The 41,443-nt window shown below is 38.2% G+C and carries 38 protein-coding genes, 2 pseudogenes and 1 riboswitch; of the genes and pseudogenes, 23 read left to right on the top strand and 17 right to left on the bottom strand.

The genetic code is table 11. From position 1 onward, the window contains the following. Window positions 1–327: 327 nt before the first annotated feature. A complete protein-coding gene (locus VER_RS07020) occupies window positions 328–1,035 on the bottom strand; it encodes a class I SAM-dependent methyltransferase (protein ID WP_162100152.1) in 708 nt (235 codons plus the stop codon). A 437-nt stretch (window positions 1,036–1,472) separates the two neighbouring features. Here VER_RS07020 and VER_RS07015 point away from each other — a divergent pair, with 437 nt between their 5' ends. The 5 genes from VER_RS07015 to VER_RS06995 all read left to right on the top strand — a co-directional run bounded on the left by VER_RS07015 (window position 1,473) and on the right by VER_RS06995 (window position 7,309). Next, window positions 1,473–2,585 (top strand): ABC transporter permease, encoded by a 1,113-nt coding sequence (locus VER_RS07015; protein ID WP_162100151.1) that lies wholly within the window; start codon window positions 1,473–1,475, stop codon window positions 2,583–2,585. After that, window positions 2,575–3,417, top strand: a complete 843-nt coding sequence (locus VER_RS07010) for an ABC transporter permease (RefSeq protein ID WP_238390173.1) — start codon at window positions 2,575–2,577, stop codon at window positions 3,415–3,417. The genes VER_RS07015 and VER_RS07010 overlap by 11 nt, the downstream gene beginning before the upstream one ends. A 24-nt stretch (window positions 3,418–3,441) precedes the next feature. Then, on the top strand, window positions 3,442–5,013 hold the full coding sequence (locus VER_RS07005; protein WP_162100150.1) for an ABC transporter substrate-binding protein: 1,572 nt from the start codon (window positions 3,442–3,444) through the stop codon (window positions 5,011–5,013). A gap of 18 nt (window positions 5,014–5,031) precedes the next feature. Next, a complete protein-coding gene (locus VER_RS07000) occupies window positions 5,032–6,732 on the top strand; it encodes an ABC transporter ATP-binding protein (protein ID WP_162100149.1) in 1,701 nt (566 codons plus the stop codon). A 154-nt stretch (window positions 6,733–6,886) separates the two neighbouring features. Further along, window positions 6,887–7,309 (top strand): metal-sensing transcriptional repressor, encoded by a 423-nt coding sequence (locus tag VER_RS06995; RefSeq protein WP_202922144.1) that lies wholly within the window; start codon window positions 6,887–6,889, stop codon window positions 7,307–7,309. Between the two features lie 79 nt (window positions 7,310–7,388). Here VER_RS06995 and pyrE read toward each other — a convergent pair whose 3' ends face one another. After that, a complete protein-coding gene (gene pyrE, locus VER_RS06990; RefSeq protein WP_162100148.1) occupies window positions 7,389–7,976 on the bottom strand; it encodes an orotate phosphoribosyltransferase in 588 nt (195 codons plus the stop codon). Beyond that, window positions 7,973–8,692, bottom strand: coding sequence for an orotidine-5'-phosphate decarboxylase (gene pyrF, locus VER_RS06985; RefSeq protein ID WP_162100147.1), 720 nt, complete (start codon window positions 8,690–8,692; stop codon window positions 7,973–7,975). Before pyrF ends, pyrE begins: the two co-directional genes overlap by 4 nt. Window positions 8,693–8,939: 247 nt before the next feature. Between pyrF and VER_RS06980 the strand changes: the two genes are divergently transcribed. Continuing rightward, the gene (locus VER_RS06980) at window positions 8,940–9,635 is read left to right on the top strand and encodes an RraA family protein (RefSeq protein ID WP_162100146.1); all 696 of its coding nucleotides are present in this window, start codon (window positions 8,940–8,942) and stop codon (window positions 9,633–9,635) included. Window positions 9,636–9,833: 198 nt separating this feature from the next. On the opposite strand, the gene VER_RS06975 is transcribed toward VER_RS06980, so the two are convergent. Further along, entirely contained in the window at window positions 9,834–10,784 is a 951-nt protein-coding gene (locus VER_RS06975; RefSeq protein WP_162100145.1) for a 2-hydroxyacid dehydrogenase, read from the bottom strand. Window positions 10,785–11,117: 333 nt separating this feature from the next. Here VER_RS06975 and VER_RS06970 point away from each other — a divergent pair, with 333 nt between their 5' ends. The 11 genes from VER_RS06970 to VER_RS06920 all read left to right on the top strand — a co-directional run bounded on the left by VER_RS06970 (window position 11,118) and on the right by VER_RS06920 (window position 22,376). After that, window positions 11,118–11,870: a hypothetical protein gene (locus VER_RS06970; protein WP_162100144.1), complete on the top strand. Its 753-nt coding sequence runs from the start codon at window positions 11,118–11,120 to the stop codon at window positions 11,868–11,870. Window positions 11,871–12,096: 226 nt separating this feature from the next. Beyond that, entirely contained in the window at window positions 12,097–13,539 is a 1,443-nt protein-coding gene (locus tag VER_RS06965; RefSeq protein WP_162100143.1) for a [FeFe] hydrogenase, group A, read from the top strand. A gap of 158 nt (window positions 13,540–13,697) precedes the next feature. After that, window positions 13,698–13,809, top strand: a riboswitch (SAM riboswitch). Window positions 13,810–13,876: 67 nt separating this feature from the next. Next, window positions 13,877–15,022, top strand: a complete 1,146-nt coding sequence (locus VER_RS06960) for a 5-methyltetrahydropteroyltriglutamate--homocysteine S-methyltransferase (protein ID WP_162100142.1) — start codon at window positions 13,877–13,879, stop codon at window positions 15,020–15,022. Next, the gene (locus VER_RS06955; RefSeq protein ID WP_162100141.1) at window positions 15,012–15,842 is read left to right on the top strand and encodes an AzlC family ABC transporter permease; all 831 of its coding nucleotides are present in this window, start codon (window positions 15,012–15,014) and stop codon (window positions 15,840–15,842) included. Before VER_RS06960 ends, VER_RS06955 begins: the two co-directional genes overlap by 11 nt. Then, entirely contained in the window at window positions 15,839–16,171 is a 333-nt protein-coding gene (locus VER_RS06950) for a branched-chain amino acid transporter permease (protein WP_162100140.1), read from the top strand. Before VER_RS06955 ends, VER_RS06950 begins: the two co-directional genes overlap by 4 nt. Before the next feature lie 408 nt (window positions 16,172–16,579). Further along, on the top strand, window positions 16,580–17,608 hold the full coding sequence (locus tag VER_RS06945) for a LacI family DNA-binding transcriptional regulator (protein WP_162100139.1): 1,029 nt from the start codon (window positions 16,580–16,582) through the stop codon (window positions 17,606–17,608). Window positions 17,609–17,737: 129 nt separating this feature from the next. Continuing rightward, complete coding sequence (gene kduI / locus VER_RS06940; protein ID WP_162100138.1) at window positions 17,738–18,580, top strand: 5-dehydro-4-deoxy-D-glucuronate isomerase; 843 nt, start codon at window positions 17,738–17,740, stop codon at window positions 18,578–18,580. Window positions 18,581–18,736: 156 nt separating this feature from the next. Continuing rightward, complete coding sequence (locus VER_RS06935; RefSeq protein WP_370456473.1) at window positions 18,737–19,534, top strand: gluconate 5-dehydrogenase; 798 nt, start codon at window positions 18,737–18,739, stop codon at window positions 19,532–19,534. A gap of 55 nt (window positions 19,535–19,589) precedes the next feature. Then, a complete protein-coding gene (kdgT, locus tag VER_RS06930; RefSeq protein ID WP_162100136.1) occupies window positions 19,590–20,576 on the top strand; it encodes a 2-keto-3-deoxygluconate transporter in 987 nt (328 codons plus the stop codon). 79 nt (window positions 20,577–20,655) lie between these two features. Next, a complete protein-coding gene (locus tag VER_RS06925; RefSeq protein WP_162100135.1) occupies window positions 20,656–21,606 on the top strand; it encodes a sugar kinase in 951 nt (316 codons plus the stop codon). A gap of 131 nt (window positions 21,607–21,737) precedes the next feature. Beyond that, window positions 21,738–22,376 (top strand): bifunctional 2-keto-4-hydroxyglutarate aldolase/2-keto-3-deoxy-6-phosphogluconate aldolase, encoded by a 639-nt coding sequence (locus VER_RS06920; RefSeq protein WP_162100134.1) that lies wholly within the window; start codon window positions 21,738–21,740, stop codon window positions 22,374–22,376. 85 nt (window positions 22,377–22,461) lie between these two features. On the opposite strand, the gene VER_RS06915 is transcribed toward VER_RS06920, so the two are convergent. The 4 genes from VER_RS06915 to VER_RS06900 all read right to left on the bottom strand — a co-directional run bounded on the left by VER_RS06915 (window position 22,462) and on the right by VER_RS06900 (window position 25,008). Continuing rightward, window positions 22,462–23,331 carry a HigA family addiction module antitoxin gene (locus VER_RS06915; protein WP_162100133.1) on the bottom strand — a complete coding sequence of 290 codons (870 nt, stop codon included), beginning with the start codon at window positions 23,329–23,331 and terminating at the stop codon, window positions 22,462–22,464. After that, window positions 23,324–23,695, bottom strand: coding sequence for a hypothetical protein (locus tag VER_RS06910; protein WP_162100132.1), 372 nt, complete (start codon window positions 23,693–23,695; stop codon window positions 23,324–23,326). Before VER_RS06910 ends, VER_RS06915 begins: the two co-directional genes overlap by 8 nt. Window positions 23,696–23,890: 195 nt before the next feature. Next, entirely contained in the window at window positions 23,891–24,373 is a 483-nt protein-coding gene (locus VER_RS06905) for a low molecular weight protein-tyrosine-phosphatase (RefSeq protein ID WP_162100131.1), read from the bottom strand. A gap of 11 nt (window positions 24,374–24,384) precedes the next feature. Next, a complete protein-coding gene (locus VER_RS06900; RefSeq protein WP_162100130.1) occupies window positions 24,385–25,008 on the bottom strand; it encodes a site-2 protease family protein in 624 nt (207 codons plus the stop codon). A gap of 478 nt (window positions 25,009–25,486) precedes the next feature. Here VER_RS06900 and VER_RS06895 point away from each other — a divergent pair, with 478 nt between their 5' ends. Next, window positions 25,487–26,248, top strand: a complete 762-nt coding sequence (locus tag VER_RS06895; RefSeq protein ID WP_162100129.1) for a helix-turn-helix domain-containing protein — start codon at window positions 25,487–25,489, stop codon at window positions 26,246–26,248. Between the two features lie 115 nt (window positions 26,249–26,363). After that, a complete protein-coding gene (locus VER_RS06890; protein ID WP_238390172.1) occupies window positions 26,364–27,284 on the top strand; it encodes a hypothetical protein in 921 nt (306 codons plus the stop codon). 155 nt (window positions 27,285–27,439) lie between these two features. On the opposite strand, the gene VER_RS06885 is transcribed toward VER_RS06890, so the two are convergent. The 7 genes and pseudogenes from VER_RS06885 to VER_RS06850 all read right to left on the bottom strand — a co-directional run bounded on the left by VER_RS06885 (window position 27,440) and on the right by VER_RS06850 (window position 33,678). Then, window positions 27,440–27,682, bottom strand: coding sequence for a hypothetical protein (locus tag VER_RS06885; RefSeq protein WP_162100127.1), 243 nt, complete (start codon window positions 27,680–27,682; stop codon window positions 27,440–27,442). 58 nt (window positions 27,683–27,740) lie between these two features. Then, the gene (locus VER_RS06880) at window positions 27,741–28,556 is read right to left on the bottom strand and encodes an amidohydrolase (RefSeq protein ID WP_162100126.1); all 816 of its coding nucleotides are present in this window, start codon (window positions 28,554–28,556) and stop codon (window positions 27,741–27,743) included. 23 nt (window positions 28,557–28,579) lie between these two features. Next, window positions 28,580–29,982, bottom strand: a pseudogene (locus tag VER_RS06870) (DASS family sodium-coupled anion symporter). A gap of 24 nt (window positions 29,983–30,006) precedes the next feature. Further along, a complete protein-coding gene (locus tag VER_RS06865; protein ID WP_162100124.1) occupies window positions 30,007–30,906 on the bottom strand; it encodes a LysR family transcriptional regulator in 900 nt (299 codons plus the stop codon). A 75-nt stretch (window positions 30,907–30,981) separates the two neighbouring features. Continuing rightward, window positions 30,982–32,520, bottom strand: a complete 1,539-nt coding sequence (gene citF / locus VER_RS06860; RefSeq protein WP_162100123.1) for a citrate lyase subunit alpha — start codon at window positions 32,518–32,520, stop codon at window positions 30,982–30,984. A 1-nt stretch (window position 32,521) separates the two neighbouring features. Next, on the bottom strand, window positions 32,522–33,397 hold the full coding sequence (locus tag VER_RS06855) for a CoA ester lyase (RefSeq protein WP_162100122.1): 876 nt from the start codon (window positions 33,395–33,397) through the stop codon (window positions 32,522–32,524). Next, window positions 33,394–33,678, bottom strand: coding sequence for a citrate lyase acyl carrier protein (locus tag VER_RS06850; protein ID WP_162100121.1), 285 nt, complete (start codon window positions 33,676–33,678; stop codon window positions 33,394–33,396). Before VER_RS06850 ends, VER_RS06855 begins: the two co-directional genes overlap by 4 nt. Before the next feature lie 459 nt (window positions 33,679–34,137). Between VER_RS06850 and VER_RS06845 the strand changes: the two genes are divergently transcribed. Beyond that, window positions 34,138–35,502, top strand: a complete 1,365-nt coding sequence (locus VER_RS06845; RefSeq protein WP_162100120.1) for a hypothetical protein — start codon at window positions 34,138–34,140, stop codon at window positions 35,500–35,502. A 10-nt stretch (window positions 35,503–35,512) separates the two neighbouring features. Continuing rightward, window positions 35,513–36,379, top strand: coding sequence for a hypothetical protein (locus VER_RS06840; protein WP_162100119.1), 867 nt, complete (start codon window positions 35,513–35,515; stop codon window positions 36,377–36,379). Between the two features lie 171 nt (window positions 36,380–36,550). Here the strand turns inward: VER_RS06840 and VER_RS06835 are convergent, their stop codons facing one another. Continuing rightward, the gene (locus tag VER_RS06835) at window positions 36,551–38,092 is read right to left on the bottom strand and encodes an IS1182 family transposase (protein ID WP_238390171.1); all 1,542 of its coding nucleotides are present in this window, start codon (window positions 38,090–38,092) and stop codon (window positions 36,551–36,553) included. A 488-nt stretch (window positions 38,093–38,580) separates the two neighbouring features. On the opposite strand from VER_RS06835, the gene VER_RS06830 reads away from it, so the two are divergent. Together VER_RS06830 and VER_RS06825 are read left to right on the top strand one after the other, a co-directional pair. Then, window positions 38,581–39,279 carry an RraA family protein gene (locus VER_RS06830; RefSeq protein WP_162100117.1) on the top strand — a complete coding sequence of 233 codons (699 nt, stop codon included), beginning with the start codon at window positions 38,581–38,583 and terminating at the stop codon, window positions 39,277–39,279. Between the two features lie 13 nt (window positions 39,280–39,292). Then, window positions 39,293–40,725, top strand: a pseudogene (locus VER_RS06825) (DASS family sodium-coupled anion symporter). 62 nt (window positions 40,726–40,787) lie between these two features. Here VER_RS06825 and VER_RS06815 read toward each other — a convergent pair. Next, window positions 40,788–41,443: LysR family transcriptional regulator substrate-binding protein (locus VER_RS06815; RefSeq protein WP_162100114.1), on the bottom strand; the 656-nt coding region annotated here is incomplete at its 5' end.

Raw genomic sequence — 41,443 nt, 5'->3', positions numbered from 1 at the left:
AAGGCCTCCCGCTTTTCCGTAAAATACAGTTAGCCTTTATGTTGTGGAGATAAAAATGGAGTATTGGCGGAGAAAACCATTGTTCGTAAGGCCTCCCGCTTTTCCGTAAAATACAGTCAGCCTTTATGTTGTGGAGATAAAAATGGAGTATTGGCGGAGAAAACCATTGTTCGTGAGAACTTTCTGCTTCTCCCGTAACATACAGGCAGTCTTTTAACGGTTAAGGAAAAATAAAAGCGTAGTATTGGCAGAAAAAACCATTGTTCGTAAGAACTCTGTGTTTTTGAGCCAATATTACGCTTTTATTACACCCTCAAAAAGACTGACTTATTTTACAACCCTAATCATGAATATCTCGATTTCTTCATACTGCAAATTATCATCTTTTTGTACGTCTTGACGTACATCGTTAAGTACGCTTACTTCTTGAGCGCCTAGTTCTTTAAAAATAGCCATATCCCAAGCAGGTCGTGTTTCTTGGCTAATGGCTAAGCTATTTTTAATGGCTGTACATTCATCGAGTAAGGTGGTGTCAATTTGGGCATGAACGCGACCTTCATTGCGTGTAAATTGTGTTTTGCCATAATCTGAGTCGAAATTAAGAATGACGCCTTTAGGTTTTAAGACACGAAGCCATTCTTTATAGGCCGCTTTAGGGTCTGGCAGGGTCCAGGTTAAATTACGACTTAAAATAGCATCAAAAGTTTCATCTTCATATTGAAGCTTGGTAGCATCCATCTTTTCAAACGTAGCGGTGCTATGAAAATTGGCTGCGTTACGACGGGCGTTATGTACCATTTGATGTGACATATCAATGCCGGTTACCGTATGACCGTGGCGACAAAGTAAAAAGGTAAAGAAGCCTGTACCGGTACCTACGTCTAAGATACGCAGAGGGCGCTCCAAAGGTACATGCTTGGCTAATAGGCCATGCCACGCTATGGCATTAGGACTTTTTAATTCACGGAGACGTAATTTGTTGAATGCGTCGCTACGTGTATCCCAATAAGATTCAATTCGTTCAGATATATTCATAACAGACTCCTGTTTCCCTGTGTTATATATTTACTAGTGCCTATCTAGATGTATTCGTCTATCCAGTAGTTACTATAGTAGTATAGAGAAATTTTTTATATTTCGTAAGCGGGGGTGGGGGTTATTTTTCAAATATCTATCCCCCAGGGTGGCTTTTCAAGAGCCTTTGAGATAGGTACACTAAAATAAGTACGTTAGTATTTTAGAATTATAAGATATTTTAAAGTAAAAGTTTGCTTAACGTAACGTAAAAAATATCTTAACGTGAAAAATAGATAAAAGTTAGAAATAGATAAAAGTGGAGAATAGATAATAATAGAAGCTAGCTGAAAGTAGAAGATCATGTAAAGTGGAAGAGAACTTAAAGTAAAAGAGAACTTAAAGTGAATGCTAGTTTGAATGTAACATCAAGTTATAAGCGGTTAGGAGGTGACGCCATGAAAATAGAAAAAAGAGATTGCTCAGGAACAGTGGAGACGCGTAACATAAAGGTAATGGCAGAACAACCTAAGAAGCGTAACATAAAGGCTATGGCGGAACAACCTAAAAGGAAAGCCCTATTGTTTAGTAAAGAAGGTAGTCCCCGTATAAAACAACGGCCTTGGTATAGACGAATCGGTGTCGGGCCTTTATGGCGAGCTCTATTTGTTTTATGGCTAGTAGCGACATTGACTTTTTTACTTATGCATATGACACAAGATGATGTAGTGGACATGGTATTTTCACAGCAGCAAAGTTTAAGTGTAGCTATGCAAGCTGAAAAACGAGCGGACTTAGGCTTAGATGTGTCCTTGGGCATGCAATATGTACATTGGTGGACACAACTATTACAAGGCAATTTGGGACAGTCCTTAGTGACTGGTGAAACGGTGGTACGCATTATTAGTAGTAAGTTACCAGCGACACTGGCTTTAATGGTGAGTGCTATTGCTAGTACGATTATCATTGCTTTGCCTCTTGGTCTGTGGTTGGCACATAAGGCGGGCCGTTGGCCTGATCGTTTAATTCGGGGGATTACGCTATTAGGCAATACTATGCCTAATTTTTTCACAGCCCTATTACTTTTATATGTGGTGGCGTTACAATGGGATTTATTACCTGTTGTTTCACGGCAAGGCGATTGGCGAAGTATTATATTGCCTACTCTGACCCTAACCTGGTCTATGAGCGCGAAATACATTCAACAAGTGCGCGCCTTAGCGTTAGAGGAACTACAGAAACCTTATATTATGGGGCTTCGCAGTCGGGGCCTTACGTGGTTTACCATTATGAGTCGCTATGTGAGTCTGGCAATTATGCCACCGGTGTTGACTTTATTGGCGTTGAGTTGTGGGTCACTCTTGGGGGGCGTTACCATTGTAGAATCTATTTTTATGTGGGACGGCATTGGTAAAATGGCATTTGATGCCATTACGGCACGTGATTATCCCGTTTTACAAGCCTATGTGCTGTGGGTATCTATATTTTATGTGGTGTTAAATTACAGTGTAGAGCGTTGGCAACAGCATTGGCAAACTAAGGTGTCTGGAGGTCGTGAGTATGAAGTATAATGACCGTATGACGGCTATAAATTTTGCTATAACAGGCCCAGGCAAGGATCGGTGGTATTATTGGGGGCAAGTTAGTTGGCCTTTAGTCCTATTAATCCTTTTTCTTGGCCTAGGACCCTGGCTGTGGCCGTTTAATCCGTATGAACAAGCGTTACAGCAAGCCTTACAAGCCCCAGATAGTGTACATTGGTTAGGTACTGATCAGTATGGCCGAGATGTATTGGCACGAATCTTAGCGGGCGGTCGCTTGACAGTAGGGCTTAGCTTGGCCATAACTATGAGCATTTGCTTAGGAGGCAGTTTATTGGGGTTATGGAGTGCCTTACGACAGAATTGGCTGAGCCAATTGATTATGAGTATAACCGATGTGGCGCTAGCTTTACCTGCTTTAGTGTTTGCCATTGCGATTACGGCGGTGCTAGGTGGCGGCTTAGACCATGCGGCACTCGCTTTAATTTGTGTTTTGTGGCCTAAATATGCACGTTTGGGACGCAGTTTGACGTTGCAAATTAGTAAGGCTTCATATATTCAACTCGCTCGTTTAGAAGGACAATCTGAAATGGGCATTTTACGGTACCATATAGTGCCCAATATTATAGGGCCTATTATTGTGAGGGCTGTTTTAGATTTAGGTGTTGTGCTTATGGAATTAGCAGGTTTATCCTTTCTAGGGCTAGGGGCAACGCCACCCTTGGCTGAATGGGGGAGCATGTTAAGTTTGAATCGCACCTTGTTGCAGACGGCACCATGGCTCTTATGGGGGCCAGGCTTGGCGATTATTATAACGGTCGGAGCGTTTCACTATGTGGGGGAACAGTTGCGGTCATGGTGAGTTTTGTGAAAGTGAGGATATAGTATGACAATAGCAAGAAGGACGTACAAACAATCGCTTAGGTGGTGGCGGGAGCTAGGAATACTGGCTACGCTAGGAATATGCTTGTTGGCCCTAGTTGGCTGTGGATCTGAAACAAAGCCTGCTGGGAAAATCTTGCATTATGGCACAACTGCCTATGGACCTGCCATGGAAAATGCAGGCCTTAATCCCCATGTGTCGTATCAAGGTTGGAGCGCTGTTCGCTATGGTGTGGGTGAAACGTTGGTACGTTTTACGGAGACCATGGAAGTAGCCCCCTGGTTAGCTGACTCTTGGGAGCTCGTTGATGACCATACGGTACGTTTACACATTCGTGAAGGGGTGACTTTTTCTAATGGGAAGCCGCTTACGGCAGCCATGGTAAAAACAAATTTAGAGGAATTAATACGCGACCATGATCGAGCTCCAAAGGATTTAAAAATTACCTCCATTACAGCCGAAGACCCGTATGTTACGATTCAATCAACCAATCCAGTGGCTGTACTATTGACATTTTTAGCAGATCCCTATAGCGCTATAGTAGACCTTAGCGAGGGGGCACCTAATGGGCTAGTTATTGGTACAGGGCCTTTTAAAGCGACAAAGGTGAGTGAAACGGGCGTAAGTTTAGTGCGCAATGATAACTATTGGGGTGGCCGGCCTAAATTAGATGGCGTCGAAGTGACGCGCATTACGGATGGTGATACGCTCACTATGGCCTTGCAAAAGGGGGATATTGAGGCGGCTCAAGGCTTACCTTACAGTAGTTTGAACTTATTTGTAGACCAACAAACATTTACTATTAGTTCGGCGGCCACTTCACGGGTCTATCAAGTGGCCTTTAATTTTAAAAGCCCTACTATGCAGGATAAGCGTGTTCGCGAGGCTATAGCTAGCGCGATTGATAAAGCACAGTTTGCATCTGTTTTGCTTAAAGGCAATGGCATACCAGCGGTAGGACCGTTTCCAAGTAATACTAAATTAGGGCAAATGTCGGTAGTCGCACCGTCCTATGATGTAGCGAAGGCCAAAGCTTTATTGGTGGAAGCTGGTTATCGGGATAGCGATGGTGATGGTTATGTAGATAAGAATGGAGAGCCTTTAACGCTTCGTTGGTTAACGTATACCTCGCGACAAGAGTTACCTTTATTAGCTGAGTCCGCGCAAGCAACCTTGAAACAGATTGGCATTAAAGTAGAGGTAAATGCTACGGATGCGTATAAAAGGGTGTTGAAGCAGGGCGATTTTGATGTCTTTGCTAAGGCTTTTGTAACAGCCCCAACGGGTGATGGCACATACTATTTTAAAACGAATATTATGCCTGACGCGGTAGATAATGTAGGGCAATATAATAGCCCTGAGATTGTAAGCTTAATGCAACAATTGGATGAAACGGTAGCGCCAGAGGCACGGCAAGATTTGCTACAACAAATGACAGCCCAAGTGCTTGCTGATGAGGCGGTTATTTATATAGCCCATTTGAAAATGAATTTAGTGATGAATCATAAAGTTGTGAACTTTAAAGCATATCCAACCGATTACTATGAGTTTACTAAGGATGTAGATATACAATAAGTAGAGGAGGTGAGGTAGGTGAATCAACGGAGACAGGCGAATCATAGCGGGCAGGCGAAGCATAACGAGCCGTGGCTATTAGATCTACAAGGGCTTACGGTAGCTTATGACGGGCAAGTTGTATTAAATAAATTAAAATTGCAATTACAAGCTGGTGAGAGTATCGCTATTGTAGGGCCTTCAGGAAGTGGTAAAACGACGTTATTACGCACTTTATTGGGTTTATTGCCTAGTTATAGCCAAATGGACTATGAGGTGGCTTCGTTTGATGGCACTCCTTGGCCTACCGCTGAAAAGGCTTGGCATACATTACGGGGGCGGGCTATTGTGTATGTGCCACAAGAGTCGCAGGCTTCGTTGAGTCCTGTAAAAACTATAGAAGCACAATGTCGTGATGTAGCTAAGGTTCTTCACTTATCCTGGGGCGAGGCGCAAGAACGGATACGCCACATATTGCCACAATTAGATTTACCAAGTACTGTATTACAGCAAAGGCCTAGCGAGTTATCTGGTGGCATGGCACAGCGAGTGGTGATGTTATTAGCGCTGTTACCGCAGCCAAAGTTAATTGTGGCGGATGAACCGACAGCGAATTTAGATGTAGTGCGACAACAACAAATGGTAGCCTTGCTCCGGCAAGTGCAGGATCAAAGTGGCGCGGCATTGGTATTTGTGACGCATCAATTGGAGTTAGCGGTTCATTTGAGCCATACCATTTATGAGATGAAAGAGGGGCAATTAGAAAAACGGGACGTAAAAGAGAATTTACTACAAACAAGTCGAAGTAATCCCTGTTCTGAAAATATAAATCTTGAAAATGCAAACTCTATAAAAAGGAGTGCTGCGAAAACCTTTGAGGTGCCATCAAAGATTACTTCTGTTTCAGAGACTCCTTTATTATCTGTAACCGATGTATCCGTGGCCTATGAAGAGACTGAGCCTGTATTACAAAATATATCCTTAAGGCTGGGAGCTGGCGACTGGATTGCCTTAATGGGCCTTAGCGGGGCAGGGAAAAGTACGTTTTTTAATACTTTAATAGGTCTACAACCGGTACAACAGGGGCTGATTACTTATGGGGGAACACCTTTGCAGGCCTTTACTCGAGCCGAACTTGGGCAGATTGTGCAACCCATTTTACAGAATCCTCAAAGCTCTTTTAATCCACGGCAGACTATCGGTTGGAGTATTGGCGAAGCTTTGCGGTCTCAGACTAGGCGTAGCGGTTCTAAAGGCTGGCATAGTTTTTGTAATGAGGGGCCTTTTTCAGCTGGTTCAGATACTAGTTCATGGACTGGTGATACCATCGTTTCAAAAGTAGCTAACTTATTAGCTCAGGTGCAATTACCGAAGTCGTATGCAAAGCGCTATCCTCATGAATTAAGTGGTGGTGAATGCCAGCGAGCAGCCTTGGCGAGAGCCTTAAGTTGTGAACCACAATTACTGCTTTGCGATGAAATTACATCAGCATTAGATCCCGCAGTACGCCTTGAAATTATGCAAGTATTGCAGAACCTTCGGCAACAACGACACTTAGCGGGATTAGTGATTACTCATGATTTACAGGTGGCTACAACACTTTGTGATTATATTTACGTGTTAGAAGCCGGTCAAATTGTGGAACGCGCCAATGCTAGCGAATTGGTAAAGAAACCACAATCTAAAACAGCACAACGGCTGGTACAAGCGTATGCAAATTGGCAGGACCTAGGCAAGTAGTTTAGTGTCTTTTCATTTGTATACGGCGTAAATAATTATGAAAAAGATAATGTAAATGATATGATCACCAGATAGGGCTTTCGAAGGAGGGCTTGCTAGATGTGATATAATAAATACATAAAGTAGCGAAATGTATGTATAAGGTGGTGAAAGAATGAGCCAAGAATCCCATGAACTGTTGCATGCTATGGGTATTGCCCATGATCATACGGCAGAGTCTGTGACTGAGCAGGCCCCTCTTCAGGAGCATATTCATAATCATGACCATAGTCACGATGAGGTGGTGGCCGCACTTCATAGCCATGGACATAGTCACTCTCATACGCAAACAAAGGCTGTTCTTAATCGCCTATCTCGAATTGTTGGTCATTTAGAATCAGTTAAACGGATGGTGGAAAGTGGCCGAGATTGCAGTGAAGTATTAGTACAACTGGCTGCGGTAGGGTCTGCCGTAAAGAGCGTAAGCCGCGTTGTCATGAAGGATCATATTGAACATTGCATAGTTGATGCAGTTAAAAATAATGATACGGAAACCTTGAAAAAACTAAACGAAGCGATTGATCGTTTTATTAAATAACAATAAAGCCCCGCCCTCATTAGGTAAGCTATGGTTCCTAATGAGAGCGGGACTTTTTAATGTTATAGGGCTGTATGATTTATTTAATGTGTTTACTACCACGTTCGGTCATTGGTACATGATCTTTACAAAGTGGGCAGTCATCTGGTTGGTAGGTTGGCACGGTTAAGTTTAATAAAGCTTGAACTTTTTCATTAGGAATGCCAAAGTCTGCTTTACCACCACTACGATTGACTAATAAGCCAACGCCAACGATTTCGCCTTGGGAGGCTTTTACTACATCAACCACTTCGCGTACAGACCCACCGGTGGTTACAATATCTTCAACGATAAGAACGCGTGTGCCTGGCTTGATGCGGAAACCGCGACGCAAGGTCATGACACCTTTTTCACGTTCCGTAAAGATGGCACGTGTACCAAGGGCTTTGCCCACTTCATGGGCCAATAAAATGCCGCCCGTCATAGGTCCAATTACGAGTTCCACGTTTTGGTCTTTGAAACGGGCTGCTAATTCTTGGCAAAGGCGTTCCGTGTATTTAGGATGTTGCAATACATTAAATTTTTCTACATACATTGGGCTATGAAGTCCAGAGGTAAGGAGAAAATGGCCTTCTAAAATAGCTTTAGTGTCGATTAATAATTGTTTTACTTCTTGTTCTGTCATCATGCGTTGATAGCCTCCATTTCTTCAACAATTAAACGAACCGCTTCTTGCGGATTATCAGCTTTCGTAATAGGACGGCCAATGACCAATTGGGAAGCACCATCTAAAAGCGCACTCTTAGGCGTGGCAATTCGTTTTTGATCATTAGCAGCTGCAAATGCCGGACGAATACCCGGTGTTACGATGAGAAAATCGTCGCCACAAGCTTCACGAATGGCTTTGGCTTCTAAGGGGGACGCTACTACGCCATCCATGCCCGATGCTTTGGCTAATTTAGCTAGACGTAGTACTTGGTCACGAATTGGTAGTTGACCACCGATAGCTGTCCAGGCCTCATCATCAAAACTGGTTAAGACGGTAACCGCTAATAGCTTAGGCCGTTCTACTTGAAGTGCTTCGGCTGCTTCTGTAGCGGCTTTGGCAGCGGCGGCCATCATGACAGGGCCTCCTTGGGCATGCAATGTAATTAGTTTAGCCCCTAGGTGAGTTAATGATGTGACCCCTTGGGCTACGGTGTTAGGAATATCATGTAATTTTAAATCAAGAAATACGGACTTTCCTTGCTCTTGAAGATACGATACTGTTTGCGCGCCTGCTGCATAAAATAATTCCATGCCTACTTTGTAGTAGGAAACACTATCGCCTAACGTGGTTACTAATTGGGTAACTTGATCCATTGTTGCCACATCTAAGGCAACAATTAGTCTGTCATCTGCCATGGTGAGCCTCCTTAATCGTGTCCATATATAGATATATTCAAATAATTTTTACATAAAAACTAGGTAAAGTCAATTAAAACTTGTTAAGGTGCGATATGCTTTAGACTTTCTTTTATTATACTGCTTTTGGCAGCAGGCTGGCTATGAGGATTGCTGTTTTATACGTTGAAATTTTGAAAAAATATGAGTATCATAAAAATATAGAGAATTTTTAATGTGATACAATGTGATGAATGGAGTGATGAACATGGCAGTTGGTAATCGTGTGTACTTGAAACGTCCTATGATAAGTGATGAATTACTTAATGAATTTAAAGGTATTCCGGCCGCTAATGTAGCCGATTGCATGGGGCGACTAAGTGCATTACATCCTCGTATTTCTTTGAAATCAGCACCAAAACAACCTGTAACCGTTGGTCGAGCCTTAACGGTAAAAACTCGTGGTGGTGATAATTTAATGATTCACAAAGCTCTAAATATAGCGGAACCAGGGGATGTTATTATGGTGTCGAATGATGGTGGTTCTGAATATCGCGCTTTGATGGGTGAAATCATGTTTGGCTATGCCATGTATAAACAAATTGCCGGCGTTGTGATTGATGGCCCTATTCGTGATAGTGATGCGGTGGCAACAATGAATTTACCTGTCTATGCAAATGGTACTAATCCAGCGGGGCCTTATAAAAATGGGACTGGCGAAATCAATACCCCTATCGCCTGTGGTGGTATTTCAGTTAATCCAGGTGATTTAATTGTTATGGACCAAGACGGTGTTATTGTAGTACCTTGGCAAGATGCGGCTGAAATTATCGATAGTGCTAAGAAGCTGCAAGCTGTGGATGCTGAAAACGTGCATGCTGCTTTAACGGGGACGGCTGAGCGGCAGTGGATTGAAGACCAGTTAAAAGAACAGGGCACGGAGATAATTGATGGACAATATTAATTGATAGGGCTTTTCTTCGCTAATCCTATGGCTGTCTTGTTTGAGATGTCTGTAAAATTTGTCCTGTAACATTAAATGGGAGAATATAGTTAATGTTACTGGGGATAAAAGAAAGGGTTGCTTGTTGTGTACGATTTGCGACTTTATGTCGTTAGGCGTAACAACGAGTAACCCTTTTTGGTTATTAGGCAAGCGTATTTATACTAGATTTTGTGGTGTACCGGCTTCCCACTGTTTTATGTTTTCAATGACAATGTCAGCTCTTGTTTCAAGAGCTTCTTTACTAGCAAAGGCAACGTGAGGCGTTAAAACGGTATTCTTCGCATGGCAAAGTGGATGAGCCGCTGGAATAGGAGGTTCCGTTTCAAAAACATCAATGCCAGCACCGGCTAGACGGCCTTCGTTGAGGGCGGCCGCTAAGGCTTCACTATCTACCACAGGACCGCGGGCTGTATTGATTAATACAGCGGTAGGTTTCATAAGTTTAATTGTTTCGGCATCAACGAGGCCCTTCGTTTCATCAGTAAGAGGTGTATGCAAGGATACAAAATCTGCTTGACGGAATAATTCGTCCTTGCTGACAAAAGTAACGCCCTTTTCAATTAAATCTGGTTTTTCACTACGATTGTAGGCGATAACACGGCAGCCAAAGGCAAGGGCGATTTCAGCTACTCGTTTGCCGATAGCACCAGTGCCAACGACACCGAAGGTTTTACCAAATAATTCAAAGCCTACAAGACCGGCTTTAGTGCCTTCATGGCGACTTTGATGATCACAAGGAACGATGTTACGGCATACGGAAATAGCAAGGCCAAAGGCTAATTCAGCGACTGCATTAGTGGAATAACCAGCCGCATTACATACGGTAATATTACGTTCGCGGCAAGCCTTTAAATCTACATGATCTACGCCAGTGAAGGCAATAGAAATCATTTTTAAATTAGGACATTGGCGGATAATATCGCCGGATAATTTTTGATTCGCTAAGATTAATACATCAGCTTCTTTGACACGTTCTAATAATTTAGTTTGATCTAACTCTTGCGTTTCTGGGTAGAAGAATTCATGACCTGCTGCTTTGAGTGGGGCTGAAACAGCTTCAATTTTGGCGGTTGATACGCCTAATGGTTCCATTACGATAATTTTCATGGTATCACCTCATAAGATTAAGATTGCCAAATAAATGGCATTAAGAGTGAAAAAGACTACTTATTGACTCTATTATACGCCAAAAGATAAGAGCATTCAAACAAAGTGATGACTTTCATAAATTTTGTTATACAATATTCTATTTCAAAGTAAAGTTGCTATTTTGTAAAAAAGGTGTAAAATATAAAGTAATTTTAAAAAAAGTTTAAACAATTTATAAACTGATGAAAGCGGAGTTAGGAAGCTATTACTTAATAAATGGATTTGTTTAATTTTTAATAGGTATAGGGTGTTTATGTTAAAAATATTAAAAGTAAAATTTAGGGGGATGGCATGCAAGATAGTTTTGTAGTTGATTCATTATTTGAATATCATTTGGTCGAGGCTTCGCGAGAACATCCAACAGATAGGGTGTTCTCTTTTGTTTTTGATAGTAAAGAATATTTTGTGAAACGTCATGTACGCAATAAGCGGTGGCGTTTACGTTTAGGTGGGCAACACGGCTATGATCGTGAAGTCCGTAAAATGAAAGCGGTTGCTAAGGCTTGCGGCTTAGCGCCTCAAGTTGTGGTAGATACACCAGATTATTTTGTTACCCTTAGCGGGGGCGATACGCTAGCTCATTGGTTACATCCGGAACAAACCGATGAGCAAGCTATGGAAGAGGCTTTTTATGCAGCAGGACAAAGTTTAGCTAAGCTTCATGCCGCTGGTTTCAGTCATGGTCGACCTGTATTACGAGATATTGTGTATGATAGGGAAGAAGGGCAGGTTCAGTTTTTAGATTGGGAAAATGATTACCATTTAAGATGGATGGACGATAAGGTGATGGATCTTTTATTATTTATTCATGGTTATTTTCGTGAGGAAGTAGTACGGCCTAATGCGTTAAATGCCGCGGTGACAGGATATACCAATACGCCTGGTGGGCAAGTGACGTTTCAAAAATTGCAGAAGTTTTTCAAAAACAAACCATACCTGATGAAAAGCCTGCACTGGCTGGCTCGTTTTGGTTGGATTGATTTGGTAGCCCTTACTATGACAAACGACTATCTTTTGACAATGGACATAATGAAAATTCTATAGACGTAAGATGCTATTTACGGTAGTAAGAATGGGGTTAAACTATTAGTAAATGCATAGTAAATATGCGGAAAGTTTATCTAATTCCTATTTGAAAATAGGACATTTAAGATGCTATACTACAAAGAGACATCACTCACAACCATGAACGGCATGGTCGATGTCCATTCCGACAGAGGTCGGAGTATTTGAATACATAACTAGTATTAATTGTGTGAGGTGCAAAATTATGAGTTTCGAAAGTCGATTCCAACATATTGATCGTCGTGTGCCAATTGCTGAAGATAATATTGCGATTGTTCATGATTTAGAAAAATGTAAGAACTGTACATTATGTCGTCGTGCTTGTGCCGACGTTATGGGTGTACTTGACTACTATGATTTAGAATCCACAGGGGATAAACCTATCTGTGTTCATTGTGGTCAATGTGCCGCTGCGTGCCCATTCGATTCTATGAATGAACGTAGTGAATTAGATCAAGTAAAAGCAGCGATTGCTGATCCAGATAAAATTGTTGTAATCCAAACGGCGCCAGCAGTGCGTGTTGGTATTGGTGAAGAATTTGGTTATGAACCAGGTTCCTTCTTAGAAGGTAAAATGATTGGTGCTCTTCGTGCTTTAGGTGCTGACTATGTAGTTGACACTAACTTTGGTGCGGATTTAACCATCATGGAAGAAGCGAACGAATTAATTGAACGTGTTATCAACGGTCATGGCGAATTGCCACAATTCACTAGTTGTTGTCCAGCTTGGGTAAAATTTGCTGAAACGTATTACCCAGAATATTTACCAAATATTTCTACAACTCGTAGCTGTATTGCTATGGAAGCAGCTGTGCTTAAAACCTATTTCGCTGAAAAGATGAAATTGGATCCTGAAAAAATTGTATCCGTAAGTGTAGCGCCATGTACAGCTAAGAAATTTGAAATTCGTCGTCCAGAACAGAATAAATCTGCTGAATACTGGGGCAAAGAAGAACTTCGCGATACTGACTACTGCATCACGACTGGTGAATTTGCTAAATGGATTCGTGAATCTGGCGTAGATTTCACACAAGTGGAAGAATCCACTATGGATAAATATATCGGTGCTGAAACAGGTGGTAGTGTTATTTTCTGTAACACTGGTGGCGTAATGGAAGCAGCTATGCGTAGCGCTTACAAATTCATCACTGGTAATGAACCATCTCCAGAACCTTTCACTAACTTACAAGATGTACGTGGTATGGAAGGTGTTAAAGAAGCAGACGTTGAAATCGGCGGTAAAACATTAAAAGTGGCTGTTGTTCATGGCGGCAAAAATATCCGTGATTTCTTAGATAATATGAAAGCTACTGGTAAGAAATATGATTTCATCGAAATGATGGCTTGCCGTGGTGGTTGTATTGGTGGCGGCGGTCAGCCACGTGTTAAAATGCCAGTAGCAGATAAAGTAAAATCCGCTCGTATTGAAGGTATTTACAAAGCTGACGCTGAAATGAAACTTCGTTCTAGCTATGAAAATCCTGAAATCAAAGCTATTTATGAAGAATTCTTGGGTAAACCATTAGGTGAACGTTCCGAAGAGTTATTACATACTCATTATACGGATCGTAGTGCTGATTTAGGTGTTCGTAAAGATGTAACGCCTGAAACATGCCCAACATCCCCTAAATTCAAAAAGCCTGAATAAGAGGGCCTAATAGGAGAGCATTGAATACTTGTGTTAGTCACAGGATTCAATGCTCTTTTTGTATAGTACGTCTGTAGTTGACAGGTATCTCCGCTTTGAAGTATTATAATATATATCTAAAGGGTGATGTTTATTACCTAGATAATTATAATTGTATAGTATCATCTAGAGCAGCTGAGGGAACTGGCCCAGTGATGCTGCGGCAACCTGCTTACTTATTTAGGGTAATAAGCAAGGTGCTAAGTCCAACGGGAAACCGGCAGATGATAAGACTGTAAGTCGTCATTTGTTGACGGCTTTTTTGTTTATCTGCCAAATTTGAGAGGAGATTGAGAATATGAATAACGCAAAACAGACAATTGGGAAAGGTCCGTTTCATTATGATGTAGTAGGGAGTTTTTTACGACCTGATTCGGTGAAAACGGCCCGTCAAGAAGTAGAAGCCGGTACAATGAGTAAAGCCGAACTTCGTAACGTAGAAGATGTGGCGATTCGCGATTTAATTGATAAAGAGTTAGCAGTGGGCTTAAAAGCTGTAACGGACGGTGAATTTCGCCGCGCTTATTGGCATTTAGATTTCTTAGAACAATTAGTAGGGGTTGAACGTATTAAAGCAGATCATTGGTCAGTTGCTTTTAAGGGACATCAGCCAAAAGCAGCGACTCTTAAAATTGTAGGAGATATTGACTTCCCTGATAATCATCCATTTTTGGAGGATTTTAAATTTGTGAAAGCCACCGTTGGTGATCAAGCGATTGTTAAATTTACCATTCCATCACCTTCTATGCTTCACTTAATTTGTTGTGTTCGCGAAGAACATTATGAACCGATTCCACAGTATGAAAAGGAAGAGACTTTGTTTGAAGCGATTGCCAAAGCTTATCGTAAGGCCATTCAAGCTTTTTATCAAGCCGGTTGCCGTTATTTACAATTGGATGATACCTCTTGGGGTGAATTCTGTGATGAAACTAAGCGTAAAGAATATGCAGTTCGTGGCTTAGATTTACAATATATTGCTAAAAAATATGTGGAAGTTATTAATTATGCATTAGAAGGGAAACCAGATGATTTAGCCGTGACCATGCACATTTGCCGCGGTAACTTCCGTTCTACGTGGTTCTCTTCGGGTGGTTATGAACCAATTGCAGAGACCTTGTTTGGTCATTGCAACATTGATGGTTTCTTTTTAGAGTATGACTCTGATCGAGCTGGTGGTTTTGCACCGCTTCGTTTTATAAAGAATCAGAAAGTTGTATTAGGTTTAGTTACCTCGAAATTCCCAGAACTTGAAAAAGAAGAAGATTTATTAGCGCGCATTGAAGAAGCGACTTTATATGTACCAAAAGAACAATTAGCCTTAAGTCCACAATGTGGTTTTGCATCTACCGAAGAAGGTAATAATTTGACGGAAGACGAGCAGTTTGCTAAGCTCGCCTTGATTAAACGTGTGGCAGAGAAGGCTTGGGGGCCTTATGAAGAGTGATGAATGTAACAATGGCAGAGAAAAAATCAAAGAAACAGAAAGTGTCAAAGAAAATGTCCAGGATAATGTAAACAATAGTGTAAAGAATAATGTAAAGAATAATGTAAAGAATAATGGTAAGGGCTGGGAAGCGTTTCGTTATGCCTTTCCCCTGACGGTACCTATTTGTGCTAGTTTTCTATTTTTAGGTATATCCTATGGCTTGTATGCTGTAGGCCAAGGGTTACCTTGGTATTTACCCTTTCTTATGAGTGCAACGATTTTTGCAGGTTCCATGGAGTTTGTTACTGTTGCCTTATTGGCCGCTCCTTTTGATCCTTTAGGGGCCTTTGTACTAGCCTTTATGGTAAACGGACGACATATCTTTTATGGTTTGACCATGCTCACACGGTATGGCCCCTTAGATTGGAAAAAGTATCCACTCATTTATGGTATGTGTGATGAAACTTTTGCCATTAATGCGACGATTAACTTACCGAGCCAAATTGACAAGGGTTGGTTTTACTTACATGTGACGTGGTTAAATTATTTATATTGGGTAGGTGGTGTTGCTCTTGGTGCTGTGGGCAGCCATTTTCTAACCTTTGATATGAAAGGTATTGAATTTATTTTAACGGCTTTATTTGCGGTTATCTTCTTAGATATGCTTTTGACGGCTAAGAAATATCAGTCTGGATTAATCGGTTTGGCCGTAGCTCTCAGTATGCTCTATGTATTGGGGCCTAATCTGTTTATATTACCTGCCATGCTAGTGATGGTGCTGATATTTTGTGGGCTTTTTTGGTGGGACTCTAAGGACAGAAGGGAGAGTGAACTATGAGCAGTTGGGACATAGCAATTACGATTGGTGCTGTAGTATTAGGGACCATGGCCACACGGTTCACTCCTTTTTTGATTTTTTCTAAAACGAGTAAACCACCAGCTATTATTACGTATTTAGGGGCTGTTTTACCAGCTGCTGTTATGGGGCTATTAGTAGTATATTCTTTAAAAGATGTGACACTATGGACATATCCTCATGGTTTGCCTGAACTGTTAGCTATTCTGGCTTTAGTCGTGATTCATTTAGTCAAACGTAATATGTTACTCAGTATTGCCACAGGTACTATTGTATATATGCTACTCATTCAGCAAGTATTTATAAAATGAGCAATATTTAGTAAACATAATAATTGTAAAGTGATGATTTATTGGTATTTTTGCTCTTTTTGTAAAATTTAAAGACGACCTATGCAAAAACGCTATAGCCCGATTCCTCTAGCATTAACTAAGAGAATCGGGCTTTTATTATGTAAGTATAGGGTAAAAGAAGGGTAAATCTAAAATGTATATGTTAATAAAGCATAGTAAATATGTTGTAAAAACATTCTTGTTGTTGTATTATGATGTTGAAGAAGTTACGAAAACGATTTCGTAAATCGATACACATTATATTGTGAGTATCGTGTGACTTCAAGTTAGTGTTAGGTTTATGCTCACCAGGGCTTAAACAAGTTCGTGTATGGAGTAGCCTTAGTGCTTACCTTTTATACGCAAGATACGAAAGGAGGCTGCTATATGGGTAAAGTAACGATTGCCGATGTAGCTGAACGCACAGGGTTTTCAAAGACCACAATTTCTAGATACTTAAATGGTAAATATGAATATATGTCGGCGGCCACGCGCGAACGAATTAGTGAAGTGATTAAGGCCATTGAATATAAACCCAATAAAATGGCTCGTAGTTTGCGCTTGCAACAAAGTCATATGATTGGTGTTATTGTGTCAGATATTTCAAGTCCTTTCTCTGCTATTCTTTACTCAGGAATTGCTGATTGGTGTGAGGAACATGGTTTTACCGTTTTATTGGCGGATGCAGCGGATGACCCTCAGAAGGAACGGCGCTATATTCAATCTATGATTGCTCAAGGCGTAGATGGGGTAGTTATTAATGCCACTGGTGCTGAGGTAGCGTATTTAAATGAAGTAAATCGTTCGGTGATGCCTGTTGTGTTAGCGGACCGGCCAGTTGCTGGTTGTGACTGTGACTTAGTATCGTCTGATACGAAGCGCATTACTGGTGATAGCTTAGACTTATTACTTCGTAAAGGTTACGAGCGCATTTTGTTTGCTACGCGTCGTGTCGGAACTAATGGGATTCGTCGGGAACGGTTTGATGAATTTGTAAAACAATATGAAGCTAAAACAGGCCGGGAAGCGCTGACCTTAGAATATGACAAGACGACGAAAGCCAGCTTGGCTAATATGGTGATGACTCAGTTAGAGGCTGCCCGCGAAGCTAAGGAACGGCTGGCTGTATTTGCTGGTAATGGGGTAGTACTTAGTGATATTGCTAAAATTACACGGCAATATGGGTTAAGTATTCCTAAAGACTTAGGTGTTTATAGTTATGATAACTGGACCTGGATGGATGTTATTGGGCCAGGTATCTCCGTTGTTGAACTACCTACCTATGAAATTGGCCAAGAATGTGCTCGTTTGTTAGTAGGTCGCATTAAGGAATTTTTAGAAGACAATGCGGAAGAAACGTTGCCACAACAAACTGTGATTTTGCCTTGTTCCATTGTGGAGCGCCAATCTTTATAGGACTTTGTTAGTAAGCTTGCATATAGTGTTTCGTTAGGTAATAATGAGCTCGTTTAAGAAGCTCTTATATAGTATTATTACAATTTTGTTAGGTATTTATTTTATGTATATAAAAGGAGTGACACACACATGGATACACGTTATAGTGTAAACCCGCGCGACATTAAACGATATACAACGGAAGAGTTGCGCAACGAATTTTTGATTCAAGATATTTTCAAGGCGGATGAAGTAACAGCTGTGTATAGCCACGTTGACCGTATGGTAACCCTTGGTTGTATGCCAGTTAACGAAGTTGTAAATCTTGAAAAAGGTATGGACATTTGGCATACTTTCGGTACTCAATTTTTCTTAGAACGCCGCGAAATTGGTATTTTCAACGTTGGTGGCGATGGTAAAATCGTAGCTGACGGTGAAGAATTTAACCTTACCTATACGGACTGTGTGTACATTACTAAAGGTACTAAAGAAGTAACGTTCCAAAGCGTTGACCCAGCGAAACCAGCTAAATTCTACATGGTTTCAGCGCCAGCACATACTTCTCATAAAACAACTTTTATTCCAATGGCAAAAGCTAATAAACGTCCTATGGGGGCTATGGAAACAGCAAATGATCGTGTTATTAACCAATTCATCCATCCTGATGTATTAGAAACTTGCCAATTATCCATGGGCTTAACGCAGTTGAAACCAGGTAGTGTATGGAACTCCATGCCACCACATACGCATGAACGTCGTATGGAAATTTATTTCTACTTTGAAGTGCCACAAGATAATGTTGTGTTCCACATGATGGGCGAAGCACAGGAAACTCGTCATATTGTAATGCACAATGAAGAAGCTGTAATTAGCCCTTCCTGGAGCTTACATGCTGGTGCTGGTACGTCCAACTATACCTTTATTTGGGCTATGGGCGGCGAAAATCAAGCGTTTGATGACATGGATCATATTGCGATTACAGATATGAAATAATAACCAGTGTGTAAATAGGCTGCACTAGTTTAAAAATAGTGGTAATGAAAAATATATTTTTTTACCGCTTTTAGAAATCGATACACATATGAATTTTGCTCGGTTTATCGGTGATTGGTTTCGTAAAATTATACAATATATTGATACATGATTTAAATGGAGGCTCTTATGAACGGCTTAGAACAATTCCGTTTAGACGGAAAAGTAGCACTCGTAACAGGTGCTGTGTATGGCATTGGTTTTGCCATTGCTCAAGCGCTTGCTGGGGCAGGTGCTAAAATTGCATTCAACTGTTTAGATGCTGAAACGCGCGACAAAGCGGTGGCAGATTATAAAGCAGTAGGCATTGATGCAGTAGGTTATGTGGCTGACGTAACCAAAGAAGAAGAAATTATTCCTATGATTAAAGATATTGAGGAAAAATTAGGCGGTGTAGATATTCTTGTAAATAATGCAGGGATTATCAAACGAATTCCGATGGTGGAAATGGCTGCTGAAGAGTTCCGTCAAGTTATCGATATTGACTTAGTAGGCCCATTCATTATGGCTAAGGCTGTTATTCCTAGCATGATTAAAAAAGGGCATGGTAAAATTATTAACATTTGCTCCATGATGAGTGAATTAGGCCGTGAAACAGTGTCTGCTTATGCAGCTGCTAAAGGTGGTCTTAAAATGTTAACTCGTAATATTGCGTCTGAATATGGTGAATACAACATTCAGTGTAATGGCATTGGCCCTGGCTATATTGCAACCCCTCAGACAGCACCACTTCGTACCGAAGGTCACCCGTTTAATAGCTTTATTATTGCTAAAACACCAGCGGCTCGTTGGGGTACACCAGAGGATTTGCAAGGACCAGCTGTGTTCCTTGCTTCTGAAGCATCTGACTTTATCAATGGCCATGTATTATATGTAGATGGCGGTATCTTAGCATATATCGGTAAACAACCATAATCGATTTGGGCGGGCCTCGCTACGAGGCCTAGCCCCTATACTGGAGGAAATCAACATGAATATCATGAAGGCAGTATCACGTGTTCCTGGCGGGCTCATGCTCGTTCCTTTATTACTCGGTGCTTTGTTACATACCTTAGCGCCTGGAACTGGTAAATATTTTGGTTCATTTACAAATGGTTTAATTAGTGGCACCGTTCCTATTTTATCGGTATGGTTCTTCTGTATGGGTGCCAGTATTGATTTAAAAGCAACAGGTACCGTTTTGAAAAAATCGGGTACTTTAGTAGTAACAAAGATTTTAGTAGCATGGATCGTTGGGCATATTTGTGTTATGTTTATGCCTAGTGGTATGATTGAAACAGGATTTTTTGCAGGACTCTCCACCTTAGCTATTGTTACAGCTATGGACATGACTAACGGTGGTTTATATGCTTCCTTGATGGCACAGTACGGGTCTAAGGAAGACGCAGGGGCATTCGTTTTGATGTCTATTGAGTCTGGCCCATTAGTAACCATGATGATTCTTGGTACAACTGGGGCGGCTACCTTTGAGCCACATCTATTTGTAGGCGCTGTATTACCATTCTTAATTGGCTTTGCACTTGGCAATCTTGATAAAGAGTGCAAAACCTTCTTTAGCCAAGGCACTATGCTTATGATTCCCTTCTTCGGCTTTGCCTTAGGTAATACAATTGACCTTATGATGGTTGTTCATACTGGCTTATTAGGTATTTTATTAGGTGTTGCTGTTATTATTATTACAGGTATTCCTTTGATTTTAGCAGACAAATACCTAGCAGGTGGTAATGGTGGCGCAGGCCTAGCTGCTTCTAGTACAGCCGGTGCTGCCGTAACGAATCCTATCATTATTGCTGGAATGATTCCCGCCTTTGCACCAATTGCGCCAGCCGCTACTGCTTTAGTAGCTACGGCCGTAGTTGTTACATCAATTTTAGTACCAATTGTAACAGCTTTTTGGTGTAAACATTTCAGTGATGAAGGTAAAACAAAAGCCGCTCGCATTGTGGTAAATGGGTAATATAATTAAAGGTTTTAGCAGCACACCTTGCGCCTCCGTCGGCTCAGGGTGTTGCTTGCTATAATGAGGAGGAATAAAAATGGCACGAGTTCTTACAATTGGGGAGCCAATGGGTTTAATGGTTGCTACGGAACCAAAAGCGTTAAAAGATGTAACAACCTTTCGTCGCTATGTATGTGGGGCAGAAGTTAATTTTGCCGTTGGTATGAGCCGTTTAGGCCATGAAACGGCCTATATTAGTCGGGTAGGAAATGATCCGTTCGGTCAACATATTTTAGATTTTTTAGCCGAGCAACATATTGGCACTGATTATGTAACCTTAGATGATGTGAATCGTACAGGCATGCAATTGAAAGCAAAAACCTTAGAAGGGGACCCCGAAGTAGTTAATTTCCGTCGTTTCACCGCCTTTTCCTATATGGAACCATCCGTAGTGGATACGGTGCAGTGGGAAAAATATGACCATTTACATGTGACCGGTATTCCCCCAGCATTGTCTGACAGTTGCCGTGAAACGTCTATTGCTATGATGAAGGCCGCTAAGGAACATGGCGTGCAAGTATCCTTTGATACGAATCTTCGCCCAGCTCTTTGGCCATCGGAAGCAGTTATGCGTGAAAACATTAACTACTTAGCCTCCTTAGCAGACATTGTATTACCAGGCCTTGGGGAAGGTAAACTCTTAACTGGTCTTGAAACGCCTGAAGATATTGCGGACTTTTATTTAAAACAAGGGGCTAAAGCTGTTATCGTAAAACTTGGCACTAAAGGATCCTATGTAAAAACAGCTGAGGAAGCATTCTATGCGCCAGCCTATATTGTGGAACAGGTAGTTGATACCGTAGGCGCTGGTGATGGCTTTGCCGTAGGCACTATTAGTGGCCGTTTGGAAGGCCTTAGCTGGGCGGAAGCAGTTCGTCGTGGCGCAGCTATTGGGGCTCTTCAAGTGCAAGTGGAAGGGGATAATGAAGGGTTACCTACACCAGAACAATTAGTGGCTTATCAGAATAGTGCTAAATTAAGTGAATAATTGAAATACTTAAGCATATTGTTAGCCTAACGAAGTGCTGACGAATCCTACTATTAAGTGGTGACGAATAAGGCTGAAATGTATATAATAGAGTAGGAAACAGAGCTAAAGATAAGATTGGGAGGACCCGTATGGATAAATTGCAAGTTATTGAAACCGTTAAGAACATTGGCGTTGTCGCTGTTATTCGTGGCAACACGCCAGAAGAAGCCGTGCAAATCTCTGAAGCCTGCATTGCTGGTGGGGTAACTGCTATTGAAGTAGCCTTTACAACGCCACGTGCTCATGAAGCGATTTTAACATTATCTGAAAAGTACAAAGAGAATGCTAAGGTAGTGATTGGTGCTGGTACTGTATTGGATGCTGAAACAGCCCGTATGGCTATTTTAAATGGGGCGGCGTTTATCGTATCGCCTGCTTTTGATGAAATGACTATCAAGTTATGTAATCGTTATCGTGTGGCTTGTATGCCTGGCACAACTACGATTCAAGGGGTTATTCAAGCTCTTGAGTTGGGGGCAGACATTGTAAAAGTATTCCCTGGCGAAGTAGTAGGTAGCAAATTTATTAAAGCCGTAAAAGGCCCATTGCCACAAGCTCAAATGATGCCAACCGGTGGTGTTAGCATCGACAATGTAGCAGAATGGTTTAAAGCCGGTGCTGTCGCTGTTGGGGCAGGCGGTGCTTTAACAGGTGGTGGTAAATCGTTAGCTGAGATTACTGAAACGGCTAAAAAATTCGTCGCTGCTGTGGCAGCAGCCCGTAAATAAAGTAAGAGCCCAAGGTAGGCTATCAGGAATAGATAGTCAGCCTTGGGCTTTTTGTCGTTTGGGAAGCAATAGATGATTTGACTCATTAGTTTGCTATTGTGATACCATAGTCACCATGAGCAATGTTATGAAGTTCTTGGTAAACTATATCTAATGAAATGACCGATTCTTGTGGAGTCGTATTAATAAGGAGCATTACTTTACTGCCTAATTTTTTAGTGGCACTTTTTAATGTCGCACCGGGAAACTTAGGAATGCTTGCTAAAATAATGCCAGAAGCTAACAGCGAATCAGCGATTCGATTGAGTTGATTATCGTGAGAATTAAGAAGTATATCTTGATTAAATTGTTTATCTAAGTAAAGGGCGTCTAAGAAATTAATAGAATCTTTTATCTTTGTTTTCGTAAATTTGGGAGCTTCTGATTGTAATACTTGGTTAATCCCTAATTGTGTCATTATATTGTTAGAAATAATTTCCCTTTCTGTTAAGGTATTAGTTGTTAATTTACAATTAGCAATTGTATTAGGCTTAGTGAGTATGGATAAGCTGGAAAGTTGCAACACTTTTCTGACGAACTTTATTTGCTCATCAATGCTCTGGGCTTCAAGTGGCAGATGATAGTGTTGTGCGAAGTATTCGTAAGAGAAGTATTTGAAGATTGCTCGTTCTCGTTGTAATTCATGGTTAGATTTTAATTCGGCTATTGCAGTGTCGTATGCACTTTGCATAGTAAGCCAAAATTCAACAGTAGTATCTAATAGTCGTGATAATTTCATGGCAATATCAATAGATAAACTTTGTTCACCGCGAATGAGTAGACTAAGATTTTTAGGTGTCGTATCAAGGCGTTTAGCAAAATCTTCTTGGGTAAGGCCACTATTTTCTACTAATTCTTGAATATAATAGCCTGGATGAAAAGCCATCGTATTGTTGTATTCAATATAATTACTCATAATGTTTGCTAACCTCCTTTATTTCGACTATTTTAACTATGGTAGCAATTTCATCAATATTACAAGGTATAAAAGGTTTTTTGTCATTATTTAATGGCTGTAAGATGATTCGCCAAGCATCGGTTTTTGCTTTTACATCAATGGCAAAATAGCCTTGTAAATTATTTCCTTTTTTATTTTTTAGGGTATGAAATCTAAATGGTGGGAATAGAATGATATCTTTTAAAATAGGGGCATTTTTTATGGCAGAGATTCTTGAAAATAAACTTCTTACGAGAGTTTGATTACTACCAAATAACTTGTGGGCCGTTTTGATATCTGTACATTGTAATTTTACTTTCATCGAGGCATATTCAATATCCAATAGTATATCCTTTTTATAATTCAATTACCTATCTAGTAATTAAATTATAGTGAGTTGTTGTTAAGAAGTCAATATGTGTATAATTGGTAATTAATTGATAGTAAAAAGGCTGTAACTAAAATGTCGAATAAATTTACATTTTGTTACAGCCTTTAAAAAAAAGTTCAGCTTTGAATTAGAATGAGGGTAAAATTCTTATATGTTATATTTATTTATAATTTGTTCTAGCAATGATTCACAACTTGGTGCAATATCTTCATAGGTTTCATCGAAGTTACCTGTGTACCAAGGGTCTTTTACATCACGGGTTTCGCCAATAAAGGAGAGCATTTTGTGAATTTTATGCTCTGTATCAGGTCCGAGTAGCCGTTCGAGGTTACGGCGGTTATTTTCATCCATTATGATAATATAGTGAGCCGAGGCGTAATCTGCTTTCGTAATTTGGCGTGCTTGGCGTGGTGTGAAGGGAATATTCATATCCCGTAATTTAGCTTTCGTACCAGGATGTGTATCATGGCCGATTTCTTCGCGACTAGTAGCGGTAGAATCAATCTTGAAATAATCGCTTAAGTGAGCTTGCTTTACGAGGTTTTTAAAAATAAATTCAGCCATCGTAGAACGGCAAATATTGCCATGGCAAACAAATTGAACATGAATAGGCCGTTTAGATGCGGTCATAGGAACTCCTTTTATACAAATTGTAGAACTAGACTAAATACGCGTAAAATGCTCTGTTGGAGTGGAATAAGGACCATACCCAAAAATGGCGTATAGGCAAGGAGAATTAATGCTAAAAAGCCAAATCGTTGCCATTGCCAATATTTCATTTGCCAAGAGGGCGATAAAAAATTAGATACGATATGGGCCCCATCTAATGGTGGAATCGGAATTAAGTTAAATAGAGCGAAGTTTACATTAATAATAACCATTAAAGAAATGACCGTATATAAGCCTTGTGATACTTCGATATTATGATTGTTAATGAAAAAGAGCACAAAGGCGGATACGAAGGCAACTACGATATTTGCCAGTGGTCCTGCCACTGAAACGAGCATATCGTCACGTTTTTTATTTTTAAAATTAGCAGGATTGATTACGACTGGTTTAGCCCAACCAAAATGTAACAGTAAAAGCATTAACATGCCGATAAAATCTAGGTGAGCGAACGGGTTCATGGTCAAACGCCCCATGCGACGAGGCGTGTCATCACCTAATACGTCGGCTACTTTTGCATGGGCATATTCGTGCATCGCCATAGCGATGATGATAGCTGGTAAGGCAGCTACAATATTTAATAAACTGAAATTAGACATAAACAGCTCCTTTGGTAAAATTTATATATCTATTAGTATACCGTAAAATATCGATATAAGCAAAGAGCCCCTTGTGAATCAATGTAGGGTCTTGTGTATTTTTTACTACCGTCAAAATAGAAAAATAGGCGGCGTCAAATTATGAATTCTTTGGTCAAAAGGGAACGTTTTACCGTCAAATAATGAACTGACAGTGGATTAACCACTACGGGTATGACACTCACTCTAATGGTATGAGTGAAAATATTGCTTCTGTAAAGGAGGCTTTTTATAATGAATAGTGAGCTCGATGATTAGTTTGACAGAGGTTAGTTAGATGGAGGTTAGTTAGACTGAGGGGAGTTAGGTTTGAGGTTAGTTGGACTGAGGTTATTTAGACTGAGGTTAGTTAGGCTGAGTTTAGTTAAACTGTGGTTAGCTAGGCTGAGGGGACAGTTAATTTAGTAGGCGTTCAGTTTGTAGGAGGAGGTTTCAAATTATGGGGACAGGTCGACAAGTGATGATTCCACGGCCACTATTACAACGTTTATATATAGATAAAGGACTATCGACGTGGGACATTGCTAAAGAATTACATTGCAGTCAAGATACGGTGGTTCGACGGTTGCATGAGTACGAGATTCCCATTCGAACACGGCGAAAGTCATTGCCCATTAAAGAATTAGCACATTTATATGTTGAAGCGGGCTTAGGGGTAAAGGAGCTGGCCAAACGCTACCATTGCTCACACACAACGGTGGCCGATCGATTGCGTCAGTTAGGTGTACTAGCGTCAAAGCCAGTGACCTATGTGGAGCCTACCTATAGTAAGCAGCAACAGATTATATCTTTTTATAATAATGGTCAAAGTGCTTCGTGGATTGCTAGACGGTTACAATTATCACGTTGGACTGTGTTAACCACTTTACGACGAGCGGGGGTCATGATTCGCCATAGTAATAAGCGCATTTATGTGAATGTAAAAGAATTGGTGTATCTATATACGCAGCGTCATATGTCGACGACGGAGCTAGCCACTTTATATAAGGTAAAACCGGCTACGGTAGCAGAACAATTAAAAGAAGCAGGGATTCATTTACGAGGTAATCAGCTAAAATTAAATACCTATGATGTGTGCTTACGCTATCAACAAGGGCAGAGTCCCTTGCAAATCGCCGAGGAGTTAGGCTGTTCATATTCGGCCGTACGACGTCGCCTTGATCAGTGGCAGGGGTATCGTGGGGCTCGTAAAGAAAGTTAATAAACCGTGCAAGTAGATAGGGAAGAAAGTTGCAATGTGAGGGCTGAATTCGTTATACTAGAAAGCAAGAAAGTAGCACGTTATAATGTATTTTTGTTGTAGAATGGAGAGTATGATGGATATTATTCTTGCGTTGTTGCCGTTTTTTACTGTAGGTTTGGGAGCGGCTCTTATTTCACGGTTCACAGGTGTGGCTTTGTCGTTTATTATCGCCCCTACTTTGTTGTATTGGGGGGCGAAACCATTAGAATTAGTAGCGTTTATGCTGACATTTGCTGTATATAATGGGTTTACGTCTGAAACTCAAGATTTTCGGTTAAATATAAAGCATTTAGTTTTATTTAAAGGCTGGCGCGTGGCGATTCCTGTAGTAGGTTCGGTGGTATTGGCCTTTATTGCGCCACCAGCGTCCATTGCATTCTTTATTTTGTGCTTCATTGCCGAACTAGCGATGAATATGTATCAACGTTTGCCAGACGCTGATCGCCCTGTATTAAGCCAAGTCTTTACTAGTGTTGTCATTGCTACAATTTGGTGTTTAGTGGGTGTTTTTGCGGTAGCCTATATGCCTGAAACGTACTATTTTATTTTAGTAGGCTTAGCTATGTTAGGGCTCACTGGGTTTGCCTGGTATGCGGCTAAACATCGTGATGCTTTTCGCGGTATGTGGACACAGATTTGGAACTTTTTAACCTTGTTCTTAGGTTTATTTGGACTAGATAGTTCCTTCTATGCGCGTGCTTTAGGCCGTAATTATACAAGTAAGCAAGACGTGATGATTCCTGTGATTACCTTTGTGGCGGCCTTTGTTGGTATTATGGCGATTTTTGCTACAGAATTTATTTTCTCCATGCCTGCATTGGTGGCGGCTGTAGGGGCGGCTATTGGGATTCGGTTTGCCGGGATGTATGAATTTAGTCGTCGTGGGACGTTTTCTTATGCAGCGATTGCGGTGACTATCTTGGCTGTGGTGAGCTTATTCTTAGTGGCACCAGTGCCAATGGGCTTGGTGGATATGGAAGCATTGTTTAGATAAGTGGTGATGGACTTTGGGGATTGTTAGTGTTAATCATGGAAATGAATGAGGGAAAAGCAGTATATAGAGTTTAGAATAAAATATTGAGCGTAAAATAAATAATGCGACTGGAAGATATAAATCACTCTTCCAGTCGCATTATTATTGTATTAGTTTTATTTGAAAAACTTGCCAGCTAGGTTGCTAAGACCTGCTTTTAAATCTTCATTGCCACTTACTTCGCCATACGCATCCTTGAGGCTTTCTAGAAGCGTCTGTAATTGAGCACTATCGAGATTCTTTACATCTTCAAGGCTGTTAACATTAAGACCTTCGATGTTATTGACTACGGACATGAATTTACTTTCATCAATTTTGAAGTAAGAGCTAATCATTTCAATTATAGTTTCTTTAATCATAGAAATACCTCCTTTTTATGGATTATAACATATTCAATGTAGGTATTATATATAATTATTAAGAATTTTTGAAATTATATACTTCATTAGGATTTTTAACTAAAATTTGATTTAATATGGTTTTAGATGGAATCCATTGATATAGGAGTTCGATAAATAGTTTTTCATCGTATTTATTTTTTTCAGTTACATGAGGCCAGTCAGAGCCCCATAACATTCTTTCTGGGGCATAAGATATTAGCGTTTTTGCGAGGTCGTTTACTGTAGTCCAAGGAGCATTTTCTTTACTATTTAAATAAGGTCCACTCAACTTTATCCAAGTATGACCAAGGTCAATAAGTTTACAAATTTTACTAAAAATTGGATTAGTATAACTTTCTAGACGAGCCATATGGTCTAGAACAATATTACAGTTTAAATTTTTTATCATATCATAAGAGTTTAATAATTGTTCTGGGCTTAGATGAAGTTGTATGTTCCAGTTAAATTCTTTGATACGTTCACTAAGAGGTAAACAGTCATTAAAAGATACTACTGCATTGTTAGGATTCCACATGCTAAAGCGTAAACCTCGGATTCCTTTTAGGTGCAACTCGAATAGCTCTTGATCTGTAATTAAATTATTTGTTACTGCAATTCCAACACTATAATTTTCTCCAAAGCGTTGAATTGCATCAAGTAGACAAGTATTGTCAAGTCTAAATGGTTTTGCTTGTACAAAGACAGCTTTATCTAGAGTAAGTTTTTTGGCGATTCTTTTATAATCAGAAATAGTTCCTATTTGATGTTTTGCTTTCCCATCATTAGGGAATTTAGGATCGATAATGTGGAGATGACAATTACAAGCCCCTGGAGGTAATTTATATTTATTCATATCATTACTCCTTTTGATTTTTATTATAATCCGATAATGCTCCAATAAAGTAATCCAACTGTGAAATAAACGAATACATTCATAAGCATGTAAATAAATCCTATTTTCCACCAATCTGTTTGTTTAACAAAACCAGTGCCATAAAGAATTGGGCCTAGTGCTCCGCCATAGTGTGTTAAAGCACATCCGTAAGCTGTACAGGCTGCTACCATGAAAGCTAGTACCATAGGTGATATATTGGCAGCTAACCCCACTGTAAAGGCTACAGGTACAAATGCTGTAACAAAAGCTCCCATGGAAGCAAACAGATAACGAATGAAGATGCAGACTAAAATGATAATACTTAGAACTAAAAATTCATTAAATGAATTTAAGTTTAAAATAGACTGAATCCATTTTGCTAACCAAGTAAAAAATTTTTCTTTTGCTAACGCAGCAGATAATCCGCAGATAAAGCCATACCATAATAGTGTATTCCAAGCTCCGTTGTTATTTAAAACATCTTTTAGTGTAAAAAGTTTAAAAAGTAGTCCAAAGGCAAAAATGCTAATGCGACAGCAGTTGCATTAATTTTTAATGTACTTCCTAATGCCCATCCTATTATTGCTAAAATAAATAAAAAGATGAGTATTTTTTCAGTTTGTTTTAATGGACCTAATTCTAATAGACCATCTTTGGCTATTTTCTTGTAATTAGGAATATATTTTAGTTCTGGGGGATATATTTTATATAATAATAAAGGTGTTAAAATTAGAATTAAAATCCCTGGAATAAACATTGCTATAGCCCAAAGTGACCAAGTTATTTCTATATTTAGAATTTTTTGAGCAAAGTCTACTGTAATCAAATTAGGAGCACATGCAGTTATAAATATACCTGCAGTTGTAAAACTAACAAGGGCTTGTAACATTGTAAAATAAGAGCCAATTTTTTTACTGTCATTTTCTGGTTCGCTATTTAGTGTAGATGATATACTACGAAATATTGGATAAATGATACCACCTGATCGAGCTGTATTTGATGGTGTAGCAGGGCTAATAATTAAATCTACAATAGCCATAATATATCCTAAACCTAGGGTAGTTTTTCCAAATTTTCCGATTAAAATATTGGAAATTCTTTTGCCTATACCGGTTTTAACAAATGCCATACCTATTAAAAATGCTATAAATACAAGCCAGACTGTTGTAGTGGCAAAGCCGTTTAATACAGGAGATGGACCTACAATTAAACTTCCTATACCGGCTACTACAATTAATACTTCTGATTCTTCAGCGGGACGGATAATAATACCTGCAATAGAAGTTATATATATGGCAAGGATATACATAGATGTTTGTGTTAAGCCTTCTGGTGCGGGGATTAGGGATATTATACCTAAAATTACAAGGAGTAATAACCATTTAATGATACTCTTTTTATTCATAATAGCCTCCTTAGCTTATTCAGATTATTCTGTTTTTTGCCCCCTTAGGTTTAAAAAGTTAGAAAAGTTATGATTTTCTACAAAATTTTTAAATTCTATTAATATTTGATTTGTAAGAAGTTCTTTTTTATAAATAAACCAAGTTTTTCTTTCAATAGGTTTATTTTGAGGGTCTTTTAGAATGTAGTGATAGGCTGTTGGGATTTCTGGTAAAAATACAGAAGGGAGTATTCCAAACCCTAAGCCACTATAAACCATTTCTTTGCATAAATCTAAACTATTTACCATAATATCTATTTTAGGTTCGCAATTGAAAGTATTTCGCCACCATAAATCAAGCATTTTTTGGTAATATGTATCGGTAGTATAATCGACACGTTTCATATGTACCAAATCCTTTATCTCAAAAGGCAATGTCGAGACTATAGAAATATAATTAACATTAAGTAGTTTTTTTTCACCCTTATCCCAGCCAAAATCATCTCTTAGAAATCCAAAATGGCAACTATCTTTATGCATCAATTTAGAAACCTGACTACTAGGGGCCATAGTAATACTGAATTTTACTTTAGGATAAAGAATTTTAAAGTTTTTTATTAATTGTGGTAAATAATAAAGGCTGATAATATTAGGCGCGGCTATTTTTATATGACCTGCTTCTGCATCATCAATTGACCTAATACGATCTTTTAATTGATCTAGTTCATGCAGGGCAATTTCGGAAAACTTTAAGAGCTCTATTCCTGTAGGTGTTAAAAAAGCCCCTTTATTGTCACGATGAACTAGTATTGTATTGAACTCAATTTCTAGTTGCTTTATTCTAGTTGTTAGTGCTGGTTGGGAGATAAAAAGCGCATTAGCTGTTTTGGTAATGTTTTTAAATTCTTTGAGATATTTTAAAATAAGTAAATCGCGTGTATTCATAGCCCCTCCCGATATGATATGAGAAAATTATTTTATTTAATAAGCATATCATACATTTACATATAAGTTAGGAGATTATAGTTTATGAATAACATCGATGATTGAACCATCACGATATTCTACGAGTCCACAGATTTCATCACTATATTCTAATGGAGTTATTGGTCCGGCAATTTTGTCAGCTTTTGCTTTTAACTCCTCAATAGAATATATAGGGAGTGAGGTGTTTTTTAAAATATCAATTAAATCTATTCGAAGAGGATTTATGGCTAAACCATATTCTGTTACTAAAATATCCACAGTTTCTCCGGGAGTAACACAAGTTGTAACATTATTCAATAGCATAGGAAGTCGGCCTCTTAATAGTGGCATGGTAATGATTGTTAAATTTGCTCCAGCGGCAGCATCTGGATGACCACCAGGAGCTCCCATTAAACGGCCGTAAGAGTCTGTTAAGACATTAACGTTGAAGTTTAAATCAATTTCAGTAGCGCTTAGAACTGCAAAATCTAATATATTTACATATGGGTTAGCACTCAATGGATTGGCATAGTCGGATACTGAAATTTCGTGATGTCTAGGATTATTATATAAAGATTGGATAGCTGTTAAATCAAAATCTTGTGGATCAAAGAATGTATCGATAAGACCTTCATTTAACATTTGAACGTGGAAACTTGATACTCCACCAACACCAGCATTAGCTTTAATACCTCGTTGTAGCATAGCTTCTTTTATGAAAGATGCAGTTGCGATAGCCATACCGCCAGAACCGAATTGGAAGTTCATAGCGTTATGAAAATAGGGGGTTGCTTTAATTACATCGGCAGCAAGCTTTGATATAATTAACTCTGCGGGTTTTTTACTAATTCTTATTGAGCCTGTTGTAATACCTTTTGAGTCTCCGATAGAAGGTATTTCGACTATATAGTCAACTAAGGTTTGAGGGATGCTTATGTAATCCAACACAGTATTACTTAGGGTATCGGTAACTGCGATTACATGATCTGCATAATGAGCATCTGGCATTGCATATCCTAAAGAACCGCAAGGCGATTTACCTTGTACACCATTAATATTTCCATAGTGGTCACAGATAGGGGCTGCAATAAATGTTGCATCTATGTGTAACTCTCCCGTTTCTATTGCTCTAGCGCGTCCGCCATGTGTTCGAAAAATTGCAGGCTTTTTTAACCCTTTTTTTTGAATGAAGGATCCAAGATTCCCTCTGCAGCCACTGGTATCTACAGCTGTGATTACTTCTGTTTCGAAAAATGGAAGCAGGCAGTCTTGAATTAAACTTAAAGAACTGACAGCTAAAGTTAAATCTTTGATTCCTTTATCTGCAATTGCTTTTAAAATATAATACATAACAGCATCACCATTACGTAGACTATGATGAAATGAAATGGTCATACCTGACTTTAGTTTTATTGCATCAAGAACATAATTTAGAGATTTTACTTTGTTAAGGCTATTTTTCGGATTTCTATATTTTGTTGGACGAAAGGTCATTTGACTTTTTGATAGAGACTCATATGGAGTGGAGTAAATTTTTTTGTATTTTAATCCAGAAATATTATTAATAACCTTCATTATTTGAGGTGTAATCATGTTATATATCCTTTCTGAGTGACTCGGCGTAAGATAATATAGTTTTAGCACGCATAACCATAGGTTTATCGATCATCTTACCTTTTAAGGCAGTTACCCCACTAGAATTTGTGAGCGTTTGAGTATAGGCAGAGAAAACTTCTTTAGCATGATTAATCTCTTCGATTGTAGGGGCATATATATCATGCACAATCGGAATTTGAGCCGGATGGATGACTGATTTACCAGTAAATCCCATATTTTTTCCTTGAATTACGTTTGTTTGAAACATTTTTTCATTAGAAAAGTTGCTAAAAACGTAATCGATAGGCATGACGTGAGCTGCGTGAGCAGCTAAAGAAATCTGCTGACGTGCAAACAGGAGTTCATCTCCGGAGTCAGTATTAATTAGTGTCATATCGGTTCTGTAGTCTTCGGCACCTAATCCTATTGCAATTACACGTGGAGAGGCAGTGGCAATATCGTAAGCATGGTAGACTCCTAATGCAGTTTCAATAGTGGCTATGATTTTGATTGTACCTATTTCTATGTGTGATTTTTCTTCATATTGTGTGATTAAATCATCTAAATCCTTTATATTTTGAGCTGTTTCACTTTTGGGCAAGCGTAAAAATTGGGGTATTAGCGGAACCATTGTTTTAACATCGTCTTCGTAATATGGTGTATCTTGAGCATTGATACGAATTCCAAAAGCTGAAGCGGGGCGTAATTCCAATAAGAAATTTTTTACAAGATCTCTCGCTGAATCTTTTTCATAGATTGATACAGAGTCTTCTAAATCATAAATAATGCAATCAGCACCATAAATCTCGGATTTTACTAATTTTGTAGGTGAATTACCTGGAACAAAAAACATAGTTCTATAAAGCGTATTCATAAATCGGCTCCTTCTAATTTAGAAATTCTTTTCAATGCAGTTTCTAGGCGGGCTTTTATTGCAAAGTTATAAGTACCTTGATCAATAATTAATAGTTTTATTCCTGATATTTTAAATATATCAAGAGTATAATTTATTGTTGCTTGAATTGAAGCGTTGAATTTGGGAGATAATTTGCTTTTTATTTCAATATCACGTGTAGTACCTATTAATTCAAGTGTTATAGAAACATCTCCCTTATTTTCTGAACCAACTGTAATTGCTTTATTTGTAAATATCATATTATTCACCTCCGATAATTTAACTTTAATAGGATTTAAATTATATGTACAATATTAAAAGTTTATTTTGATGATAAGAAAAAACAATACTTGTTAGACTTAATATTGTAAAAGTCTAATGGTAAGTTATTATTGGGCTTCTTGGGGCCTGACAAAATGAAGGTTAGAGTCTTAAACTAGTATTAGATTGAGCTTTTTAATCAAGTGATATGAAGTATGTCCAAACAAATTATATCTATTGAAAGGTTTTAGAGGTCATAGATAGTCAAAAGAAGAAATAAAACTTAATTATGGAAATAAGATGAAGAATGTGGTATTATTTAGATAAGATATATTTGTGTGGATTTTAAAATAATAAATATAGGTAAATAATTTAAGTCGATATATACAAATTGATAAAACTAACTAATTATGGGGTTATTAAGGTTAGCGTTGTAAGGTATGTATGGGGTGAGTTGTATGGATATGGCAATGTCATTCAGACCGTCAGGGTTAGACTTATTAAAAAATTATGAAGAAACTATGTTGCAGAGTTTGATTACTACGTTTGGGCTTGATTATTTACGAGAATGTCATTTAAGTAATGATGATGTAGAACCTCCAATTTCTAATGAAGCTTATGAGCGTGTTATGGATGAGGTTATGGCAGAAGAGCCACAAGAGTCATATGTGGAGTCTATTGTAACGGGAATACAAGATAAATTTACGAATATGGCAACATTTATTCTGCCAAAGAAAAATTTAGTGAATTTTTCAAACCAAGTTAAGCGGAAAATCGAGAAGGCTAAAGAAACTATAAAAGAAGTAGAAATGGAAGAATTTTCATTGGATGATATAGTACAAGACTTGATTTTAAATAATATGGAAACTACGTATAACAATTATCAGGGGAGTTTAAAAAATCAAGTTCATTTATCCCATCTTACAGATCATAAATATTGGGTAGGTGCTGGTAAAAATGTTTTGAATAAAGGTATTCAAATGGCTCTTCGACAAGGAGTAGGTTTCTTTTTAGCTGAAATATGGTTTGGCATTCGTGAAAAATGTTTTAACGAGTGGTCAACCGTAAAAAGTATAAAAGAGTTTAGTCGTAAAATGGAGCAGGGTATTAAATTTGGTTTTACTAATGCCAAAAGTAATTTTCCTGTATTTTGGAAATATGTTAAAGAAGAAGCATTAGAAGGAACTTGGTTTAATATTGTTGTTATGCTGATTAATTCATTTCGACATTCGATTCGTGTAATATTACAAGCTTTATTTCAGATGCGAAAAGTAGTGATGGAAAAAAGTAAGGTTATTTTTTCAAAAGAAGATATTCCATTAGCTGATCGAACTGATGCTATTCTAAAATGTTTTATTGTAAGTAGTAGTGTGGTTTTTGGTAGTTTGATTATTACTTCGTTAGGTTCTATTGTGGCAGAGTTACCAGTAGGGGATGCATTGACTGAATTTTTAGGAGCTTTAATCGCTGGTATGATGATGACTACAGGCTTTTTCTTGCTAGAGCGGTATAATGTGGCCGAACGAATTGAAGAATTTTTTGAAAGTTTAGAAGTGGCAGAGTTACGGGAGTTAACAGCTGAATATAAGAGATTAACTGATTCTATTGAGGCATTAGTAGAACCTCTTACGAAGTGTGATTGGGGACGTTGTAAGGCAGGATATGTAGATTATGACTGTAGTTATTTAGAGTATAGTCATGAAGATTATAGGGATAATTTAGATAGTCAGTTACAGGCAACTTGTCAGATTTCAGATAGTTTAGGAGTAGCGGAAGAACAGCAAGTGAAATCAACGCATGATGTGGATGATTTTATGAGTTAGGAGGGGTCTTATGTTTCATTATGGTGAAAAGAAGCAAGCCCTTCGTCTGTTACAAAAAGTGCAACAAGATTATACGGTAATTTATTCAGATGCTTTAAAAAGTGCGGAAACATTCCATAATCATAAAATAGTAGCTGTTAAAGTGCTCGAAGAATGTGAGCTGTTTCTGAGTACAATAGCAAATAAACCTAAAAAGCTATTACAAGAAATGGGAGATATTCAATTAAAGTCACAGGCATTTTCAGAAGAAGTAGCTCAGCTAGAAAAATTAACGAAACATCAATTGGGTGAGCGCTTGGCTAAATTTGGGATGGTGAGTGGGGTTGGTGTTGGACTAGTAAGTTTGGGGCCGTCTATGGCTGTAGCAATGTCAACGACATTCGGTTCTATATCGGCTGGTTCTACTTTACTAGCAGCTACAGGTTCAGGATTAGCTAATATGTCTGTTGTAGTTGGTGGATTTGCTTCTATTGCTGCAGGTGGTTCTTTTATAGGAAGTCGCTTTATATTATCTATGCTTGGACCGATTGGTTGGGGGATTAGTATTATTTCACTTTTAGTAGGTATTGCTAAGTGGTACAAAAAGAATAAAGATGTGTCAGCTGAAGCAATTAAGCAAGCTGATAATATTCAAGGTAATATTACATCATTGAAACAGTGTGGATATCAGGTGGAAGAAGCTCGAATGTTGTTAGACCATACGGCAAATAAGATTGTTATGTTGCGCACTTATATGAGAAAACATAATTTTTTAAAAGATTATGCATTATATACGGTTGAAGAAAAACAACAATTAGGCACCTTTATTAATCTTTGCCAGGGGTTAAGTGAATTGTTAGCTAAAAAAATAGAAAGTACAATATCAGAAAATAAGTGAATATAAATAGGGCTGTAACGAAATGCAGATTTTATCTGTCATTTAAGTTACAGTCTTCTTTTCTTTTTTAAAATAAGGACTTCTTTGAGATAAGATAACACTCAAAGAAGTCCTTATTTTAGTTTTTAGGCGCACCTAAAAAAAGCCTTTAGCAACGCTTTTTTAATATATTTATGTAGCTGTTTTTATCTCGAATAGACGCTTTCCTAATCGGCCCTTTTGAATTCGGTTGTGCAACTTCATTACATTAAAACCAAAGGCTATTAATAGAAGATTTTTTTCTACGTTATCGGCTCCTCGATGTCGGAGTCGTTTGTACATCATATCTTCTTTTAGTACACCAAATACGCCTTCTACTTGAATGGAGCGATTAACACGAAGCCGCTTTCCTAAGGGGCTGTTAAATATCTCATTGTTTTTAGCAAGCATAGCTCGGTACTGTGTTGAAATATAAAGGGCTTTGTTACCTTTAGATTGAAAGCTAGTATATGTTTTTTGGCATTGGCTACGTAATCCGCAATAGTTACATCGCTCACAGCGGTAGACTCTACTTTCATAGATAAAACCTGTTTTACTTCTAGTCTTTCTAATGCGTTCAAAGTGTAATTTGCGCCCTTTAGCACAAGTAAAGGTATCACTTATTTCGTCATATACCATATTGTCAGCTCTGCCTATGTCTTCGCGGTATTTTTTAGTTTTACTGCGTTCATAGCTACTTGGTTTTATACATGTTTTGTAATCATGCGCGAAGAGCCAAGATAAATTTTCATTACTGTCATACCCTGCATCTGCCACTACATATTGAAATTTTTGTTTATACTGAGATTCTAATTGCTTTATAAACGGGATTAACGTCTTTGTATCCGTAGGGTTAGGAAATACTCTAACACCTACAATATACTCACTATGGACAGCTAATTGTACATTATATGCTGGCTTTAGTTGACCATTTAACATATGGTCTTCTTTTAATCGCATAAAGGTAGCATCCGGATCTGTTTTTGAATAACTATTGCGACTTCCTAGTATCTGTAATTTTTCATCATACGCCATACGCTTATTACGAATAACTAAACACTCTTCCCATAAGCGTTGTAAAGTATGTTTCCGTTTACCAGAACCATGTACAATCGGAATGTGTTGTTTACTAATTTCGTTCTCTAAATATATTAAGAGCTCATCATCAGTCAATGAAGTCATCTCACTCTGCTGTAATTCAATAGCTACTTTACATTGTAATGCCTTTAGTTTATCTGGAAGTTTAGCCGTTTGCTTTATAATTGCTTTTTTCCATACAAAACTATATCTATTCGCATACGCTTCCCACTTCGTACCATCAATGAAAACTTCTGAAAAGTCTATACTATCTACTTGGCTCAGTACCTCTATTAGTTGTGCCAACAAATCTTGTACTATTTCAACGGTTAATCGTTTGAAAAACCTATGAAATACCATATGGGAAGGGGCTGGATACCCTTGTAACAACCACATATAATGGATATTTTTAGTGCATTGTTCTGCGATTTTACGAACAGATACAATGCCTTCGGTCATGGCATATACATAGATTTTAAACAAAATAGACGGTGGTACTAAAGATTTTCTTCCGTTTGAAGAATAAAGATGCTGTAACTTTGTATAGTCTAGTTCCTCCAATACAGCATCCAGTAATCTCACCGGCTCATTAGGTCCAATCCGAATGCCATAATCCAAAGATAAAACTACTTGGCGAAAGCCTGAAATTTTAGTATAATTACCGTGTTGGATATGGTTTTTCTTCATAAATTAATTATACCAACAAAAAAGGCCCTTTAGGGCCTTTTTTCTTATATAAATATAGCAATAATGCGGCTTGAAGATGCTTATATATCTTCAAGCCGCATTAATAGTTTTAGGAGTTGTATTTCGTTACAGCCCCTTGTATTAATAGCTTCAAAATCTAATTATTATTAGTCAATGAGGAATATTATGTATTGTCAAAAGAATTTGGTTATGTATTATTTTCATAGATGAGTTTTAAAATTTTTTTATATATATTAATGTCTTAGAAATGGTGACTTTAATAAGGGTACAAAGAAAAATTGTAGTAAAGACAAATACTTGTTGTTTGTAATTTGTAGTTTACTAGATTAACATTCGATTAAAGAATGATTGCAATCTGATTTAGTTATAGTGATTAGGTGGTATAAAGGAGAATTATTATGGCTATTGGAAATCGTGTATATTTACAACGTCCTAGTGTTAATTATGAGGTTATAAAAGCATTTGAGGAAATCCCAGCAGCTAATATTGCTGATTCTATGGGACGTTTATGTGCATTACATCCTAGGATTTCATTAAAATCAAATCCTGATAAATTAATTACAGCAGGGCGAGCATTAACTGTGAAAACACGTAGTGGTGATAATTTGATGATTCATAAAGCATTAAATATGGCTGAGGCAGGGGATGTAATTGTAGTTTCTAATGATACTGGTTGTGATTATCGCTCATTAATGGGTGAGATTATGTTTCGCGTAGCGGAACATAAAAATATTGCTGGCATTGTTTTAGATGGACCTTTAAGAGATATTGCTATAGTTAAAGATATGAAGATTTCTATTTATGCAACAGGGAGTAATCCTGGTGGTCCTTACAAAAGTGGCACTGGTGAAATTAATACCCCTATTTCTTGTGGTGGGATCTCAGTTAATCCTGGAGATGTGGTTGTAATGGATGCAGATGGTGTTATTATTATTCCATTTCAAGATGCTGAATTAGTATTGCAAGAAGCAATTAAATTTCAAGCATTTGATTCACAGAAAGTAAAAGATGCTATTGAGGGAAAAGCAAAACGAGGATGGGTAGATGAGAAGTTGAATGAACAGAATACAGAAATTATTGATTCTTCCTACTTTTAAATAGAGGTGACTTATGAAAAAAGATAAGAAAGAAAAATCTATGTTACGTCGTATTATTGAATTAGTTAGTATTTTTCTTATATATTTTTTAATCACATTATTACCGCTACCTGAAGGTTTGTCTTTAGAGGGATTAAAGGCTTTAGGTATGTTTGTTACTATTATATTAATGTGGGCGTTAGAACCAGTTCCTTTACCTATGGTAAGTTTTGTTTTCGTACCGTTTGTAATTTTTACTGGCATGATGAAATTAGGTCCTGCATTAGGTAGTTTTGCTAATTCGTCTATATTTTTGATTATTGCAGCATTAATGATGTCTCCGGCTATGGAAAAGACAGGACTAGCTGAACGGTCCGTATATGTGTTACTTTCTAAGATTGGTTGTACAGCAACACGGATGGTTATAGGGATTACTATAGCTAATATTATATTAGCATTTTTAATTCCATCAACTGCGGCTAGAACGGCTACATTATTACCAGTTTGTTTAGCTATTATTGAATTATATAAGAAACAAAGTAATATTGAAGGAAGAAATAATTTTGCTATAGGGTTACTACTTACATTAGGGTTTACAAACTCCATTATTAGTAGTGGTATTTTAACGGCTACTGTACCTAATCCTATCGTAGTTAGTTTTATTGCTCAAGCCACTGGGCAAACTATTTCATATGGTGAGTGGTTAATGTATGGATTTCCACCAGCTTTAATTATGGCGTTTTTTGCTACGTGGTTTATTCGTTTAATATATAAGCCTGAATGTAATGAGATACCAGGGGGCGTAGAATATATAAAAAAGGAATTAGCTGAGCGAGGGCGTATGAGTATGGATGAATGGAAAACAGCTATAATATTTTTAATTGTAGTTTTATTATGGTTAACAGGTAGTCTAACTGGTATAAATACAACAGTTGCAGCAATTATAGGTGTTATTTTAATATTTATTGCTAATGTCGTTACATGGAAAGATGTATCAAAGACTAGTGGTTTTCAGTTTATGATGATTATGGCTGGCGGGTTTATTATTGCTGAGTTATTGTTAAAGACCGGTGCGGCTAAATGGTTAGCTATGACATTATTTAGTATGTTGAATATCGAGAATGTACCGATTGTTGCATTAATTATTGTTGTTATGGCAATTATTCAATACTTACACATTCCTTTTATGGGAACGACAAAATGACAACTATGATGATACCAGTAGTAATAAGTATTGCTCAGGTTGCTGAAGTAAACCCTGCGGTGTTAGCATTACCAGCAGGGATGTTGATTGGTGGATTTCCTTTATTCTTATTTTATAATACAATTTCAAATTTAATTATTTTTGGTACTGGAGAGTTGAAATTCAGTGATTTCCCTAAAGTGGGCGCTCCTATTGCAACTATGGCAATCGTTGTTTTTAGTGTAATGGCTTTAACTTATTGGAAATGGTTAGGTCTTTATTAATAGAACCCCCCAACTATTATGTGGCTACATAATAGTTGGGGGTTTAGTATATTTTATTTGAATTATATAATTCTTGATAATGGATTTAAATTTAAACGCTGGACATAATTTAATATTAATTTTGTAAAATAAAGTTGATATTTAGGGAAACGGCTATTTTGAGGACTAATTAAATATAAATCAAAGTATAAAGGTGATTTATGAAACATAACAGGGAAAATATTTATGTCACTGGCGATTGTATTCCATTCAAAGAGGAGTCGCGAATGAGTAATAAAACTAGCGGCTACACCAGCAGAACATAAAGGCGGTCCTAAGGAATCAGATTTGGTAGACATATATAAATCGGGTTTTATTCCTGATTCTAAAAATAATTGTTGTATGATATGGCCAATATGATTGGCTGAATTCATTAGAAAGATTGGTAGTTCTTCGAAAGATTTTAAGTCAACCCCTTGAATATTTCTCTTTTTTAGAATTTCCTTGGTTGTTTGTGAAAAATATTTGTCAAGTAGTCGTTCTGATATACAAAGATAACATTGATCCTTGTATAGTAATTTATGATTTAATTCTACGGGAGGGGTATCAAATAGACCAATGGCTAAATCTAAATTATCTGAAAGAAGTTTTTCTCTTAATATTGGGCTATTTTCCATAGTAAGTTCTACTGTTACATTAGGGTAAGCTTCATTGAATTCTGGGGTTATAGGACAAAACG

Source organism: Veillonella sp. R32, from assembly GCF_010093125.1.
GTDB lineage: Bacteria > Bacillota > Negativicutes > Veillonellales > Veillonellaceae > Veillonella_A.
The sequence above is the reverse complement of the archived record's forward strand: the minus strand, read 5'-3'. Positions and strand labels throughout refer to the sequence as shown.

Bases quoted from the DNA above. Each gene is read 5' to 3' on its own strand.
- VER_RS06845 (WP_162100120.1), top strand. From the start codon at position 34,138: ATGGATATGGCAATGTCATTCAGACCGTCAGGGTTAGACTTATTAAAA.
- VER_RS06880 (WP_162100126.1), bottom strand. From the start codon at position 28,556: ATGAATAAATATAAATTACCTCCAGGGGCTTGTAATTGTCATCTCCAC.
- VER_RS06965 (WP_162100143.1), top strand. From the start codon at position 12,097: ATGAGTTTCGAAAGTCGATTCCAACATATTGATCGTCGTGTGCCAATT.
- VER_RS06955 (WP_162100141.1), top strand. From the start codon at position 15,012: ATGAAGAGTGATGAATGTAACAATGGCAGAGAAAAAATCAAAGAAACA.
- VER_RS06900 (WP_162100130.1), bottom strand. From the start codon at position 25,008: ATGTCTAATTTCAGTTTATTAAATATTGTAGCTGCCTTACCAGCTATC.
- VER_RS06890 (WP_238390172.1), top strand. From the start codon at position 26,364: ATGGATATTATTCTTGCGTTGTTGCCGTTTTTTACTGTAGGTTTGGGA.
- kdgT (WP_162100136.1), top strand. From the start codon at position 19,590: ATGAATATCATGAAGGCAGTATCACGTGTTCCTGGCGGGCTCATGCTC.
- VER_RS06865 (WP_162100124.1), bottom strand. From the start codon at position 30,906: ATGAATACACGCGATTTACTTATTTTAAAATATCTCAAAGAATTTAAA.
- VER_RS06925 (WP_162100135.1), top strand. From the start codon at position 20,656: ATGGCACGAGTTCTTACAATTGGGGAGCCAATGGGTTTAATGGTTGCT.
- kduI (WP_162100138.1), top strand. From the start codon at position 17,738: ATGGATACACGTTATAGTGTAAACCCGCGCGACATTAAACGATATACA.
- VER_RS06920 (WP_162100134.1), top strand. From the start codon at position 21,738: ATGGATAAATTGCAAGTTATTGAAACCGTTAAGAACATTGGCGTTGTC.
- VER_RS06975 (WP_162100145.1), bottom strand. From the start codon at position 10,784: ATGAAAATTATCGTAATGGAACCATTAGGCGTATCAACCGCCAAAATT.
- citF (WP_162100123.1), bottom strand. From the start codon at position 32,520: ATGATTACACCTCAAATAATGAAGGTTATTAATAATATTTCTGGATTA.
- VER_RS07005 (WP_162100150.1), top strand. From the start codon at position 3,442: ATGACAATAGCAAGAAGGACGTACAAACAATCGCTTAGGTGGTGGCGG.
- VER_RS06840 (WP_162100119.1), top strand. From the start codon at position 35,513: ATGTTTCATTATGGTGAAAAGAAGCAAGCCCTTCGTCTGTTACAAAAA.
- VER_RS07010 (WP_238390173.1), top strand. From the start codon at position 2,575: ATGAAGTATAATGACCGTATGACGGCTATAAATTTTGCTATAACAGGC.
- VER_RS06950 (WP_162100140.1), top strand. From the start codon at position 15,839: ATGAGCAGTTGGGACATAGCAATTACGATTGGTGCTGTAGTATTAGGG.
- VER_RS06995 (WP_202922144.1), top strand. From the start codon at position 6,887: ATGAGCCAAGAATCCCATGAACTGTTGCATGCTATGGGTATTGCCCAT.
- VER_RS06970 (WP_162100144.1), top strand. From the start codon at position 11,118: ATGCAAGATAGTTTTGTAGTTGATTCATTATTTGAATATCATTTGGTC.
- VER_RS06960 (WP_162100142.1), top strand. From the start codon at position 13,877: ATGAATAACGCAAAACAGACAATTGGGAAAGGTCCGTTTCATTATGAT.
- VER_RS06980 (WP_162100146.1), top strand. From the start codon at position 8,940: ATGGCAGTTGGTAATCGTGTGTACTTGAAACGTCCTATGATAAGTGAT.
- VER_RS06935 (WP_370456473.1), top strand. From the start codon at position 18,737: ATGGAGGCTCTTATGAACGGCTTAGAACAATTCCGTTTAGACGGAAAA.
- pyrF (WP_162100147.1), bottom strand. From the start codon at position 8,692: ATGGCAGATGACAGACTAATTGTTGCCTTAGATGTGGCAACAATGGAT.
- VER_RS07020 (WP_162100152.1), bottom strand. From the start codon at position 1,035: ATGAATATATCTGAACGAATTGAATCTTATTGGGATACACGTAGCGAC.
- VER_RS06905 (WP_162100131.1), bottom strand. From the start codon at position 24,373: ATGACCGCATCTAAACGGCCTATTCATGTTCAATTTGTTTGCCATGGC.
- VER_RS06855 (WP_162100122.1), bottom strand. From the start codon at position 33,397: ATGAATACGCTTTATAGAACTATGTTTTTTGTTCCAGGTAATTCACCT.
- VER_RS06895 (WP_162100129.1), top strand. From the start codon at position 25,487: ATGGGGACAGGTCGACAAGTGATGATTCCACGGCCACTATTACAACGT.
- VER_RS06915 (WP_162100133.1), bottom strand. From the start codon at position 23,331: ATGAGTAATTATATTGAATACAACAATACGATGGCTTTTCATCCAGGC.
- VER_RS06945 (WP_162100139.1), top strand. From the start codon at position 16,580: ATGGGTAAAGTAACGATTGCCGATGTAGCTGAACGCACAGGGTTTTCA.
- pyrE (WP_162100148.1), bottom strand. From the start codon at position 7,976: ATGATGACAGAACAAGAAGTAAAACAATTATTAATCGACACTAAAGCT.
- VER_RS06830 (WP_162100117.1), top strand. From the start codon at position 38,581: ATGGCTATTGGAAATCGTGTATATTTACAACGTCCTAGTGTTAATTAT.
- VER_RS07015 (WP_162100151.1), top strand. From the start codon at position 1,473: ATGAAAATAGAAAAAAGAGATTGCTCAGGAACAGTGGAGACGCGTAAC.
- VER_RS06850 (WP_162100121.1), bottom strand. From the start codon at position 33,678: ATGATATTTACAAATAAAGCAATTACAGTTGGTTCAGAAAATAAGGGA.
- VER_RS06885 (WP_162100127.1), bottom strand. From the start codon at position 27,682: ATGATTAAAGAAACTATAATTGAAATGATTAGCTCTTACTTCAAAATT.